This is a genomic window from Pseudooceanicola aestuariicola, assembly GCF_045763785.1.
Classification (GTDB): domain Bacteria; phylum Pseudomonadota; class Alphaproteobacteria; order Rhodobacterales; family Rhodobacteraceae; genus Pseudooceanicola.
Genome location: NZ_JBJGSF010000009.1, coordinates 1 through 57,671 on the forward strand (window position 1 = coordinate 1; position 57,671 = coordinate 57,671).

Annotated in this window: 48 protein-coding genes and 2 tRNA genes (1 of these 50 running past the window's edge); 19 read left to right on the top strand and 31 right to left on the bottom strand. The window is 61.9% G+C overall.

What is annotated here, in order from left to right; all coding sequences use genetic code 11:
- Together ACI3GR_RS18390 and ACI3GR_RS18395 are read right to left on the bottom strand one after the other, a co-directional pair.
- Positions 1–6,440: Ig-like domain-containing protein (locus ACI3GR_RS18390; protein WP_407496513.1), on the bottom strand; the 6,440-nt coding region annotated here is incomplete at its 3' end.
- 764 nt (positions 6,441–7,204) lie between these two features.
- Positions 7,205–7,288, bottom strand: a tRNA-Leu gene (locus tag ACI3GR_RS18395).
- 144 nt (positions 7,289–7,432) lie between these two features.
- Between ACI3GR_RS18395 and ACI3GR_RS18400 the strand changes: the two genes are divergently transcribed.
- The 5 genes from ACI3GR_RS18400 (at position 7,433) to ACI3GR_RS18420 (ending at position 12,822) form a co-directional block, all read left to right on the top strand.
- On the top strand, positions 7,433–8,011 hold the full coding sequence (locus ACI3GR_RS18400) for a YqaA family protein (protein ID WP_407496515.1): 579 nt from the start codon (positions 7,433–7,435) through the stop codon (positions 8,009–8,011).
- Positions 8,008–8,466: a disulfide bond formation protein B gene (locus tag ACI3GR_RS18405; protein WP_407496517.1), complete on the top strand. Its 459-nt coding sequence runs from the start codon at positions 8,008–8,010 to the stop codon at positions 8,464–8,466. The genes ACI3GR_RS18400 and ACI3GR_RS18405 overlap by 4 nt, the downstream gene beginning before the upstream one ends.
- 166 nt (positions 8,467–8,632) lie before the next feature.
- Positions 8,633–9,493, top strand: coding sequence for a MaoC/PaaZ C-terminal domain-containing protein (locus ACI3GR_RS18410; protein ID WP_407496519.1), 861 nt, complete (start codon positions 8,633–8,635; stop codon positions 9,491–9,493).
- A gap of 22 nt (positions 9,494–9,515) precedes the next feature.
- Positions 9,516–10,388, top strand: a complete 873-nt coding sequence (locus ACI3GR_RS18415) for an SDR family NAD(P)-dependent oxidoreductase (RefSeq protein ID WP_407496521.1) — start codon at positions 9,516–9,518, stop codon at positions 10,386–10,388.
- A 10-nt stretch (positions 10,389–10,398) separates the two neighbouring features.
- Positions 10,399–12,822 carry a CaiB/BaiF CoA-transferase family protein gene (locus ACI3GR_RS18420; RefSeq protein ID WP_407496523.1) on the top strand — a complete coding sequence of 808 codons (2,424 nt, stop codon included), beginning with the start codon at positions 10,399–10,401 and terminating at the stop codon, positions 12,820–12,822.
- A gap of 7 nt (positions 12,823–12,829) precedes the next feature.
- Here the strand turns inward: ACI3GR_RS18420 and ACI3GR_RS18425 are convergent, their stop codons facing one another.
- Positions 12,830–13,843, bottom strand: coding sequence for a LacI family DNA-binding transcriptional regulator (locus ACI3GR_RS18425; RefSeq protein ID WP_407496525.1), 1,014 nt, complete (start codon positions 13,841–13,843; stop codon positions 12,830–12,832).
- Between the two features lie 158 nt (positions 13,844–14,001).
- Between ACI3GR_RS18425 and ACI3GR_RS18430 the strand changes: the two genes are divergently transcribed.
- Positions 14,002–15,447: a mannose-1-phosphate guanylyltransferase/mannose-6-phosphate isomerase gene (locus ACI3GR_RS18430; protein WP_407496527.1), complete on the top strand. Its 1,446-nt coding sequence runs from the start codon at positions 14,002–14,004 to the stop codon at positions 15,445–15,447.
- Between the two features lie 178 nt (positions 15,448–15,625).
- On the opposite strand, the gene ACI3GR_RS18435 is transcribed toward ACI3GR_RS18430, so the two are convergent.
- The 12 genes from ACI3GR_RS18435 to ACI3GR_RS18490 form a co-directional block, all read right to left on the bottom strand.
- Positions 15,626–15,715, bottom strand: a tRNA-Ser gene (locus ACI3GR_RS18435).
- 194 nt (positions 15,716–15,909) lie between these two features.
- Positions 15,910–16,560, bottom strand: a complete 651-nt coding sequence (locus tag ACI3GR_RS18440) for a DUF1236 domain-containing protein (RefSeq protein WP_407496529.1) — start codon at positions 16,558–16,560, stop codon at positions 15,910–15,912.
- A 222-nt stretch (positions 16,561–16,782) separates the two neighbouring features.
- Positions 16,783–19,212, bottom strand: coding sequence for a DUF3772 domain-containing protein (locus ACI3GR_RS18445; protein ID WP_407496531.1), 2,430 nt, complete (start codon positions 19,210–19,212; stop codon positions 16,783–16,785).
- Complete coding sequence (locus tag ACI3GR_RS18450) at positions 19,209–20,240, bottom strand: cysteine synthase A (protein WP_407496532.1); 1,032 nt, start codon at positions 20,238–20,240, stop codon at positions 19,209–19,211. The genes ACI3GR_RS18445 and ACI3GR_RS18450 overlap by 4 nt, the downstream gene beginning before the upstream one ends.
- A 53-nt stretch (positions 20,241–20,293) precedes the next feature.
- The gene (locus ACI3GR_RS18455; RefSeq protein WP_407496533.1) at positions 20,294–21,406 is read right to left on the bottom strand and encodes an NUDIX domain-containing protein; all 1,113 of its coding nucleotides are present in this window, start codon (positions 21,404–21,406) and stop codon (positions 20,294–20,296) included.
- 10 nt (positions 21,407–21,416) lie between these two features.
- Positions 21,417–21,869 (bottom strand): TrgA family protein, encoded by a 453-nt coding sequence (locus ACI3GR_RS18460; protein ID WP_407496534.1) that lies wholly within the window; start codon positions 21,867–21,869, stop codon positions 21,417–21,419.
- A gap of 43 nt (positions 21,870–21,912) precedes the next feature.
- Positions 21,913–23,121 carry a class I SAM-dependent methyltransferase gene (locus tag ACI3GR_RS18465; RefSeq protein ID WP_407496536.1) on the bottom strand — a complete coding sequence of 403 codons (1,209 nt, stop codon included), beginning with the start codon at positions 23,119–23,121 and terminating at the stop codon, positions 21,913–21,915.
- An 87-nt stretch (positions 23,122–23,208) separates the two neighbouring features.
- The gene (locus ACI3GR_RS18470) at positions 23,209–24,633 is read right to left on the bottom strand and encodes a cryptochrome/photolyase family protein (RefSeq protein ID WP_407496537.1); all 1,425 of its coding nucleotides are present in this window, start codon (positions 24,631–24,633) and stop codon (positions 23,209–23,211) included.
- A 120-nt stretch (positions 24,634–24,753) separates the two neighbouring features.
- The gene (locus tag ACI3GR_RS18475; protein WP_407496539.1) at positions 24,754–26,406 is read right to left on the bottom strand and encodes a BCCT family transporter; all 1,653 of its coding nucleotides are present in this window, start codon (positions 26,404–26,406) and stop codon (positions 24,754–24,756) included.
- Positions 26,407–26,655: 249 nt separating this feature from the next.
- Positions 26,656–27,159 carry a DinB family protein gene (locus tag ACI3GR_RS18480; RefSeq protein WP_407496541.1) on the bottom strand — a complete coding sequence of 168 codons (504 nt, stop codon included), beginning with the start codon at positions 27,157–27,159 and terminating at the stop codon, positions 26,656–26,658.
- Between the two features lie 31 nt (positions 27,160–27,190).
- Entirely contained in the window at positions 27,191–28,306 is a 1,116-nt protein-coding gene (gene aroB / locus ACI3GR_RS18485) for a 3-dehydroquinate synthase (RefSeq protein WP_407496543.1), read from the bottom strand.
- Positions 28,303–28,848, bottom strand: a complete 546-nt coding sequence (locus ACI3GR_RS18490) for a shikimate kinase (RefSeq protein WP_407496545.1) — start codon at positions 28,846–28,848, stop codon at positions 28,303–28,305. Before ACI3GR_RS18490 ends, aroB begins: the two co-directional genes overlap by 4 nt.
- A 377-nt stretch (positions 28,849–29,225) precedes the next feature.
- Between ACI3GR_RS18490 and ACI3GR_RS18495 the strand changes: the two genes are divergently transcribed.
- The 4 genes from ACI3GR_RS18495 (at position 29,226) to glpD (ending at position 34,797) form a co-directional block, all read left to right on the top strand.
- Positions 29,226–30,740, top strand: coding sequence for a hypothetical protein (locus tag ACI3GR_RS18495; protein ID WP_407496547.1), 1,515 nt, complete (start codon positions 29,226–29,228; stop codon positions 30,738–30,740).
- The gene (locus tag ACI3GR_RS18500) at positions 30,737–31,672 is read left to right on the top strand and encodes a site-specific tyrosine recombinase XerD (RefSeq protein WP_407496549.1); all 936 of its coding nucleotides are present in this window, start codon (positions 30,737–30,739) and stop codon (positions 31,670–31,672) included. The genes ACI3GR_RS18495 and ACI3GR_RS18500 overlap by 4 nt, the downstream gene beginning before the upstream one ends.
- Positions 31,673–31,889: 217 nt before the next feature.
- Positions 31,890–33,218, top strand: coding sequence for an HlyC/CorC family transporter (locus ACI3GR_RS18505; RefSeq protein ID WP_407496551.1), 1,329 nt, complete (start codon positions 31,890–31,892; stop codon positions 33,216–33,218).
- Positions 33,219–33,222: 4 nt separating this feature from the next.
- The gene (gene glpD, locus ACI3GR_RS18510) at positions 33,223–34,797 is read left to right on the top strand and encodes a glycerol-3-phosphate dehydrogenase (RefSeq protein ID WP_407496553.1); all 1,575 of its coding nucleotides are present in this window, start codon (positions 33,223–33,225) and stop codon (positions 34,795–34,797) included.
- Positions 34,798–35,026: 229 nt separating this feature from the next.
- Here the strand turns inward: glpD and ACI3GR_RS18515 are convergent, their stop codons facing one another.
- Together ACI3GR_RS18515 and ACI3GR_RS18520 are read right to left on the bottom strand one after the other, a co-directional pair.
- Positions 35,027–35,632: a biotin transporter BioY gene (locus ACI3GR_RS18515; RefSeq protein WP_407496555.1), complete on the bottom strand. Its 606-nt coding sequence runs from the start codon at positions 35,630–35,632 to the stop codon at positions 35,027–35,029.
- Between the two features lie 146 nt (positions 35,633–35,778).
- Positions 35,779–36,183 carry a DUF6314 family protein gene (locus ACI3GR_RS18520; protein ID WP_407496557.1) on the bottom strand — a complete coding sequence of 135 codons (405 nt, stop codon included), beginning with the start codon at positions 36,181–36,183 and terminating at the stop codon, positions 35,779–35,781.
- Positions 36,184–36,277: 94 nt separating this feature from the next.
- Between ACI3GR_RS18520 and purB the strand changes: the two genes are divergently transcribed.
- From purB to ACI3GR_RS18545, 5 genes are all read left to right on the top strand, one after another.
- On the top strand, positions 36,278–37,585 hold the full coding sequence (gene purB / locus ACI3GR_RS18525; protein WP_407496559.1) for an adenylosuccinate lyase: 1,308 nt from the start codon (positions 36,278–36,280) through the stop codon (positions 37,583–37,585).
- A gap of 58 nt (positions 37,586–37,643) precedes the next feature.
- Positions 37,644–37,799, top strand: coding sequence for a hypothetical protein (locus tag ACI3GR_RS18530; protein WP_407496561.1), 156 nt, complete (start codon positions 37,644–37,646; stop codon positions 37,797–37,799).
- A gap of 121 nt (positions 37,800–37,920) precedes the next feature.
- The gene (locus tag ACI3GR_RS18535; RefSeq protein WP_407496563.1) at positions 37,921–38,976 is read left to right on the top strand and encodes a flagellar motor switch protein FliG; all 1,056 of its coding nucleotides are present in this window, start codon (positions 37,921–37,923) and stop codon (positions 38,974–38,976) included.
- Between the two features lie 296 nt (positions 38,977–39,272).
- Positions 39,273–40,172 (top strand): DMT family transporter, encoded by a 900-nt coding sequence (locus tag ACI3GR_RS18540; protein ID WP_407496565.1) that lies wholly within the window; start codon positions 39,273–39,275, stop codon positions 40,170–40,172.
- 3 nt (positions 40,173–40,175) lie between these two features.
- Positions 40,176–41,081, top strand: a complete 906-nt coding sequence (locus ACI3GR_RS18545; RefSeq protein WP_407496567.1) for a lysophospholipid acyltransferase family protein — start codon at positions 40,176–40,178, stop codon at positions 41,079–41,081.
- On the opposite strand, the gene ACI3GR_RS18550 is transcribed toward ACI3GR_RS18545, so the two are convergent.
- Positions 41,078–41,791: a DUF1223 domain-containing protein gene (locus ACI3GR_RS18550; RefSeq protein WP_407496569.1), complete on the bottom strand. Its 714-nt coding sequence runs from the start codon at positions 41,789–41,791 to the stop codon at positions 41,078–41,080. The two genes, ACI3GR_RS18545 and ACI3GR_RS18550, sit on opposite strands and share 4 nt — an antisense overlap.
- Positions 41,792–42,029: 238 nt before the next feature.
- Between ACI3GR_RS18550 and acnA the strand changes: the two genes are divergently transcribed.
- Complete coding sequence (acnA, locus tag ACI3GR_RS18555) at positions 42,030–44,807, top strand: aconitate hydratase AcnA (protein WP_407496571.1); 2,778 nt, start codon at positions 42,030–42,032, stop codon at positions 44,805–44,807.
- A gap of 374 nt (positions 44,808–45,181) precedes the next feature.
- On the top strand, positions 45,182–45,895 hold the full coding sequence (locus tag ACI3GR_RS18560; protein WP_407496573.1) for a tellurite resistance TerB family protein: 714 nt from the start codon (positions 45,182–45,184) through the stop codon (positions 45,893–45,895).
- Positions 45,896–46,000: 105 nt separating this feature from the next.
- On the opposite strand, the gene ACI3GR_RS18565 is transcribed toward ACI3GR_RS18560, so the two are convergent.
- From ACI3GR_RS18565 to ACI3GR_RS18620, 12 genes are all read right to left on the bottom strand, one after another.
- The gene (locus ACI3GR_RS18565) at positions 46,001–46,540 is read right to left on the bottom strand and encodes a DsbE family thiol:disulfide interchange protein (RefSeq protein WP_407496575.1); all 540 of its coding nucleotides are present in this window, start codon (positions 46,538–46,540) and stop codon (positions 46,001–46,003) included.
- Positions 46,533–46,685, bottom strand: coding sequence for a heme exporter protein CcmD (gene ccmD / locus ACI3GR_RS18570; RefSeq protein WP_407496577.1), 153 nt, complete (start codon positions 46,683–46,685; stop codon positions 46,533–46,535). The genes ACI3GR_RS18565 and ccmD overlap by 8 nt, the downstream gene beginning before the upstream one ends.
- Positions 46,685–47,416 (bottom strand): heme ABC transporter permease, encoded by a 732-nt coding sequence (locus tag ACI3GR_RS18575; RefSeq protein ID WP_407496579.1) that lies wholly within the window; start codon positions 47,414–47,416, stop codon positions 46,685–46,687. Before ACI3GR_RS18575 ends, ccmD begins: the two co-directional genes overlap by 1 nt.
- Before the next feature lie 41 nt (positions 47,417–47,457).
- Positions 47,458–48,114, bottom strand: a complete 657-nt coding sequence (gene ccmB / locus ACI3GR_RS18580) for a heme exporter protein CcmB (protein ID WP_407496580.1) — start codon at positions 48,112–48,114, stop codon at positions 47,458–47,460.
- Positions 48,111–48,728: a heme ABC exporter ATP-binding protein CcmA gene (gene ccmA / locus ACI3GR_RS18585; protein WP_407496582.1), complete on the bottom strand. Its 618-nt coding sequence runs from the start codon at positions 48,726–48,728 to the stop codon at positions 48,111–48,113. The genes ccmB and ccmA overlap by 4 nt, the downstream gene beginning before the upstream one ends.
- A 107-nt stretch (positions 48,729–48,835) precedes the next feature.
- Positions 48,836–49,189 (bottom strand): Mth938-like domain-containing protein, encoded by a 354-nt coding sequence (locus tag ACI3GR_RS18590; RefSeq protein WP_407496584.1) that lies wholly within the window; start codon positions 49,187–49,189, stop codon positions 48,836–48,838.
- A 9-nt stretch (positions 49,190–49,198) separates the two neighbouring features.
- Positions 49,199–49,951: a TSUP family transporter gene (locus ACI3GR_RS18595; RefSeq protein WP_407496586.1), complete on the bottom strand. Its 753-nt coding sequence runs from the start codon at positions 49,949–49,951 to the stop codon at positions 49,199–49,201.
- The gene (gene secF / locus ACI3GR_RS18600) at positions 49,944–50,912 is read right to left on the bottom strand and encodes a protein translocase subunit SecF (protein WP_407496587.1); all 969 of its coding nucleotides are present in this window, start codon (positions 50,910–50,912) and stop codon (positions 49,944–49,946) included. The genes ACI3GR_RS18595 and secF overlap by 8 nt, the downstream gene beginning before the upstream one ends.
- Before the next feature lies 1 nt (position 50,913).
- Positions 50,914–52,545 carry a protein translocase subunit SecD gene (gene secD / locus ACI3GR_RS18605; RefSeq protein ID WP_407496589.1) on the bottom strand — a complete coding sequence of 544 codons (1,632 nt, stop codon included), beginning with the start codon at positions 52,543–52,545 and terminating at the stop codon, positions 50,914–50,916.
- A gap of 26 nt (positions 52,546–52,571) precedes the next feature.
- The gene (gene yajC / locus ACI3GR_RS18610; RefSeq protein WP_407496591.1) at positions 52,572–52,862 is read right to left on the bottom strand and encodes a preprotein translocase subunit YajC; all 291 of its coding nucleotides are present in this window, start codon (positions 52,860–52,862) and stop codon (positions 52,572–52,574) included.
- A 189-nt stretch (positions 52,863–53,051) separates the two neighbouring features.
- Positions 53,052–54,011, bottom strand: coding sequence for an agmatinase (gene speB, locus ACI3GR_RS18615; RefSeq protein ID WP_407496592.1), 960 nt, complete (start codon positions 54,009–54,011; stop codon positions 53,052–53,054).
- Positions 54,012–54,014: 3 nt separating this feature from the next.
- Positions 54,015–55,175, bottom strand: coding sequence for a M20 aminoacylase family protein (locus tag ACI3GR_RS18620; protein ID WP_407496594.1), 1,161 nt, complete (start codon positions 55,173–55,175; stop codon positions 54,015–54,017).
- A gap of 64 nt (positions 55,176–55,239) precedes the next feature.
- On the opposite strand from ACI3GR_RS18620, the gene mazG reads away from it, so the two are divergent.
- Both mazG and ACI3GR_RS18630 read left to right on the top strand, forming a co-directional pair.
- Positions 55,240–56,088, top strand: a complete 849-nt coding sequence (gene mazG / locus ACI3GR_RS18625; RefSeq protein WP_407496596.1) for a nucleoside triphosphate pyrophosphohydrolase — start codon at positions 55,240–55,242, stop codon at positions 56,086–56,088.
- Between the two features lie 73 nt (positions 56,089–56,161).
- Positions 56,162–57,172, top strand: coding sequence for a Fe(3+) ABC transporter substrate-binding protein (locus ACI3GR_RS18630; protein ID WP_407496598.1), 1,011 nt, complete (start codon positions 56,162–56,164; stop codon positions 57,170–57,172).
- A 46-nt stretch (positions 57,173–57,218) separates the two neighbouring features.
- Here the strand turns inward: ACI3GR_RS18630 and ACI3GR_RS18635 are convergent, their stop codons facing one another.
- Positions 57,219–57,671, bottom strand: partial view of a hypothetical protein gene (locus ACI3GR_RS18635; RefSeq protein ID WP_407496599.1) — the 3' portion only. Its footprint extends 399 nt past the window's final position; the window shows 453 of its 852 coding nt (coding positions 400–852); its start codon lies off the right edge, out of view; its stop codon occupies positions 57,219–57,221.

Consider the following 57,671-nt stretch of genomic DNA (forward strand, 5'->3'; position numbering starts at 1 on the left):
ACCGTCGCGGTGCCGTTCTGGGCGCCGGTCACATTGGTGATGCTCAGCGGATCGTTCTGCGGATCGCTATCGTTCGCAAGCGCGTTGATCGTGATCGCATTGTCTTCCGCGGTGGTTGCCGTGTCGGGCTCTGCCGTCGGGGCGTCGTCAACTTCGTTCACCTTGACCGAAACGGTCGCGGTATCGGTTGCGCCATCGGGATCGGTCAGCGTGTAGCTAAACGTCTCGGTTCCGGTGAAGCCTGCATTCGGCGTGAACTGAATCTGGCCGTTCGGCAGAACCGTGGCGGTGCCGTTGGTGGGCTCCTGCCCCGGCTCGATCGAAACGGTCAGGTCGGCCTTGGCGTCGTCCACGTCGGTGTCGTTGCCCAGCACGTCGATGGTGACAGCCGTGTCTTCATCCGTCGTGTCCTGATCGTCGTTCGCAACAGGTGCGTCGTTCACCGGGGTCACGTTGACGGTGATCGTCGCCGTGTCGGTGTTGCCGTCGGGATCGGTGACCGTGTAGGTCAGCGTCTCGGTCCCGTTGAAATCAGCATCCGGCGTGTAAACCACCTGGTTGCCGATCACGGTCGCGGAGCCGTTGGTCGCACCGGTCACGTCGGAGATGGTCAGCGGATCGTTCTGCGGATCGCTGTCGTTCTCCAGAGCGTTGATGGTGATCGACGTGTCTTCCGCGGTGGTTGCCGTGTCGGGCTCTGCCGTCGGGGCGTCGTCAACTTCGTTTACCTTGACCGAAACGGTCGCGGTGTCGGTTTCCCCATCGGGATCGGTCAGCGTGTAGCTGAACGTCTCGGTTCCGGTGAAGCCTGCATCCGGCGTGAACTGGATCTGGCCGGTCGGCAGAACCGTTGCGGTGCCGTTGGTGGGCTCCTGCCCCGGCTCGATCGAGACGGTCAGGTCGGTCTTGGCGTCGTCAACGTCCGTGTCGTTCGCCAACACGTCGATGGTGACGGCCGTGTCCTTATCGGTCGAGTCCATGTCGTCTTCAGCAACAGGCGCGTCGTTGACCGGGGTCACGTTGACGGTGATCGTCGCCGTGTCGGTGTTCCCGTCCGGATCGGTGACCGTGTAGGTCAGCGTTTCCGTGCCGTTGAAGTCATCGTTCGGCGTGTAGACAACCTGGTTGCCGATCACGGTCGCGGTGCCGTTGGTGGCCCCGGTCACATCCGTGATGGTCAGCGGATCGTTCTGCGGATCGCTGTCGTTCTCAAGCGCGTTGATGATGATCGCCGTGTCTTCCGGCGTCTCCTCGGCGTCGTCCACCGCGACAGGCGCTTCGTCAACCTCGTTCACCTTGACCGAAACGGTCGCGGTATCGGTTTCACCATCGGGATCGGTCAGCGTGTAGCTGAACGTCTCGGTTCCGGTGAAGCCCGCATTCGGCGTGAACTGGATCTGGCCGTTCGGCAGAACCGTAGCCGTGCCGTTGGTCGGCTCCTGCCCCGGCTCGATCGAGACCGTCAGGTCCGCTTTGACATCGTCAACGTCCGTGTCGTTCGCCAGCACGTCGATGGTGACGGCCGTGTCCTTATCGGTCGTGTCCATGTCGTCTTCAGCAACAGGCGCATCGTTCACCGGCGTCACGTCTACCGTGATCGTCGCCGTGTCGGTGTTCCCGTCCGGATCGGTAACCGTGTAGGTCAGCGTTTCCGTGCCGTTGAAGTCATCGTTCGGCGTGTAGACAACTTGGTTGCCGATCACGGTCGCGGTGCCGTTGGTGGCCCCGGTCACATCCGTGATGGTCAGCGGATCGTTCTGCGGATCGCTGTCGTTCTCAAGCGCGTTGATGATGATCGCCGTGTCTTCCGGCGTCTCCTCGGCGTCGTCCACCGCGACAGGTGCTTCGTCAACTTCGTTCACCTTGACCGAAACGGTCGCGGTGTCGGTTTCCCCATCGGGATCGGTCAGCGTGTAGCTGAACGTCTCGGTTCCGGTGAAGCCTGCATCCGGCGTGAACTGGATCTGGCCGGTCGGCAGAACCGTCGCGGTGCCGTTCGTGGGCTCCTGACCCGGCTCGATCGAGACGGTCAGGTCCGCTTTGACATCGTCCACGTCGGTGTCGTTGCCCAGAACGTCGATGGTGACGGCCGTGTCTTCATCCGTCGTGTCCTGATCGTCGTTCGCAACAGGTGCGTCGTTGACCGGAGTCACGTTGACGGTGATCGTCGCCGTGTCGGTGTTTCCGTCAGGATCGGTGACCGTGTAGGTCAGCGTTTCCGTGCCGTTGAAGTCCGCATCCGGCGTGTAAACAACCTGGTTACCGATCACGGTCGCGGTGCCGTTGGTGGCCCCGGTCACGTCCGTGATCGTCAGCGGATCGTTCTGCGGATCGCTGTCGTTCTCAAGCGCGTTGATGATGATCGCCGTGTCTTCCGGCGTGTCCTCGGCGTCGTCCACCGCGACAGGCGCTTCGTCAACTTCGTTCACCTTGACCGAGACGGTCGCGGTGTCGGTTTCCCCATCGGGATCGGTCAGCGTGTAGCTGAACGTCTCGGTGCCGGTGAAGCCTGCATCCGGCGTGAACTGGATCTGGCCGGTCGGCAGAACCGTGGCGGTGCCGTTGGTCGGCTCCTGACCCGGCTCGATCGAGACGGTCAGGTCGGTCTTGGCGTCGTCCACGTCCGTGTCGTTCGCCAGCACGTCGATGGTGACGGCCGTGTCCTTGTCGGTCGTGTCCATGTCGTCTTCAGCAACAGGCGCATCGTTCACCGGGGTCACGTTGACGGTGATCGTCGCCGTGTCGGTGTTGCCGTCGGGATCGGTGACCGTGTAGGTCAGCGTCTCGGTCCCGTTGAAATCAGCATCCGGCGTGTAAACCACCTGATTGCCGATCACGGTCGCGGTGCCGTTGGTGGCCCCGGTCACGTCAGAGATGGTCAGCGGATCGTTCTGCGGATCGCTGTCGTTCTCAAGCGCGTTGATGATGATCGACGTGTCTTCCGGCGTGTCCTCGGCGTCGTCCACCGCGACAGGCGCTTCGTCAACTTCGTTCACCTTGACCGAAACGGTCGCGGTGTCGGTTGCACCATCAGGATCGGTCAGCGTGTAGCTGAACGTCTCGGTTCCGGTGAAGCCTGCATCCGGCGTGAACTGGATCTGGCCGGTCGGCAGAACCGTCGCGGTGCCGTTGGTGGGCTCCTGCCCCGGCTCGATCGAGACGGTCAGGTCGGTCTTGGCGTCGTCCACGTCGGTGTCGTTGCCCAGAACGTCGATGGTAACGGCCGTGTCTTCATCCGTGGTGTCCTGATCGTCGTTCGCAACAGGTGCGTCGTTGACCGGGGTCACGTTGACGGTGATCGTCGCCGTGTCGGTGTTGCCGTCGGGATCGGTGACCGTGTAGGTCAGCGTCTCGGTCCCGTTGAAGTCGGCATCCGGCGTGTAAACCACCTGGTTGCCGATCACGGTCGCGGAGCCGTTGGTAGCCCCGGTCACGTCGGAGATGGTCAGCGGATCGTTCTGCGGATCGCTGTCGTTCTCCAGAGCGTTGATCGTGATCGACGTGTCTTCTTCGGTCGTCGCCGTATCGGGCTCTGCCGTCGGGGCGTCTGCGACATCATTCACAGTGATGGTGATCGTTGCCGTGTCGGTCAGATCACCGTCGGTCACGGTGTAGGTCAACGTTTCCGTGCCCACGAAACCGGCGTTCGGCGTGTAGACCACCTGGTTGTTGACGACCGTTGCGGTGCCGTTGCTTGCGCCGGTCACCTGCGTGACGGTCAGCGCGTCGCCATCGGGATCGCTGTCGTTTGACAGCACGTTCACGGTGATCGTGGTGTTTTCATCGCCAGAAGCCGTGTCGTCGGTTGCCACAGGTGCGGCGTTCTGCGGATCGTCCTTCAGGATGCGTTCGATCTGTTCGAAGGTCAGCGTGCGACCGTCGGAGAAGGTGACCGTACCGGCGGTGGCGAAGTTGTCGTTCGCATCAGCCGCTTCGGTGATGGTGACCTGCCCTGCCCCACGCAGATCGAGCGTGTCGATGTCGGTGTTCTGATCCGGGCCGTTGCCGCCGACGATATGATCGCCCGCGCCTTCGTCGGCGCTGGAGACAACAAACGTATCGTCGCCGCCTTCGCCGTACATCATGTCTGCGCCTTCACCACCCGTGATGGTGTCGTCGCCGCCTTCACCGTTGAAGCCGTCGCCAGCCGTACCGGGGGCGTCAAAGTAGATGTCGGTGATCCAGATACCGGAGTTGGTCGAGCCGTCCTGGCTGTGTTCGACGATGATCTTGGAGACCGGGCCGTCGATGGACACCTGAAGGTTATTCGCCGCGTCTTCTTCGTCGCGGTCCACGTCCTGGTTGGAGCGCGCAATGCTGCCGTTGACGTCGATGCCGGAGCCCGCGTTCAGATCAACGGGGATCTGCTGACCATCGGGGCCGAACGCGATGACCTTGACCACGCCATCGGTGTCCAAGTCATTGATGTTGAACTCAACATTCGTGACAGCCTGATCAAAGGTCCACTGGAAGTCGCCTTCGTTGCCGTGGCCTTTGGTTTCGGATTTCAGACCGGAGTTGCTGTCGACCGTTTCGCCACCGCCGTCGATACCGGAGGTGTTCAGTTCGGTCGCGTCATCGACGGTCGAGATATGTTCGTTGGTGTCTTTGATACGTGCATAGGTGACGTTGACCGAACCGGTGTTCTGAACAAAGCCAGCATCGGCAGTCGCATCATCGTAGCCCTGCCAGTTGAAGCTTTCGCGGTCGCCGCCGCCGTTGCCGTTCACGTCTTCTGCGTTGTCGCCATAGATGATGTCGGCGCCTGCGCCGCCTTCCATCTCGTCGTCGCCCATGTTGCCGTACATGGAGTCGTCGCCAGAGCCGCCCAGCATGGTGTCGTCGCCACCATCAGCGGAGCCGCCGCCGGGGTTACCGACGGTGCCTTCAAGCGCGTCGAAGTAGATGTCGGTGACGTTGATTTCCGACGTGTCATGGCCGTTCTGGGTGTGGGTGACTTCAAGGCGCACGATCGGCGCCGCGATGTTCACCAGAACCGAATGCGCCGGATCGGTGTCCGCGCTGGTGTCGTCGCCGTAATGGGTGACGACTTCTTTGCCGCCTGCACCGTCCAGATCGGACAGCGTCAGATGCGTACCGGATTCCGCCTGTACCGAGATATCGACCAGGTTGCCGTTCACGTCGTACGCTTTGATAATTACTTTAGAATCGGCGTCGATGTCATTGATACGGAACGAAGTATTACCAACTTCGGTCGAGAAGCCCCACTGGTAGGTCGCGCTTTCTTCGTTGGAATCCAAACGGGACGCCATCGAAGAGAAAGCGTCCGCACCGGTGCCGTCCGTGGTGATCGAATGGACCTTTTGCTGGTCCGTCTGGAACTTCGTCGTCGGCGATTCATTGGTGGTCTTGATCGAGAACGTCACATCGACCGAACCGGTGTTCTGAACGAAGCCACCGGAGAGGTTGTCGCCGTTGTCGATGGCACCATAGCCGTCGGGATCGGGCGCCTTGTCCCATTCGAACGACTCACGCTCGCCCGAGCCGCCGCCGGTGGAGCCACCGCCGTTGATGCCGTTGTCACCATACATGACGTCGGCACCCTTGCCGCCTTCCATGTAGTCGTCGCCGGAATTGCCAAAGAGCACGTCTTCGCCGTGCTCACCCTTGATGGTGTCGTTGCCTTCGTTGCCGTAGATCGTGTCGTCGCCCGATCCGCCCAGCAGACTGTCGTCGCCCGGCTGGCCGCCGTCGATGCCGTCAAACCCGCCCTGCGTGTAGTCGATGGACTTCAGCGTGCAGTATTTGTCGGTCCAGACTTCGATCTTGAAAGCGCCGTCCAGGTCGAGGTCCAGCTTGTAGAGGTCGAGCGAGGTGCTGACCTGGCCTTCGAACAGAACCTTACCGTCTTCGGCAAAGATTTTGACCTTTGCGCCATAGTGCGCGTTGTCGAACACCAGGCTTTTCAGCGAAACCGATTTGTCCAGGTTGAAGGTCAGGTGGTTATCCCACTGATCCCAGTAGGACAGTTTCTTGCAGACGATGTTCCCCCAGTCGAACCAGCTGGTGTAATCGTGGGAGTAATCCCAAAGGTCTTTACAGTCGTAGGTCTTGGAGACGGAACCTGCGGGCGCGCTATCGCGGGTTTCATCACCATAAATCACGTCATCACCACGGCCACCCAGCACGGTATCACCCATGCCGCCGCCGTAGACTTCGTCGTTTCCTTCACCGGAGTAGACCTTGTCGGCCCCGTTGCCCGCGATCACGATGTCGTCGTCACCGGTTTCCCCGAGGATCAGCGCGTCGTTCGCATCGATCTTGTCACCATCGGCATCCGTGTAACCTGCGCCGATCGTATCGTCGCCCGTGGTGCCTTCGACATAACCGTCACGCAGATCGGAGTTGGTCGTCGTGCTGCCCGAACCGGACGTGTCGTAATCGTGCTTGAGCCAATCCCAGAAAAAGAAACCCGTCATATTCTCACCCTCTTGATCCAGCGGTACCAAAAAGGCCCTACCGGTGTTGCGGCCGGTGCGCGCGCCGCGACACCGTCTCCAAAATCTGCGCCATGATCTGAAATTCTGTGCATGGCAGCCAAAAGAAGAAAACCATCCGGTTTTCGCATCAATTGGCGGCCGCGGGATCTAAAGATCCGCCCCGACACGCAGGCTACACATCCTTTCGGATGCATGACATTAGCTGGCCGCCCCATGGCCATCTGTCTTGCGCCCCCCAGTCGGGCACGTTCTGTTTTAAGCGGCGAAAGAAGGCGAACAAAGGAAAAAACATCGGAAAAATGATGTCCTATACTCATGCTTTGGCCACATTTTGGACTCAGTTCGCCGCGGGACAGGGGCTGAATCAGGGGCATTGTTTCCACCCATTTTCGGCAAAAATCCGCGGGAGAGTCATATTTCCAAGGACGCGTTAACGATTTCTTAGCCAACCGTTCGGTTAGCCGTTGCCCGATTGTTGACGATCCAGGAACAGCCACAACCTTGGCAATCCCGCCAGATTTGGTCCAAATTTCCGGTCAGATTGACGCAAACTTGTCCGGATTTCGGAACCAATCGGCGGGATTTCGAAAAGATTGGTTCCGGAAATATGGCGCAGACAGCCAACCGGTGTCCGAATCGTAAAGAAATCGAATCAAAATCCGTACATCGAGGCCGGTGAAAAATTTTCGTTGTATACCTGTGCGTTAGGGCAGTTGGGCTGCCCTTTGGCCGGGGACAGGCGCTGGTACCCAAGGCCGGACTCGAACCGGCACGCCCGAAGGCGGGGGATTTTGAATCCCCTGCGTCTACCATTCCGCCACTTGGGCGCCTGTCGCGGCCACGAGGGACCAAAGCCCCCCTGTGCCAGTGGGCTGTTCCTAACGCCGTCTCAAACGCGCGTCCAGATGGAAAGCGTCTTGACCCCACGGGGTGCGCGTGGTTCGTCGGCGCGGCATAAGAACCGGAACACCATGATGCGCAAATTATACGACTGGACCATCCGCATGGCGGATCACCACAACGCGCTGTGGGTTCTGGCGCTGGTGGCTTTTGCTGAATCCTCGGTCTTTCCCATCCCGCCCGATCTGCTGATGATCCCGATGATTATCGCGCGCCCGTCGCGAGCCTGGCTGATCGCGGGCGTGGCGATGTTCGCGTCGGTGCTGGGCGGGTTGCTGGGGTATGCCATCGGGGCGTTGGCGTTCGAAACCATCGGTCAGCCGATCCTGTCGGCTATGGGCAAAGCCGACGCCATGGCATCGTTCAACGAAACCTTCGTCGATGCGGGTTTCTGGGCCGTGCTGGGCGCGGGCATCACACCATTTCCTTACAAGGTCATTACCATCATGGCGGGCTGGACCGGGATGCCGCTGCTGACCTTCATCATCACCTCGATCCTTGCACGCGGATTGCGGTTCTTCATCGTGGCGGGGCTGCTGTGGTACTTTGGCGCGCCGATCCGTGACTTGATCGAAAAGCGGCTCGGCCTCTTCTTCACGATATTTTTCCTTGCCCTTATCGCGGGTTTTGCAGTGATTAAGCTCTTATGAATACGTCAAAACTTCTCACCATCTTCGCCGCAGGCGGATCGCTGGCGCTGTTGCTGGGGGCCTTCGGGTTCCAACACATCGGTGACCTTGCGCCCTGCAAACTATGCCTGTGGCAGCGCTGGCCCCACGCGGCGGCCGTGCTGATCGGCGGCGCGGTTCTGATCACCGGTCAAAAGGTACTGAACTGGCTGGGCGCGCTGGCAGCAGCGGCAACCGCTGGCATCGGGCTCTATCACACGGGCGTAGAGCGTGGCTGGTGGGAAGGCCCGTCGACCTGCACGTCATCGAGTGCAGGGAACATGTCTGCCGACGATTTCTTCAATCAGGTGATCGGCGCGCCCCTGATCCGCTGTGATGAGGTCGCTTGGTCCCTGATGGGCCTGTCCATGGCATCGTGGAATGCCATTGCATCGCTGATCCTGATGGCCTTCTGGGTGCGCGCAGCAACCCGCTGATCTGAAAAGATATTTCAACGGACACGCGCCGCATCCCTTCGCAGTTGCAGCGAAAATAGCCGCGCTGACCCCCTTGATGGAAACGTTTCCTCACAGCACAGTGGGCCGCAACACTGACCGCGGCGAACCGGGTTTACCCAGACCGCCGGTTGATAAGGAGACACCGATGCCCATCCCCGACAATCTGACCGATCTGCGCGCCGATCCCGTCACCGCGGAATGGGGCGACCGGGAGGTGATGCTTTATGCGCTTGGCATTGGCATGGGCGAAGACCCGATGGACGACGATGAGCTGGCCTTCGTCAACGAAGGCTGGATCACCGAACGCGATCCGGCGTTGCGGGTGGTGCCAACCTTTGCCTCTGTCGCGACATGGCACGCCCGGCCCCCGGCGATCGACATCAACCGCGTGATGGTGGTGGACGCCCAACGTGACATCACCTTTCACAAACCCCTTCCCGTCAGTGCAAAGGTCACCGCCGACAGCCGGTGGCTGGGCGCATGGGACAAGGGCGACAAGGGCGCAATTCTGGTCCGCGAAACCAAGGTGACGGACGAGGCCGGAGAGGACCTGTTCACCCTGCAGGGCACCACATTTGCCCGGGGTGACGGTAATTTCGGCGGCCCCAGCAGCGGCCAGCCCGAAACGCCCAAGGTTCCCGATCGCGCCCCGGACCAAAGCATCGTGATCCCCACGCGGCCCGGTCAGGCGCTGCTGTATCGCCTGTCAGGGGATCGTAACCCATTGCATTCAGACCCGGAATTCGCCGCACGCGCCGGGTTCAAGGCCCCTATCCTGCATGGCATGTGCACCTACGGCATCACCTGCCGCGCGGTGCTGGCCACATTCGCCGATTGGGACGAAACCGCCATCGCGCGCCACGCCTGCCGCTTTTCCGCGCCGGTCTATCCCGGTGAAATCGTGACGGTCGATCTGTGGCGCGACGGCAAAACCATCCAATTTCAGGCCAGCATCAAGGACCGCGGGGTCACCTGTGTCACAAATGGTCTGACAGAACTGCGATAGACTAAGGAAAACGGAGACAATCATGGGACTACTGGACGGCAAAGTTGCCATCATCACCGGCGCGGGCAACGGTCTGGGCGCGGCCTACGCCAAAGCCTTTGCTGCCGAAGGGGCCAAGGTTCTGGTCAACGATCTGGGCGGCGCGCGTGACGGGTCCGGCGGGTCCATCGGCCCGGCGCAACAGGTCGTGAACGATATCGAAGCCGCAGGCGGCACCGCCATTGCCAACGGCAACGATGTGTCGACCATGGAGGGCGGTCAGGCGATTTTCGACCAAGCGATGGAGGCCTGGGGCCGCGTCGACATTCTGGTCAACAACGCCGGGATCCTGCGGGACGAGACGTTCCACAAAGGGTCGGAAGAAAACTGGGATCTGGTGATGAAGGTCCACCTGAAGGGCACCTATTGCGTGACCAAGCCGGTCTATCAGTGGATGCGCGACAATGGCGGCGGTACGATCGTCAACACCTCGTCGACCTCGGGCCTGCTGGGCAACTTTGGCCAGTCGAACTATGGCGCGGCCAAGGGCGGCATCTATGGCCTGACCCGCGTGCTGTCGATCGAAGGTCGCAAATACGGCATCAAAGTCATGTGCATGAGCCCCTCGGCCCTGACCCGCATGACCGAAGACCTGCCGCGTTATCGCGAGCTGTCCGAAGGCGAAGACGGCTTCCCGGTCGCAGGCCTGCCCGACACGATTGCGCAGTCGATGCTATACATGTGTTCCGACCTTTGCGGGATGGAGAATTCCGGCAAGGTTCTGCACGTCGGACGCCCCGGCATTGCGGAACTTAAGGTCGTGCGTTCCGATGGGTGGGAACCCGATTACGCCTATTCCGCGCAGGATATCGCGGACCGCGCAGACCAGATCTTCTTTCCCGAAGACGACCAGTAAGGCTAGACCGATGAGTACATCCCCCCTGTCCCGTTTCCGTATCCTCGAAATCGGCGGGGGGGATGCCATCGCCTATTGCGGCAAGCTATTTGCCGACTTTGGCGCCGAGGTCATCAAATGCGAACCGAACGGCGGCGATCCACGCCGGGCTGAGGGTGCGCAGATCGACACGGGCCAAGGCCAGACCTCGGCCTTTCAGGCCTGGCTGAACACCAACAAGCTTTGCATCACGGCAGATCCCGCAACCGATGACGGCGCGGCGGTGATCCGCGAATTGCTGCCGTCTTGCGACCTGCTGCTGGACGGGCGCGCGCCGAAGGTAATCGACCAATCCTCGCTTCAACACAAGGACTTACAGGATGCCGACCCGGGACTGACCATCGTCGGCCTAAGCTGGTTCGGCAACCAAGGCCCCTATCGCGACTTTGAAGGCACTGATGCGGTTGTCCGGTCTTTGGCAGGCGTCGTCTATGAAGCTGGCCCAGCCGAGGGGCCGCCCATGCTGGCCACCGAAGGACAGGCCGCCGCCATCGGCGCGATGACGGCCTTCCTGCCCGCTGCGGCGACCCTTTGGGACGCCAAAAGCGGCGGGCGTCGGTTCACGTCGTCGATCCACGCGGCGATCAGCCATATCTCGGAATATGACATCGGGTTGCAGCTGGATCTGGGCAAGCGTGGCCGCGTCGGCGTCAACGTCTTTGGCCGCACCTACCCCGCCGGGCCTTATGCGACGGCCAAGGGCTGGCTGGGCGTGACGATCATGTCGCCCGCGCAATGGGTGTCGTTCTGCCATATGCTAGAGCTACCAGACTTGGGCGCGGACCCGATGTACGACACCGCCCCGAAACGGCAGGAACACGCAGAGGAGCTGGATAAGATCCTGCGGCCCCTGCTGCTGACCCGCCCCGCGGCAGAGTGGTTTGAGATGGGGATCAAAAACAAGGTCCCGCTGGCCATCCTTCCGGGCGTCGATGAAATCCAAGACCTGCAATTTCACAAGGAACGTCAAAGCTTTGGCACCGTATCCATCGGCGACGCACGATTTGACGCGCCGATCCTGCCGAACCAACTGACCGGTACGCCGCCGATCCGCGACGGGGTGGCCGAGATGCCCGGTCAGACCGATCGGTCTACCCTACCCGACCACACTCGCACCGCCCCTGCCAAGGTTGCCGAAGGCCTGCCGCTGCGCGATCTGAACATCCTTGATCTGTCGATGGGCTGGGCCGGTCCCTTGGCCGTGCGCCAACTGGCCGATCTGGGCGCAAATGTGATCAAGGTCGAAGCCTGCGAACATCAGGACTGGTTCCGCGGCATCGACACCCGCGGCCCCTATTACGAACTGAAGTACTACGAACGCCATCTGGGCTGGCAGTTCATGAACCGCAACAAACATGGGATCACGCTGGACATCTCAAGCCCCAAGGGCCGCGAGATCGTGTTTGAACTGGCCAAGACGGCAGACGTTGTGATCGACAGCTATGCCGCTGATATCATGCCGAAATACGGTTTGGATGCTGAGAAGTTTCTGGCCGTGAACCCGCAGCTTATCGTCCTGACCATGCCCGCCTTTGGGATGAAGACCAGCTGGCATTATGGCCGCGCCTATGGCTCCACCCTTGAACACGCCTCGGGCATGCCATCCGTTAACGGTCGCCCCGAAGATCCACCGGCGATGAGCCATGCCGTCATGGGCGATCCCATCGGCGGCATGACAGCGGCCTGTTCCATCCTGCAGGCGCTTCTGGCGCGTCAGGTCACCGGCACCGGTCAGCACATCGACATCGCGCAGGCGCAATGTCTGATCCCGCTTTTTGTTGAAAGCATCATCGACTACAGCGTGACGGGCAAGGTCCCTCCGCGTCTGGGCAACCGGCATCCGCGCTATGCCCCGCACGGATGCTATCGCCTGATGGGCGACGACAGCTGGCTGACGATCGCGGTGCGGACCGATGCGGAATGGGCGGCATTGTGCAGCGTCATTCATCGCCCCGATCTGGCCGCTGATCCCGCGCTGGCAACGGTCGACGGGCGGCGTACACATGCGGATCTGATTGATGCAGCGATCGGAGAATGGGCCCTGCTGACCCGGGCGTTCTCAGGCCTGACCGACCTGCAAGAGGCCGGGATCCCCGCAGGCGTCGTGCGCCAACCGCTAGAGCTGGGAAATGACCCCCATATGATCGCAACGGGCCGCTATCAGATCATGACACGCCCCTATATCGGGGCGCATATGCAGCCCCGGCCTGCTTATGTCGAAGGCGACGCGACCCAAGGCTACGACAACCGCATTCCCGCGCCCACAATCGGCCAGCACAATCGTGAGGTCTTGCAGGGCAAACTGGGACTGGATGACGCGCAATTCGATGCGCTGCTGACCGAGGGCATTATCGGTTTCGAAGCCCGCCCCAAGGCGGCGAAAAAGGCGGGCTGACAGGGGGTTAGTCTTCGGACACCCTTGCGCAGGACGCACGCTCGATCAGGTCATAGCGCAGGGTCAGATCCATCGGCACGTCCTGATCGCCGCGGATACGGCGCAGGACGCAGCCCGCGATCTCATCCACCAGAACCGTCCGGTCCATCCGCAGCGCAGTGATGGGCGGCACGTGGTCTTCGGCCATCGCGCTGTCCCCCACCGCAATCAGCGACATGTCCTGCGGCACGCGCAGACCCGCCACCGCCAAAGCGTTGAGCGCGGACGACAACACCTGCGTCCCCTGCACGATCATCGCGGTCGGCCGATCCGGCGCGCCAAGCCTGTCGCGCAACTGCGAAAAGACCGAGGCATTGGGCGTTTCCGGTTCAACTTTGGGCCCGACCGAAAGCCCCGCCCGGGCCATCGCCGCATCGAACGCGGCGTGCCGTTCGAGGCCCGGTCGCGTGTTCTGATGTGAAATAACCGGCAGGATACGCTGATGGCCAAGATCTGTGAGGTGCTTCACCGCCCCTTCGATCGCGGCGGCGTGGTCAAACACCAATCTATCCGCCGAAATCTCCATATCGCGATCCACCACGAAGATCGGCGCCGGGAAGTCGCGCAGCATCTGCAACAGCTCTGGGTCGTCCTGATGTCCCGGCGCGATGACAATGGCGTCCAGCCCACGTTCCGCAAAGGTCTGGATTGCACGGCGTTCGCGGTCCACCTTTGAAGAACTGGCGGTGATCAGCGTGACAAAGCCCTCATCCGCCAACCGATCCTGCAAGGAATTGAAAAGGCGCGCATAAAGCGGGTTTTCGAGGTCCGAGAAAAGGCATCCGATCAGCCGCGACGACCGCGACCGCAAGGCCCGGGCCGCGGCGTTGGGCTGATAGCCCATCTCGCGCGCGGCGGCGTGCACTACGTCCCGCGTACGGGCCAGAACCCCCGGCGCGCCGTTCATCGCCCGGGATGCGGTTCCCACCGACACTCCGGCCTTACGCGCCACATCCTTGATGGTAATTTTGCCTGTGCGCACCTGTCTTCCCCGTTGCGCCAACCCGTATACCATGCCAGACACGATGCGAACAGATTGGAAAGGCCGGGATTTCCGCGCTTTATTCATTGAATATTAACCAAGAATTGGCGAGCTGCTGATCGCGTCCCGCCAAAGCTTTGCGAGTTCGACCAAGCCCGATGCAGTCCCTTATCCACCCCATGATCCTTTGCGGCGGGTCCGGCACGCGCCTCTGGCCCCTGTCACGCAAATCCTACCCCAAGCAATTCGCCAAGCTGCGCGGGGATGATAGCTTGTATCAGGGATCGGCAATGCGTCTGTCCGGCAAAGGCTTCGCCGCGCCGACCGTCGTGACCTCATCCGACTTCCGCTTCATCGTGATCGAACAGGCCGCCGCTAAGGAAATCACGCCAGCCGAGGTGCTGATCGAACCCACGGGTAAAAACACCGCCCCCGCGATCTGTGCAGCGGCCTTGTCACTGGACGCGCGGCAGCCCGGCGCGCTGATGTTGGTGGCGCCGTCTGACCACCTGATCCCCGACACGGACGCCTTTCGCGCCACGGTGCACGCCGCCGTGCCAGCCGCGCAGGCCGGGCAGCTGGTGACCTTTGGCATCCGCCCCGACCGGGCGGAGACGGGCTATGGCTGGCTGGAACTGTCGCAGCCGACCGACGATTTCGCACCAGTGCCGCAACCGCTGAAGGCCTTTGTCGAAAAGCCGGACCGCGAGACGGCACAGACCATGTTGTCCGGCCAGAAACACCTGTGGAATGCAGGCATCTTCCTATTCTCGACCACGGCGATCCTGGACGCCTTCGCGACCCATGCACCCGACATTCTGTCTGCCTGCCGCGCGGCGCTAGAGGGGCAAGAGGTCGATCTGGCCTTCACCCGTCTTGACCCCGACGCTTGGGCACAACTGCCTGATATTTCGATCGATTACGCAATCATGGAGAAGGCCGACAACCTGACGGTCGTTCCCTACGCTGGCGCATGGTCAGACCTTGGTGACTGGCAGGCTGTCTGGCGTGAAAGCCCGCCCGATGACAACGGCGTGGCGCTGAACGGCCCGGCGACGGCCATCGATTGCACCGATACGCTGTTGCAGGCCACCAACGAAGGCCAGCCCGTGATCGGCATCGGCCTAAGCGACATCATCACTGTCGCCATGCCAGACGCCGTGCTGGTGGCCCATAAGGACCGCGCGCAGGACGTGAAACAGGCGGTCGCCGCGCTGAAGGAACAGGGCGTCCCGCAGGCAGAGACCCTGCCCCGCGATTATCGCCCCTGGGGCTGGTACGAAAGCTTGGTCGTCGGGTCCCGGTTCCAGGTTAAGCGGATCGTGGTGAACCCGGGCGGCGCGCTGTCGCTGCAAAGCCATGTCCACCGTGCGGAACATTGGGTCGTAGTGGAAGGCACCGCCAAGGTGACCGTCGACGACAAGGTGCAGCTGGTGTCGGAAAACCAGTCGATCTTTATCCCGCTTGGCGCTGTCCACCGGATGGAAAACCCCGGCAAGCTGCCCCTGACGCTGATCGAGGTGCAGACCGGGTCGTATCTGGGCGAGGACGACATCGTGCGCTACGAAGACGTCTATGCCCGTGGTCAGGGCGCAAAGGGCTAAGCAGCCGTTTCAGATTACACTTCAGGTGGGTCCCCCCATGCGTCTGGTGCTGCGCATGGGCCCAACCCTCGCACGCCAAGAACAGCGCAAACCCCACGCAGGCATACGACGAACAGCCCCGCAAAAACGGGGCAACCGACTGTCGCCTAAGCCTATTCGCTAAGTCACTGGGGGGTAGTGGCGGAGAGGAAGGGATTCGAACCCTCGAGACGGTTCCCCGCCTACACACTTTCCAGGCGTGCGCCTTCGACCACTCGGCCACCTCTCCGCCGCCGCTCTTACAAGAAGGTCCTCGGGGGGTTCAACCTGAATTTGCCCCTTCTGCCTCTTTGAGTGAAAAAAATGTGACGCCGCCTGCGATCAAGCCCTTACCGGACCCGCGTCAGCCGCGATCGCGGCGCAAAAGAAAAGGCCCGCCCCATGGGACGGGCGGGCCTTGACCGGCTTGTTAGCCAATGTGGGTTAGCGGATAACGCGCACGATGGTGCGGTCGTTGTCCACCAGCACGGGGTTCCCGTTGAGGTACACGTAGGTGTAGTCGGACTCGGGGATTGCCGACAGCTGCACCTCGGTCGGGATACCAGCGCCAACGACCACTTCGCCGTCTACGTAAACGGTGTCGACCGGGTTCGCAGTCACGTATTGAACGGTCTGCTCCGGTACGGATTCGTTGCCTGCGATAGCACCAACAGCAGCGGCACCAGCGACGGCCAGCGGGCCACCCACGGTTGCGGCGGCAAGGGCGCCGGCGCTCAGGCCACCGATGGCGGCGGCGGCTTCACGGTCTGCCTTGTTCAGGTCGACGGTTTCGACGTTCAGCGCCTGCGTGTTGTCATAGACAACCACCGGCTCGCTGTCCAAAGACGCGGTCAGGTACGGCGCATAGGCCCAACCTTCGGTGCCTTCATAGGTGACTTTGCACCATGCAGCGTTGGACACGCATTCTTCGACCATCACCATGGCTTCGCCCGGGATCACGTCCAGAATTTCACCGCGCGGGTCCGGCAGGTTGCGCAGGTTCAGGTCGGTGGTCGCGGTCGCTTCGGTCGAGGCGATGGCGGTGGTTGCGGTCAGGATGGCAGCGGCGCTCAGGCCAGCGATCTTCAGGGTCATAGTAAACTCCTCATATGTCGAAGGGCACGAAGGCGCCCTTCCCGTTTACGACGTCTCCGTCGCGGTGTGGGCAGACAACAGGGGGGTCATGGGGAATGTTCCAAGCCGCAGGGTTATAGCAGCGCAATCACAGGTTTTCAGGCAAAACATGGGGATAGGCGGTATCTCGCGCGATCTGGATCACGCGGCGGCGTCTATTCGCGCAAGCACGTGGCGGCGGCCTTAACGGTCGCCCTCGCCCTCTCCGGCGTCAGAGGCATCATTGTCCATGTCTTCGCGCGTTACCTGCTGGGCCGCGGCGGCACGTTCCTGCGGGCTCACCGGCTCTGACTTGGCAGTGGGTGCGGGATCGCCGCGCAGCGCCTCGGGATTGCGCAACCAGATATCGCGCTGTGCAAAGGGTATCTCGATGCCTTCGGCCGCAAAGCGTTCAGCGATCTGATGGTTCAGCTCGGTCTGGACCACGAGGATCGAGGTCACGTCGCGCAGGATGGCCCGGATCTCGAAATCCATCGAATCCGCGCCGAAGCCCTTGAAGTAGATGAAGGGCGGCGGGTTCAGCAGAACCTGCGGCTGTGCCTCGGCGACCTCTTGCAGGATCTCTTCGACCTTGCGGGTATCCGACCCATAGGCCACGCCCACAGGCACGATCACACGGCCCACAAGGTTGCCGCGCGTCCAGTTCGTCACGGTGCCCGACACCAGATCGGCGTTGGGCACAATCACGTCCGTCCGATCAAACGTCTCGATCCGGGTAGAGCGGACCGAGATATCGCGCACAAAGCCCATCTGCCCGCCGACCTCGATCCAGTCGCCGATGGCGACGGGGCGTTCGATCAGAAGGATGATGCCCGAAACAAAGTTCGACACGATGTTCTGAAGGCCGAAACCAATCCCGACCGATAGCGCACCGGCGACGATGGCCAGCGACGACAGATCCAGCCCCGCGCTGGTGATCGCGATGATGGCGGCCACAAAAATACCCACGTAGCCAAGGCCAGAGGCAACGGCATTCTGCCCGCCCACATCCATCTTGGTCTTAGGCAATACCGTGGTACGCATAGCGGCCTGCAGCAGGCGCGTGGCGACAAAGCCGATGGCAAAGACGATGACAAAGGTCAGGAAGTCGGTCGGGCTGATCCGGGTATCACCCAGAGAGAACCCGGCCAGAAACCTTGCCCAAAGCTCGGTCAGATCGGTGATGCGTGCGCCCCAGATCAACGCGAAGGCGGGCAGAGACAGAAGCACCAGCCCAAAGCCCGCCAGTACCGGGGCCAGCGCCTCTTTGACGCCGTCGCGGTTGCGCGAGAAGAGGATGTAAAGCTCTTCCACCAGCCGCTGCAGCACCACCAGCAGCGCCATCAGCATCAGCGACGAAATGGTGGGATAGACCAGCGCCTCGCCCGCGTTGAAATAGCCGATGGCGGCAAAGGCGGGGCCTGCGACGGCGGCGACCATGGTGATCCGCGCAAGGATCGACACCAGACGCTGACGGAAATCGGTGTCCGTCTCGCCCTCGGCCGGGGCTTTGGCGTGTTGCAGCAGCAGTTGCGCCAGACGCAGCAGCGTCAGGCCGGCCACGACCAGCAGCGGGAAGGTGATGACATTGCTGACCTCGGGCGGCCAGCCGGCGAAATCGCTGATCTGTTGCAGCGGCAGGAACAGCAGCAGCACGAACCCAAGGGTCAGCGCGTGGATGCGTCCCTCGGCCCGGCGGGTGGCGTCAAGATTCAGCAGCGGATCGAAGGTTTCGGACCGGGGGAAAAGCCGCCCCCCCAGCCAGCGCGCCGCGAAGAACTGGAACCCGGCCGCAGGCAGCGCCTGCACCACCATTTCGCCCCGCGCGCCCAGCATGTCGGTCGACAGCCCTGCAATCGCCAGAAAGATCAGACCGATGACCGGCACGATGATCTGACCCAAGGATATCGCAAAACCGGCCAGCCAGCGTTCTGCCGTGCGATGGCGGTCCAGCATCAGCACCAGCCGTTCCACCCAATACCGCCCCCGCACGATCAGCACGAAGGCCAGTGTCAGGAATAGCATCGTCATCGGCAGCGCCTGCCGGAATTCGCTGCGCCGCGCCAGATTGTTCCAATTGGTTTGAACGTCCGCGACGCTAAGACGGAAGAATTCCACCAGCGCTTCGACCGCCTGAGGCCAGATCACCGGGTTCAGCGGCGTTGGCCCCAGTTCCAACAGCTTGTCCGCCTGCCTGTCGCGCTGAATACGGTCGATCTGCGCGATCAGCGCATCCGCACGGCTAAAGGCAACCTCGGCCCGCTGCACGGGCGCGCGCAGTTCGTTCAGCCGTTCATTCAGGGTTTCACGCTGATCAGCCGTCTCTGGCGCTTCTTCGGCATCCTCGGGCTTGGGCCCTAGGGCATCCAACTGGGCGCGCACCGCTTCAATCGCGGCGGCGTTCTGGGTGCGGGCCGCCTGAAACGTCTGTCGCCAGTCCGTCAGTTCCGCGCGTAGGCCATCAAACGCCTCTTCCGACGCGGCGCCGTTTTCAATCGCCTCTTCCGCACGGGTCGCCACCGCACCCCAGGCCTCATAGTCGACCGATTGGGCAGACACGCCAGTGGCGCCACTTATCAGCAGCGCCACAGCAATCAAAAGCCATTGGAAAGCCCCGCGAAGGGCCTGGGTCATTCTTCGAAGACGCCGGGGATAGAACGTGGAGACTGAGACATCCATGCGGGTACGGGCAGGCCTTTATCCTTCAGGAAAGAAGGGTTGAACAGTTTCGACTGATACCGCGTGCCGTAATCGCAAAGGATCGTCACGATGGTATGACCCGGCCCCAGCTCTTTCGCCATGCGCACCGCGCCTGCAATGTTGATGCCCGAGGAACCGCCAACGCACAACCCTTCGTCGGCCAGCAGGTCGAACACGTAAGGCAGCGCCTCGTCGTCCGAGATCTGGTACATCAGGTCAGGCCGGAAGCCTTCTAGGTTCGCCGTGATGCGCCCCTGCCCGATGCCTTCGGTGATCGATCCCCCTGTCGGCGCGGCCTCGCCCGACTCGTACAGCGAATAGACGCCCGACCCCTTCGGATCGGCCAGCCCGATCTTTACGCCCTTGGGCTGCAGCGCCATGCCGACACCCGCCAGCGTGCCGCCCGACCCGACAGAGGCGACGAAACCGTCGACCTTGCCGTCCGTCTGTTCCCAGATTTCCGGTCCGGTGCTGTCGATATGCGCCTGACGGTTCGCGGTGTTGTCGAACTGGTTGGCCCAGATCGCGCCGTGGGGTTCCGATTTGGCAAGCTCTGCCGCCAGACGTTCGGAATAGCGGACATAGTTGTTGGGGTTCTTATAGGGGGCTGCGGGCACCTGAACCAATTCCGCCCCGGCCAGACGGATCATGTCCTTCTTTTCCTGGCTTTGAGTTTCGGGAATCACGATGACAGTCTTGAACCCCATCGACGCGCCGACCAGCGCCAGACCGATCCCGGTGTTGCCAGCGGTGCCTTCGACGATCGTGCCACCCGGCTCCAGCTGGCCCTTGGCGATGGCGTCCTTGATGATCCACAGCGCGGCGCGGTCCTTGACCGACTGACCGGGGTTCAGAAACTCGGCCTTGCCCAGAATGGTACAGCCCGTCTCCTCGCTGACTTTACGCAGTTTGATCATCGGGGTGTTTCCGACCGCGTGGGCCAGATCCTGAGCGACAAGCATGGGGTGTCCTTTCACATCTTGCCCTTCAGATGTAACGGCGTGGCTCGGCCAACTCAAGCCGAGGCGCGCAATCTGGACCGTTCGTGCGAAAGCCACGTCAGGGCGAGGATAAGTGGCATGTTATTCGCCTCGCCTCGGGACAAAAGGTCTTGGGCCTGCGCCCAACTAAGAACATGAGTCCGAATGTCTTCGTTTTCGCTTTCTTCCCCGTGCAGGCCTTCGATGCCATCCGGCAGGTCACACAGGCCCAGAAAGACGTGGAAATATTCGGTCGAATAGCCGGGCGTCGGATAGCCCGACCCGATGCGTTCGATCCCTCGCAGATCCAGCCCCGCCTCTTCCTGCGCCTCGCGGCGGGCGGTGTCTTCGGGGGTTTCACCGGGGTCCACGCGGCCTGCGACCGGCTCTAGCATCCAAGGGTATGTCGCGCCGCGCCGCCACGGGCCCATGCGGAATTGTTCAACCAGCAGGATACGGTCGCGTACGGGATCGTATGGCAGGATGATCGCAGCTTCGGCGGCGACAAAGACCTCTCGGGTCAGGGTGTCGGACAGCCCGCCCGCAAAGGTCGGATGGCGCAGGGCCACGGTTTCCGTCACGAAATATCCAGCGTGATCGGCTGTCTGCGATTGCACCTCGACCTGAGTGGCGGACGCGTCGGACCCAACCAACGGTCGCGACATCTCTGTCGCCTCGACCCGGCTATGCGCACGCGCTTCGGCCTGAGGACGGCGGAATTGCAGATCGGCACCTGAAAAGCGACCGAAATAGCCCATCAGTTCATCCGCAGCGAACATCGTTCTAGGGGCCGCCTGCGCAACCCATTGATCCAGCGACCATTCCCCATGTGGCGGCGCACCGGGACCATCGGGGCGAAACACCTGCGCATCCGTGGTCACACCATCGATCAAGACCGTCACAGGCACGGCATGATACCCAAAAGCATCCTCGTAATGGACCAACCGGTCCAGCGCATCCTGATCAACGTCGATGACAGCGCCATGCGCTACGGCGCCCGTGTCCGGCACCAGAACAGGGTAGACGTCCCCCTCTACCCCCGCCACGCGCCAATCCGGCAGCTCAGCAGGCGTCAGCGTCAGACGTGCGCCGCTGACCCGTTGCAACAAAGGCGGGTACAGCAGCGTTCCGAACAGAAAAACCTTCACAAGCGAACCCTTACCGGCCCGGCCACTTTTGACCGGCCAGATGCGCGAGGATCCCGGTGATCGCCCCGCCAAAGACCAGCCAGACAAGGATCGTGGTGTTCGTCAGCGCCTGACCATAGCGCATGGCGATCGGCTGAATGCCATAGATCACCTTCATCGGATCGTGGAACCGACGCTCCATCGCGATGCCAAAGGATTCCAGCGTCGACACGATCAGCACCACCCAGAACACCGTCATGGCAACAGCCGTCAGCCCCACACCGATGGCGTTCAGCATCCCCAGCCTGCCCCGATCCGCGCGGCGTCCAAGGATCAGCCAGCCACAGGCCGCCCCCAGCACAACGCACAGCAGCACGAAATTACCGGTGCTATTCAGTTGAAGAACCTGTTTCGACAGGCCGCTGACGACCCAGCCGATAAACGCCAGACAACAGGCAGAGATGATGCGGGCAGCGGTGGGCATTCGGGCTTCTCCTTGTGTGGCCCGGCCCCCGCTCGATCAGGGGTCAGGCAGGCCGCGTAATGGTGATCTGCGTGACATCACAATTACCGCCCTCAAACGCACCCGCGCAAGAGGTGAGGTAGAAATTCCACATCCGCCGGAACCGATCATCAAAGCCCATATCGGCAATCTGGTCCCATTTGTCGTTGAAGGTTTCATGCCAACGCCGCAGCGTCTGGCTGTAGCTATGGCCGAATTCGATCGACTTCAGCACGCTCAGCCCAGACTTCTCGACCTCTGCCCGCAGCACCGATGGGCTGGGCAACATGCCACCCGGGAAGATGTACTTCTGAATGAAATCCACGCCCTTGCGGTAGGTCTCCCACCGCTTGTCCTGCACGGTGATGATTTGCAGCGTGGCGTTCCGGCCGGGATTCAGGCGGTCGCGCACGGTGTTGAAATACGTAGGCCAGTATTTTTCACCCACGGCCTCGAACATCTCGATCGAGGCGATGCCGTCGTACTGCCCCGTCTCGTCGCGGTAGTCCTGAAGCTTCAGATTAACCTGATCAGAAAGTCCAGCCTTTTCAATGCGTTCCCGCGCATACTTGAGCTGCTCCTGAGAGATGGTCAGCCCCGTCACACGCAGCCCGCGTTCCTTCGCAGCATATTCCGCAAAGCCGCCCCAGCCGCAGCCGATTTCCAGCACGTGATCGCCGGGCTGCACGCCCATCTGATCGACCATGGATTTATACTTGGCCCGCTGCGCCGCCTCGAGGCTTTCCTGCCCCGTCTCGAACAGCGCCGACGAATAGGTCATGCTGTCGTCCAGCCACAGCGCGTAGAACTCGTTCCCCAGATCATAGTGGTACGAGATATTCTTGCGCGCCTGTTCCTTGGTGTTGCGGTTCATCCAGTGGCGCAGTCGCTCATAGACGCGCACGAACCCCATGCCGGGGAAACCGTCATACAACTCATCATTGCCCGCATGCAGCAGGTCCATGAAGGCCATCAGATCAGGCGTGGACCACCATTCATCCAGATAGGCGTCACAGAACCCCAGATCGCCTTCGCGGATCAGCCGGGCGAAGGTATCGGGGTTATGCACGTGCAGTTCGGCCACAGGGCCGGGACGCGCACCTTCGGCCCGAAACACCCGCCCGTCCGGCAGATGGAAATCCAGACGTCCTACCGGCATTTCAGACGCCATCTGAAAGACTTGCGCGAAATATCGGGGCAGGTTTTTTTCACCCTTGAGGTCGGTTTTGATCATGGCGCGTGCTCCCGTGCTTTCAGATAGGGTAACCTGAAGCGGGCCCGTGGCAAAATTATTGTTAACGTTTGATGACATAACCATGGGTCACTCCTGATCGGACTTAAGTTTGTCATAGGCGGCAAGCGCGGCTTCGCGCCCCTCGCTTAGCCCCACGACGGGGTCGGGGTAAGGATCGTCGGGCGACAGGCCCCAGCTTTCCGGTATCGCGTCAAAATAGCTAAGCGCTGTCTTGGTCGGGTTGGATTGCCCTTCGGCAATCCACGCGCGGACATACTCCCCATCGGGGTCGAACTTTTCCAACTGCGTGTCCGGGTTGAAGACGCGGAAGTAGGGCGCGGCGTCAGGGCCACAGCCCGCAACCCATTGCCATCCCATGGAATTCGACGCGATGTCCCAGTCGGTCAGGCAATCTTCGAACCATTTCTGACCGACACGCCAATGCACCAGACAATGCTTGGTCAGATAGGACGCCACCACCATCCGCGCACGGTTGTGCATCCGCCCCGTCACATACATTTCCCGCAAGGCGGCATCGACAAAGCGGATCCCGGTGCGCGCCTGTTTCCAGGCCTTCACCTCTTTCAGCCGCTCATCCTCGGTCCAGCCAAAGTCGTCCCAGCCCTCGCGCCAGTTTTCATCCACCAGACGCGGGGTGTGGTACAGCAGATGATAGGCAAACTCGCGCCAGACCACCTCTTTGCGGAAATGCTCGGCCCCCTTCTTGCCGTCGGCCTCTCCTCTCAGCGCGGCGTGCCACAACTGCCGCGGAGAGATCTCGCCCACCGTCAGATATTCCGACAGGCCAGAGGTCGCCTCTTCCCCCGGAAAATCCCGACGGTCCTTGTAGTCTTCCATCCGGTGCGCCGAAAACGCGGCCAACGCCGCGCTTGCCGCGTCTTGCCCGGGCTTGCAATGCTGGGCGACCACATCAGCGCCTCGGCGCATCGCGGTCTCCATCTGCCGATCGTCCAGCGCATCGCTGTCAGGCCAGCTTCCGGGCGCGGTCAGGTCCGGGGCGGACAGCGGTTCGTCCACCTCGCGGTCTTTCACCGCCCGCCACATGGGCGAATAGACCTGGTACATCCCGCCCTGCTTCGTCTCCACGTCCCATGGCTCAAAAATCAGGTGGCCATGGAACGACTGCGCATCGATGTCCCGATCCTTCAGGGTGGATTTAATCCGGCTGTCGCGCTCGATCGCCTCAGGGTCATACAATCGCGACCAGTAAACCGCGTCGGCCCCGGTCTCTTCGATCAGCTCGTCCAGCACCTCTTGCGCGGGGCCACGCCGCAGGATCAGCCGCGATCCGGCGTCTTCCAGCGTTTTGGAAAACACCCGCAACGCCTGCGCCAGTCGCCACTTGGGCGCCGCGCCCAGATTGGCCACGCTGTCGTCATGGATAAAAACGGGAATGACGGCGCCACGTTCGGCTGCCGCTACGAAGGCCGGGTGATCTACCAGCCGCAGGTCGCGCCGAAGCCAGACCACAGTCAAATTCTGTCCACTCATAAGCATGTTACGTAGCTCAGCGGACAGTCGGATCAAAAGAAAAGAGGGCCATGACAGCCCCCTTTATCCTCTTGCCAGAAATATCCCGGAGCGCGAGGCAGAGCCTCACCCCCGCGGGGGTTATTTCGGCTCTGCTTTCAGGCCGCGATAGATCGCGTAGCACATCATCAACAGCACCACCGTAAACGGCAGACCGGTCGAGATCACCATCGACTGCAGCGACGCAAGACCGCCCGCAGACAACAGCAGCACGATGGCCACGGCGCCTTCGAAGATGCACCAGAACACGCGCTGCGGGACAGGTGCGTCGACCTTGCCGCCTGCCGTGATCGTGTCGATCACCAGCGAGCCGGAGTCCGACGAGGTCACGAAGAACACGATGACCAGCACGATCCCGATCAGCGAGGTGATCCCCGCCAGCGGCAGCGCGTCCAGCATCTTGAACAGCTGCAGCGGAAGCGCCGCATCCTGTGCTTCGGTGTAACCGTCCTGAACAACCTGCTGGATCGCCACGCCACCAAAGACCGACATCCACAGAACGCAAACCAGCGACGGGATCAGCAGAACGCAGATCACGAACTCGCGCACGGACCGGCCACGGGACACGCGGGCGATGAACATGCCGACGAACGGTGACCAGGAAATCCACCACGCCCAGTAGAAGGACGTCCAGCCTTGGCTAAAGTTCACGTCCTCACGACCGATGGGATTCGACAGCGCAGGCAGGTACTGGAAGTACGCACCAAGGTAGTCGACAAAGCCCGTCAGGATCGCCAGCGTCGGCCCTGCTATCAGCACGAAAAGCAGCAGCAGGAAGGCCAGGCCCATGTTGACCTCGGACAGGACCTTCACGCCCCCGTCCAAACCCCGCAGGACCGAGATCAGGGCAATCGCCGTGATGCCGGAAATTAGCAGAACCTCGGTGGTGGACCCAATCGGCACGCCGAACAGCTCGTTCAGACCTGCGTTGGCCTGCGTTGCCCCAAAACCCAGCGATGTCGCCAGACCAAAGAGCGTCGCGAACACGGCCAGCGTGTCGATGACGTGGCCCCACCAGCCCCAGACGCGATCGCCAAGGATCGGGTAGAAAGCCGAGCGGATCGTCAGCGGCAAGCCCTTGTTATAGCTGAACAAGGCCAGCGCCAGCGCCACAACCGCATAGATCGCCCAGGGGTGCAGACCCCAGTGGAAGATCGTTGCCGCCATGCCCAGCCGGATCGAGGCTGCTTCGTCCCCTGCGGCCGCGCCAAGCGGGGCCCAGTCGGTCCGGACGCCACCTTCGGAGGCCGTTCCACCAACCGAAGAGGAGAAGTGGCTCATCGGTTCGGACACGCCATAGAACATCAGGCCGATGCCCATACCGGCCGCGAACAGCATCGCGAACCAACCAATGTAGGTGTAATCCGGCGTCGCCTCTTTCCCGCCCAGTCGCACATTGCCCAAGGGCGTGACGATCAGCAGGATACAGAACAGCACAAAGATGTTGGCGGCCCCAAGGAAGAACCAGTCAAAGCCCTTGGTCACGAACGAAAAGAGCCACGAAAAGACAGCCCCCGCCTGTTCAGGCAAAGCCAGCGTGTAGAACACGAAGACCATGATCGACAGGCCCGAGATCATGAAGACCGGGTTGTGAATGTCGAACCCGAAGGGCCCCACGTTACCGTCAATGTTGTTTTGCCCGATTTCGTAATCAGTTTCGATGATTTCGGTCGCACCATCGGGCTCGGGAATACCCGGTGCGACTTCATCTGGTTGTTCTGGAGTGTCAGTCATGTCACGTCCCCCTAGTTTGCTCATCCCGGTTCTGCGACCGGGTCAGAGATGGCTGGCCCGAGCGGGTATCGCGCGGCACCATTGCTATAAACGTAGCGGGTAATCTGCTTAATCGATAGGCATCAACGCCATGTTAAGTAGAAAAAGCGACATTACACATGCCGCTTACTGAATGAAGTAGCTGACTCTTTCGTCAAAGGCCGCACAGGCGAAACATCAAGACCAGGGTGTAAATACCTGATTTTACTGTCAGCGCATAAAGATCAGATCGGTGTCGTCCGTCTTGATCCCGGCCTGAGTCAGCATGCCGTGAATCTGACCGCGATGGTGCGTTTGGTGGTTGAAGAAGTGGGTGACGCATTGGGCGAAAGGTAAATCCATCTCTTTCCCCTGAGAGCCGGAGTACCATTTTTCCCGCCCCTGCAGGTCCTTGTCCTCCAGCAGCCCCGCCCAGGACGCGATGCGTTCGTCGATGGCCGACCGCGCCAAGGCCCATTCGGTGTGACTGCCGTACAGGTCCAACGCGTCCTGCGGGTTGCTGGCCGGTGTCTTGTCGCCTTCGAACCGGGCCATCCATAGCGTATCGGCCCAGATCAGATGGTTTGCCGTTCTCAGAATCGATCCGAAGAAGGCGCCCCGGTCCTGCGTCAGGTCTTCGACCGACAGGGTCTGCATCGCGTGGCTGATGCAGCCGTTTTGCCAAATATTGTAGCGGGCCATCATGCGGACCCAGTCTGCCGTGATCATGGCCATGGGGCGTTCCTTTATCCTGAAACCGCGGGTATCAGCCGCGTTGGGCCAGCGCGTCGTCCAGCACCTGCAGCACCACGTTACGCGGAACCTCTGCCGTGACAAAGGCCTGTCCGATGCTCCGCGCCATGATAAAGCGGATCTGGCCATCGACGACCTTCTTGTCCTGCCCCATCAGATCATACAGCGCCTCGGCCCCCGGCAGATCGCCGGGGATGTCGGCCAGATCGACCTTCATGCCCATGTCTTTCAGATGCGCGCGCACACGGCTGGGGTCTTCCTGCGGGCAAAAGCCCAGACGCGACGACACCTCGAATGCAAGCGCACAGCCAATGGCAACGCCTTCGCCGTGCAACAGCCGATCCGAATATCCCGTCGCCTTTTCAAGGGCATGGCAGAAAGTGTGTCCAAGGTTCAGCAGCGCGCGATCGCCCTGTTCGGTCTCGTCCCTCTCGACGATCTCGGCCTTCATCTGGCAGGATCGCGTCACCGCGTGAATGCGTGCAGCCATATCACCGGCGGCCATCTTGGGGGCGTTCGCTTCAAGCCAGTCAAAGAACGCCGCATCGCCCAGAAGGCCGTATTTCACCACCTCACCATACCCGGCAAGGAAATCGCGGGTCGTCAGCGTCGACAGCACCCCTGTGTCCGCCAGCACCAGCGACGGCTGATGAAACGCACCGATCAGGTTCTTGCCCTGCGGCGCGTTGATCCCTGTCTTCCCCCCGACCGAACTGTCGACCTGTGCCAACAACGACGTCGGGATTTGAACGAACCGGACACCCCGGCGCAGCACGGCGGCGGCAAAGCCCACCAGATCGCCGATCACCCCACCGCCTAGCGCGATGACCACGTCGCGGCGTTCGACCTTTTGGTCCAGCAACCATTCGACCGTGCGCGAAAACTGGTCCCACCCTTTGGTGGCCTCACCGGGCGGCAGGCGCAACGCGACCGAGGAGATGCCCTTGGCCTCCAGCCCCGCCTCTAGCGTGGCCAGATGCGCCGCGGCGACGTTTTCATCGGTGACGATGGCCACACGCGGGCGGGCCAGCAGCGGCGCGACCCAGTCGCCCGCCTTTTCCAGCAGGCCTTCGCCGATCTGGATGTCATAGCTACGATCGCCAAGGGACACATGGACGGTTTCGGTCATACGGCCTCCAATACATCGCTACGGGTCGCAACGGCTTCGATCACGCGCAGCGCCATGTCCTGAATGCTCAGATCCTGCTCGGCGGGGACCGACAGATCGGCCTTGGCGTACGTCGGCACGCGGGCATCATACAGCGCGGTCAGCGTACCCTTGGGATCAGGCGTCTTCAGCAGCGGGCGCGAGTCGCGATGTTTGACCCGGTTCCACAGCAGCTCAAGATCCGCGTTCAGCCAGACCGCCAGACCCTTTTCGGAAATCAGCGACCGATTGCGATCGGCCAGATAGGCCCCGCCTCCGGTGGACAGAACACAGGGATCGCCCTCCAACAGGCGCTGGATCACCTCGGTCTCGCGGGCACGAAAGAACGGCTCTCCGTCGCGTTCAAAAATCTCGGCGATGGTCATATTGGCGGCCGCTTCGATCTCATGATCGGAATCAAGGAAGGGAACACCCAGTTCGGCCGCCAAAGCGCGCCCCACTGCCGTCTTGCCCGCCCCCATCATTCCCACCATCACGATGGTCTTTTTCAGCACCCAAGCCATAGTCTTCCCGTCTCTCCGGCCGGGTCAGCGCCCGTAATTTATCCGGTTCACGGTTGAATGACGTGATCTTAGGCAAAAGGCCAGCTATATTGCCGGAAAAAGGCGAAAAGACAGAGGCACATCAGCAATGCTCCGTATTCTCAAATGGTTGATAATACTCATCATACTATGCTCGATCGGAGTTATCGCCTATGCCTACCTGGGCCGGTATTTCGGTGTGGATTTTACCCCCCCGAAGGTCGAGATTCGTGAACCCGTGGTTCTGGATGCAGAATAGATCGGCATTTTTCCACCGACTGGGCCCGGCAATCTGCCTGGCCACCCTTTCCGTGGCGGCACCCGGCACACCGGCGTCGGCGCAAACGGCCGACCAGCCGATGTCTGCCATCGACTGGCTGGACCGCCCTGAAAATCTTGCCGCGCTCCCTGCGCGCCCCGTCACCCCGCCCGAGGCAACCCCCGCCCTGCCCGTCACGCCGCCACCGGGATTCGAAGCGCCCGTCGCCGATCAGGTCGTCACGCCCGAGGTGACGATGCAGCCGCTGGATGCGCCCCAGCCTGGCGCCGTGGGCCTGTTGCCCCGGTCTGTCACGGGCCTGCCCGCCAGCCTGTGGGAAAAATCGCTCGCCGCGTCGCTGGTGCGGCGGTTAAGAGGCACAGATCTGGTGTCGATTCCGGCCATGCAGTCGCTGATGTACACGCTGCTGCTGACCGAAGCCGACCCGCCTGTACAAAGCCCCGGCGGCATCAGTTTCCTGCTGGCCCGTATCGATAAGCTGGTCGACATGGGCGCCGTCGATCCGGCGCTGGCCTTGGCCGACCGTGCAGGCCCGACCAGCCACCCCGACCTGTTCGCGCGGTGGTTTGACCTGACGCTTTTGGCGGGCGATGAAAACCGCGCCTGCCTTGTGATGCGCGACCGGCCCAGCCTTGCCCCGTCCGAGGCGGCGCTGACTTTTTGCCGCGCGTCACAGGGGCAATTCGATCTGGCGGCATTGACCTTTGGCACCGCCGCCGCGCTTGGTATGATGGACCCGGCCGAAGAAACGCTGCTGTCGCTGTTCCTTGACCCCGCGCTGGCCGAAGAAACACCCGCCCTGCCGCCCCCGGCCAAGATGACTCCGCTGGTCTTCCGCCTGTCAGAAGGGATCGGCCATCCCGTGCCCTCATCGGGCCTGCCGCGCGCCTACGCCATGACCGACCTGCGAGGCGTATCCGGCTGGCGGGCCGAGATCGAGGCCGCGGAACGTCTGACCCAGACCGGCGCGCTGGCCGAAAACCGGCTGCTGGGCATCTACACCGACCGGGAACCAGCCGCCTCTGGTGATCCATGGGACCGGGTCGAAGCAATTCAGGCGCTGGACACCGCAATTGCCCGACGTGACGCCGCAGCGATTTCCGACGCCCTTCCAAAGGGATGGCGCGCGCTTCAATCCGCCCGGCTAGAGGTGCCTTTCGCGCGTCTTTGGGGCGAAACGCTGGCTGGCTATGACCTGACGGGGCCCGCGCAAGCCATTCAGTTCGACATGGCGATGCTGTCGCCGCAGTATGAAACACTCGCTGCCAAGCTGCCCCGCCCCGATGCGCAGCATCAGTTCATCGCCGCGCTTGCCGCGGGCGAACCCGGCGCGGCCGAAGCACCTGATGCCCTGTCCCGCGCGATCCAGCGCGGCTTTGCCCCCGACACCGAACTGCCCCCTGCGATCCGTCTGGATCTGGCGCAGGGCAAACTGGGTGAGGCGATCCTTGTCGCCATGGACCTGATCGCCAAAGGGGCCGAAGGCAATATCCAGATGATCGCCCCCGGTCTGGCCACCCTGCGCGCCGTCGGGCTGGAAGACACAGCCCGCCGCACCGCCCTGCAACTGATGCTGCTGGAGCGTCAGTTGTGAGCGATGCACACCGCTGGATATCCACCTTCCTTGATGCACAGGCGGCCGAGGCGGGGTCGTCACAGAACACCCTTCTGGCTTATGGCCGCGACCTGAAGGATTACGCCGACTGGCTGGACCGCAAGGGGCATGGGATCGATGGCGCATCGCGCACAGATGTCGAAAGCTACTTGACCGATTGCGACGCGCAGGGGCTCTCGCAGGCCACCCGCGCCAGGCGGCTCTCGGCGATCAAGCAAATCTATCGCTTCGCGTTCGAAGAAGGCTGGCGGCCGGATAATCCCGCCATCGAAATCCGCGGACCGGGCCGCGCCAAGAAACTCCCCAAAACGCTGACCACGGACGAGGTCTCTGCCCTGTTAGAGGCCGCCCGCACCCATGGGCGCGCCCCCGCGGATCGGCTGCGCAACACCTGCCTGATGGAACTGCTCTACGCCACCGGAATGCGGGTCAGCGAATTGGTGTCCCTGCCCATGGCCTCGGCCAAGGGCGATCCACGGATGCTGTTGATCCGCGGCAAAGGCGGCAAGGAACGCATGGTCCCCCTGTCACCTCCTGCGCGCGAAGCGCTGACCGCGTGGATCGCGGCCCGGACCGAAGCGGACGACGCCCTGCCCCGTGGTACGCAGCCCTCGCGGTTCCTGTTCCCATCCCGGTCGGCCGAAGGATACCTGACGCGGCACCGCTTCTACATCCTGATCAAGGAAATCGCCGTTGCGGCAGGCGTGTCCCCCGCCAAGGTCACGCCACACACGCTGCGCCATGCCTTCGCAACGCATCTGTTGGAAAACGGCGCTGACCTGCGGGCGATCCAGACCTTGCTGGGCCACGCCGATCTGGCCACGACCGAGATTTATACGCATGTTCTGGAACATCGGCTGAAAGAGTTGGTCGAAACGCATCATCCGCTGAACAAGTCAGTCGCCGACTGATCATCAGATACGGCGCGACGCCGATCATGTGCTCCGCCCGGCGGCAACGCCGGGCAGCGCCGACCCGCCCCCATGGGCGGCGCTATCGCGCCATTCCGGGTCGGTCGCTGCCCTTACCACTTCCCTTCAACATCAGCGCGATGACTTTCCGGACCCCAACCCATCTTGAACCACGCCCTTCGCGCCTACATAAGGTGACGAACCTTTGAGGACCGATATGACCGAAACGCTTGGCACCGCCTATGACACCGCTTTCTGGCTGACCGGGGGCGCAATCCTTCTGTTGCTGGTCCTGTCGGGCTTCTTCTCCGGCTCGGAAACCGCGCTGACCGCTGCGTCGCGCGGCAAGCTGCGCACGCAGGCCGACAAGGGATCGCGCGGGGCCGAACGCGCGCTGAAGATTACCGAAGACAACGAACGCCTGATCGGGTCTGTCTTGCTGGGCAACAACCTCGTGAACATCCTTGCCACCTCGCTGGCCACCGCGCTTTTCACCCGGCTGTTCGGCGATAGCGGCGTTGCCTTGGCCACCTTGGTGATGACCGCGCTGGTCCTGATCTTTGCCGAGGTGCTGCCCAAAACCTACGCCATCACCAACGCTGAAAAGGCCGCCGCAGGTGTCGCCGGACCGATCCAGATTATCGTGACGGTGTTTTCCCCGTTGGTCAGCGCGATCCGTGTGCTGGTGCGCGCCGTGCTGCGCGTCTTTGGCGTTCAGGCCGACCCCGACAGCCGCATCCTCGCCGTCCGCGAAGAAATCGCGGGCGCCTTGCAACTGGGTCATTCCGAAGGCGTGGTGGAAAAAGAAGACCGCGACCGTATCCTTGGCGCGCTGGACCTAAGCGACCGTTTCGTCGAAGAAATCATGCTGCACCGCTCGCGCATCGAAATGATCGACGCGGACTTGTCGGCGCAGGAAATTCTTGCGCAATGTCTTCAGTCGAACCACACCCGCCTGCCGATCTTCAAGGACGACCCGGAAAACATCATTGGTATCGTGCACGCCAAGGACCTGCTGCGCGCCATGCATGAACTGTCGGCCCAGCAGGATCGGTCGCTGACGCAGGCGTTCAAGGATTTCAAGATCGCCGACGTGATGATGAAGCCTTACTTCGTGCCGGAAACCACTACGCTGGACGAACAGATGCGCCAGTTCCTGAACCAGCGCACGCACTTCGCGCTCGTGGTGGATGAATACGGCGCATTGCGGGGCCTTCTGACGCTGGAAGACATCCTAGAAGAGATCGTGGGCGAGATTACCGACGAATTCGACCCCGACGCCGAACACGACGTGCGCCACACCGAAGATGGCCAATACGTCGTCGATGGTGCCATGACGATCCGCGACCTGAACCGCGCGATGGATTGGTCCCTGCCGGATGAAGAAGCGAACACCATTGCGGGCCTCGTTATTCACGAGGCGCAGATGATCCCCAACGCCAATCAGGTCTTTGTCTTCCACGGCTACCGGTTCGAGGTGATGGCCCGCAAGGACAACCGCATCACACGTCTGAAAATCCGTCCGCTGACACAGCCCCGTGACTGACCCCATGACTGCACCCGCAACTGGCCCGACTTCCGCCGATTACGACGTGCTGATTATCGGCGGCGGGATCAATGGCGCAGGCGTGGCGCGGGATGCCGTGGGGCGTGGCTATTCGGTCTGCCTGTGCGAGATGGGCGATTTCGCCTCTGCCACCTCCTCGGCCTCGACCAAGCTGTTTCACGGCGGGCTGCGGTATCTGGAGTATCTTGAACTTAGACTGGTCGGAGAGGCCCTGCGCGAACGCGAAGTGCTGTTGCGCAACATGCCCCATATCGCGTGGCCCATGCGCTTTGTGCTGCCCTATGACCCGGCGATGCGGTTCGACGGCTCAACCCCCGTATCGCGGTTTCTGTCGGTTCTGATGCCATGGGCCAAGGGCACGCGGCCTGCATGGTTGGTGCGGCTGGGCCTGTTCCTTTATGACACGCTGGATCGCAACCGGACCTTGCCCGCGACCCGGTCGCTGGACCTGACACGCGATCCGGCAGGCGAACCACTGAAGCCGTCGCTGAAAAAGGCCTTCGAGTATTCCGACGGTTGGGTCGATGACGCCCGGCTGGTGATCCTGAACCTGCGCGACGCCGAAGACCGCGGTGCACGGATCGCGACCCGCACACGGGTGGACCGGTCGGTCTGGCGCGATGGGCTTTGGCATGTCGATCTGACGGGGCCAAAGGGCACCGAAACCATCACCGCCCGCACCATCGTCAACGCATCTGGGCCTTGGGTCGATCATGTGCTGCGCGATGTCTTTGGCCAGAACGACGCCCACAACATCCGGCTGGTGCGCGGCAGCCATATCGTCGTGCCGAAAAAGTTCGACCACGACCGCGCCTATTTCTTCCAGAACCAAGACGGCCGGATCATCTTTGCGATCCCCTATCAGCACGACTATACGCTGATCGGCACGACGGACGAAGACCACCCCGATCTGGCGACCAAACCACAAATCACTGACGCCGAGGTGGCCTATCTGTGCGACATGGCCAGCCAGTATTTTGCCGAACCTGTGACGCCCAAGGATGTGGTCTGGACCTATTCCGGCGTGCGTCCATTGTATGACGACAACGCCTCTGCCGCCGCGGCTGCGACGCGGGACTACGTTGTCAGACCCGCGCAGGACGGACGGCTGCTGAACATCTTTGGTGGCAAACTGACGACCTACCGCAAGCTGTCGGCCAGTGTGGTCGCGCAGATCGAAGGCACCTTGGGCCCCAAAGTCCCCGCATGGACCCACGACGCGCCCCTGCCCGGCGGGGATTTCGACGCGGCGGATCGGGACGGCCTGATCGACCGCTTGTCCAATCAGTTCCCGTTTCTTGCGCGCGACGTGATCGGGCGGCTGGTGACCTGTTACGGCACCTTGGTGCCGAAGGTTTTAGCTGATGCTGGGTCCGAGCCCGATCTGGGCCAACACTTCGGCGCAGGGCTTTATGAGGCTGAGGTCCGCTATCTGATCGACCGCGAATGGGCGAGCACGGCTGAGGATGTTCTGTATCGTCGGACCAAGCTGGGGCTTCGTTTGGATGACGCGCAGAAGGCGGCGCTGGCTGACTACATGGCCGGATCAAAGCACTAAGCGGCGCATCACAGGGCCGCGGTCCGGCGATAGATACGGTTGGCCCCCGCGTTTTATCATACCCTGGAAGCTCTGAACTAAGCCGCCCGACAAACGTCAACAAATCGCCGGGCCCGAGGGCGGCCCTGCGATGCGCGGCGGCCTTCGGCCTTGATTCCGCGCCACCTCCCAACACAAAAAACGCGCCCCCGAAGGGGCGCGCCATAATCTCAAACTCTTGCTGAAAGGATCAGCCGCGCGCGCGGCCCACCAGTTTCCAGGCCAGCGGCAGGATCAGCGCGGCCAGTGCCAGCTTCAGTACGTCACCCACGATGAAGGGCGTCAGGCCCCATTGCAGGATCGGCTGGTCCCAGCCGTAGAGCGCGCCCAGCCATGCCAGACCGGGGATGTACAGCAGAACGTTGCCCGCCAGCATCGCCAGCGCCATCCACAGAACCGACCGGTCCCAGCCACGCTGCGCAAGGTAGCCCAGCAGAACCGTCGCCATGACGTAGCCCAGCAGGTAGCCACCGGTGCCGCCCATCATGTATTCCACACCGTTCAATTCGTTGGTCGAGGATTGGAAGATGTCAAAGCCCAGCATGCCGATCAGCATGTAGCCCATGATCGTCACCAGACCCAGACGCGCGCCATAAGCGGCACCGATCGACAGAACCGCGAAGGTCCCCATGCCGACGGCGACGGGCGATCCGGGGACCGGCACCTTGATCTTGGCACAAACGGCCAGCAGGGCGATGCCCGCGATGACCAGTGCAGCCTGTTTCAGGCGCAGCGCGGTTCCTTCGGTCGGGCCGAATGCGTCGGTCAGGACGCGTGCGTTGATTGCTTGGGACATGTGATCCTCCATTCCCCACGTTCTCTTTGTCAAAGTGATGCCTGATGCCCCGCCAAAGCGCAAGCGGCGAACCCACTGCGTTTCACTGGAAGTTGCAAAGTCGATTTTTGCAAACACGACCACTTTGCAAACCCGCAAAGCGTACGTCAGGCAAGGGTATATCGGCTCTCCATCCGGTAATCCTTGCGCGGGCCTGTCACCTGCCAGACCGCCGACCACGTGGGCCAGTGCGAAAAATCATAGGCCACATCGTAGACATCGGGCGCACAATCGTGATGCGCCTCGGGCTGCTCACCCCCGCTGATATGGTGAAAAAACCGACCATCGTCGAAAAACACATCGATCCCGTCGGGGCTTTCACGCCAATGATACACCCGGCTGGCCACCATGGGCGTCGCGCCCTGCATCCGCATTTCACCGCGTTCCGTCAGGATCAGCCCGCCCTCTCCGCCCGCGAATTCTGCCACGCCGTCAAACCGCGCATCCGGCCCGACCGCGTTAATCACCTTGCGCGTGATAATCCAGCGCCCTGCGAAATCTGACAGCTTCATTGCCTCCGCGACACCGGGCCGCCCCTTCTGATCTCTTGCCCCCCTGATGCCCCGGCGGTAAGAGGCGCGCAACCCGTTCAGACAGGAGTTCCAGATGATCCCCCGCTATTCCCGCCCCGACATGGTCGCCATCTGGTCGCCGGAAACCAAGTTCCGCATCTGGTTCGAGATCGAAGCACACGCCTGCGACGCCATGGCGAACCTTGGCGTGATCCCCCGCGAAAACGCCGACGCGGTCTGGAAAGCCAAGGATGTCGAATTTGACATCGCCCGGATTGACGAGATTGAGCGTGAGACAAAACACGACGTCATCGCCTTCCTGACCCACCTTGCCGAACATGTCGGGTCGGAAGAGGCGCGCTTTGTGCATCAGGGCATGACCTCCTCGGACGTACTGGACACTTGTTTCAACGTTCAGCTGGTCCGCGCCTCTGACATCCTGATCGCCGACCTCGAGGCACTGCTGGCCGCGCTGAAGAAACGTGCGTACGAGCATAAAGACACCGTCCGCATCGGCCGCAGCCACGGCATCCACGCCGAACCCACCACCATGGGCCTGACCTTCGCGCGTTTCTACGCGGAAATGGATCGCAACCTGTCCCGTATGCGCGATGCCCGCGCGGAAATCGCCACCGGCGCGATCTCTGGCGCGGTCGGGACCTTCGCCAACATCGACCCGGCGGTCGAAGAACACGTCTGCGATCAACTGGGTCTGGTGCCCGAACCGATCAGCACTCAGGTCATCCCGCGCGACCGCCACGCCGCGTTCTTTGCGACCCTCGGCGTCATCGCCTCGTCGATCGAAAACGTCGCCACCGAAATCCGCCACATGCAGCGGACCGAAGTGCTGGAAGCGGCAGAATTCTTCTCGATGGGCCAAAAGGGCTCGTCCGCCATGCCGCACAAGAAGAACCCGGTTCTGACGGAAAACCTCACCGGCCTTGCCCGCATGGTCCGGTCCATGGCGATCCCGGCGATGGAGAATGTGGCCCTGTGGCACGAGAGGGATATTTCCCACTCGTCCGTCGAGCGGAACATCGGCCCCGACGCGACGATCACGCTGGACTTTGCCCTGTCGCGTCTGACCGGCGTGATTGAAAACCTGCTGGTTTATCCGCAGAACATGCTGGACAACATGAACAAATTCCCCGGCCTTGTGATGAGCCAGCGCGTCCTGCTGGCCCTCACCCAAGCCGGTGTCAGCCGCGAAGACGCCTATCGTCTGGTGCAGCGCAACGCGATGAAGGTCTGGGACAACCGCACCGATTTCCGCGAAGAGCTGCTGGGCGACGAAGAAGTCCGCGCGGCCCTGTCCGAGGATGAGATCAACGAGAAATTCGACCTTGGGTACCACACCAAACACGTCGATACGATCTTTGCCCGCGTCTTCCACGAAGACTAAACGCTTAGGGCATGGATGGAATCATGCTAGGCTCCGGTCACACCAACCGGAGCCTGCCATGACCCGTATTATTGCACTTTCCGTTCTGATGACCCTGCCGACGCTTGTGTCGGCGCAATCCACCTGTGCCGAAAAACATCAGGCGCAAAGCTGTGCGACCGGCACGATGTGGAACGACGAAACCAAGGCCTGCGAAAACATTGTGTCCAGCTAAGCGTCTGAACTGCGGGCTGGAACGAAGGTCAGATTAACCAAATTTTCCGCCCCGTTTTCAGAACTTGTTTACCCGACGCTGCTTAAGTGTCTGCAACAGGCAGGCACCATTCGGGTACGCTATGAATAACCTCACTCCGCTGGCGCAGGTCGGGATGTCCGCGCGCCCGGCCCCACGGCTGACGCGCCGCCAGAAGGCCGCGATTATCATTCGGTTGGCTCTGTCCGCCGGGGCAGAAATGCCCCTTCAGGACCTGCCAGAGGATCTGCAGATCGACCTGACGCGCATCCTGCACGGTATGCGACCCATCACGCGCGATCAGCTGAATGATGTGGTCGAAGAATTCGCAGAAGAGCTTGAGGCATTAGGCCTGACCTTCCCGCATGATCTGGCCGGGGCCCTGACGGTATTGGACGGCCGCATCAGCGCCCATACCGCCGCCCGCCTCCGGAAAGAGGCCGGGGTGCGCCAGACCGGCGACCCGTGGGACCGCATCCGCAAGCTGGACCCCAAAAAGCTAATCCCCATCGTGGAAAGCGAAAGTCTTGAGGTCGCGGCCATCATCCTGTCGAAACTCAACACCTCTGTCGCGGCGGAACTGCTGGGCCTGCTGCCCGGCGAAAAAGCGCGTCGCATCGCCTATGCTGTAAGTCAGACCACCGGCGTCACCCATGACGCGCTGGAACGCATCGGCATTTCACTGGCCGCGCAACTGGACACCGTGACCGAAGGCGCCTTTGACACCGGCCCCGAAGAAAGGGTGGGCGCGATCCTGAACTTCTCGACGGCATCGACGCGCGATGACGTTCTGACGGGTCTTGAAGAAACCGACCGCGACTTTGCGGACAGGGTGCGCAAGGCCATCTTTACCTTCATGAATATCCCTGACCGCATCGCCCCGCGCGATATCCCAAAGGTCGTCCGCGGCATCGATCAGCCCGTATTGGTCACCGCCATCGGCGGCGCAACGGATGAAAAGGCCAAGCGCGCGGCAGACTACATTCTGGAAAACATGTCCGGCCGCATGGCCGACGCCATCCGGGAAGAGGTGAAGGATGCCGGCAAGGTCAAAGCCAAGGACGCCGAAGCCGCGATGACCGAAATCGTCAACATGGTCAGAGAGTTGGAGGCCGCAGGTGAACTCCTGCTGATCGCCGAGGAGGAAGAAGAGGATTAAGCCGTCGCGTGTCCGCTGAGTGATTTGCCAGCCGTGCTGTGCTGCGGCCGCATCTTCTTCAAAACGGCGAATGCCTATCCCCGCTGTTGGGTTGGCAACGACCTGCTCACTGTACTTTCTTTCGGTACTCGGCGTATCGCGGCGAATCCCCGAATTTGGCGGAACGCATCAGTCCGCATCGCGCGCCTCCGAGCGCCTCCTCATGTCGCTCAAGGGTCGATCCCCCTAGACGCCGCTCTGCCCCCGGCCTAAGGGTTTGGCCATGACGACCCTCCTGCAAAATCCGGTGCGCTGACATGTGGGCCCGCCTTTCGCCACAGAACCGCGCGATCCTTCTGATGATCGGGGCGATTTTCCTGTTCACGTCAATGGACGCGATGGCCAAGGCAATCTCGATGCGCACCTCGCCGATGATGGCGCTTTGGGCGCGCTACACGGGCCAGATGATCATTGTCATCATCCTCGTCGCGCCCCGCCTGCGCAGCGTCGCCCAGACGAATTTTCCGAGGATGCAGTTTCTGCGGTCGATCTTTCTGCTTTGTGCCACGGCGACCTTCTTCATGGGGCTGTCCGTCATGGGACTGGCCGAAAACACCGCCATCATGGACATTAACCCGGTTCTGATCACGCTTGGCGCGGCGATCTTCCTTGGGGAACGTCTTGGACCGCGCCGCTTGCTGGGCATCGCGGCGTCAATGATCGGGGCGCTGATCGTGATCCGCCCGGGCCTTGGCGTGTTTTCATGGACGGCGATCTATCCCTTGGCAGCGGCGGTCTTCTACGCGTCCTACAGCCTTGCCACGCGGTACGTCGGCCACCGCGAAGACCCTTGGACATCATTGTTCTACGCCGCGATGTTGGGATCCATCATCATCTCGGCCCTCGTTGTTTTCAACTGGCAGACGCCCGATCTGGAAACCCTTGGCCTGATGGCTGCGCTGGCGGTGATCGGCACCACGGGGCAGCTGCTGTTGATCCGCGCCTTCACTGCGGGCGAGGCCGCGATGCTGGCGCCTTTTGCCTATTCCGGCCTGATCTTCGCGACGATCTGGGGCGTGATCTTCTTTGGCGAATTCCCTGACGTCTGGACCGTGATCGGCGCCCTTATCATCGTCGCTTCTGGCCTATATGTCTGGTACCGCGAAACCCAGACCGCGCCCGCCGTGGCCAGCATGAAGACGAAAAAACCGCGCTAACCTATGGAACCACGCGACCTTCCCCTTGGCCGCCGCACGCGGATGTATCTGGCCCATCTGGCCCAGTCCGGGATCGTGCGTCTGGCGCTGGCCCTGCCCTACAAGGTGCGCGTGCCGCTGACCGGATGGCTGGTGGCAAATGTCGTTGGCCCCTTGGCGGGCTGGCCGAAACGCATCCGGGAAAATCTGGCGCTGGTCTGGCCCGACATGGCCCCGGACGAGGTGCGCCGCCTGACCCGCGCGGTTCCCGACAACGCAGGCCGCACGCTGATCGAGATCTATTCGGGCGAGGATTTCAAAAAACGCCTGAGCGATATCACGCCAGAAGGCCCCGGCTGGGACGCGCTGGTTCAGGCGCAGGACGAAGGGCACCCGGTCTTCCTGATCTCGGGCCATTTTGGCAATTATGATGCGGTGCGCGCGTTTGTGGCGCAGCGGTATGGTCAGGTGGGCGGGCTGTATCGTCCGCTAAACAACATCTACTTCAACCGGCAATATGTCAAAGCCATCGCCCAGACGTCCGAGCCGGTCTTCCCCCGTGGTCGCCGCGGTCTGGCCGAGATGATGAAATTCACCCGTCAGGGCAACATCATGGCCCTGCTGACGGACCAGCATTTCGACAATGGCGCACCTTTGACATTCTTTGGTGAAACCGCCCTGACGGCCCTGTCGATCCCGAACATGGCCCTGCGGCTGAACGCGGTGGTCATTCCCTGCTATGGCATCCGTCAGCCCGACGGGCTGAGTTTCCGGCTGCTGTTTGAGGCACCGATCCCCCACACCACCGAAGAAGACATGGGCCAGCGCATCAACGACTCGCTCGAGGCGCAGGTCAGGCAACACCCCGGGTTATGGCTGTGGATACACCGTCGCTGGAAACCGTGGCGCGCGCCGGAAAGCGCCGATTAACGCAGACGCGCCGCCGCTTCGATCCGACCGGGGCCTTTTTGCTGGATCAGCACGACCACCGGTTGCGGCCCTTCGGCCTTGACCTGCGCGGTGTAGGGCTCTGACACGTCCCATTCACCGACGATCTGCCAGTCTGTCACGATATTCGCATAGGTCAGCTTGTGCCCGGCGTTTTCGCCGCGCGTGATTTCCACATGCGCTTCGGGCATGTAGCGCACCACCTGCACCACCAGCGGGGCGGTGAAGGCCTCATCGCTGTGGGCATTGATGCTGACGTGATCATTTCCGGCACGCTCGATCGTCAGGCTGACGCGGGTCGGCTGTTCGCGGAAGCGGGTGATCTGATCGGTCACGTCCATCGGGTGGTTGCCCACCACGTCGGCCTGCCCGTCGATGATCATTTGCGGCGTGTAGATCGCGCGCCGCTTGGCAGCCTTGGCATAGGCCTTCTGGCGTGCTGAAAAAGCAGGCGATCCAAAGACGTCTTTCCAGCCGATGTAATCCCAGTAATCCACGTGAATGCCAAGGGCGATCACGTCATCGCGCGGGGCCAGCAAGGCCAGAAAGGCATCGGCAGGCGGACAGGACGAACACCCCTGAGAGGTGAACAGCTCGACCACGACAGGCGCGTCCTGGGTGTCTTGTGCCGGGGCCGCACCTACGGAAAATCCCAGCATTATCAACGCGGCTAAGCCTGTGCGACGGAACATGCACGTCCTCATGTCTTGCTTTTGTTCAGGTCATACCTAGCCAATGACCTATGTAATAACCAATCAACGTTTCGAGAACTCGGGCCAGCGCGATCAGAAGGACACGCTTTGGCACGTCGCAGCACGGCCTGATTTTAGTATACAATGGTACACATTTTGCATTGCACCCCCTTGATTGAGCCGCGTCAATGGGGCAGAAGCATCGCAGCTATACCCCCCAATCCGAAAGGGAGCCACCATGCCCATTACCGTCGGACAGGACACCGCCAAGACGCGTCGTACGCTCAAGGTCGGGTCTTCCTCCTATGCTTATTATTCCATCCCCGCCGCCGAAGAGGCTGGCCTGGGCGAGTTTTCCAAGCTGCCCGCCGCGCTGAAGGTCGTGCTGGAAAACATGCTGCGTTTCGAAGACGGCAAGACCGTCTCGACCGACGACATCAAGGCATTTTCCGACTGGGGCAAAAAAGGCGGCAAGAACCCGACCGAAATCGCCTACCGCCCTGCCCGCGTTCTGATGCAGGACTTTACCGGCGTTCCCGCCGTTGTCGACCTTGCCGCCATGCGTGACGGCATCAAGGGTCTGGGCGGCGACGTCCAGAAGATCAACCCGCTGAACCCCGTTGATCTGGTCATCGACCACTCGGTCATGATCGACGAGTTTGGCAACCCGCGCGCCTTCCAGATGAACGTGGACCGCGAATACGAGCGGAACATGGAGCGTTACCAGTTCCTCAAGTGGGGTCAGGGCGCGTTTGAAAACTTCCGCGTCGTGCCGCCGGGCACCGGCATCTGCCACCAGGTGAACCTGGAATATCTGGCGAAAACCGTCTGGTCCGACAAAGACCAGAACGGTGATATGGTCGCCTACCCCGACACGCTGGTCGGCACCGACAGCCACACCACCATGGTCAACGGCTTGGCCGTTCTGGGCTGGGGCGTCGGCGGGATTGAGGCCGAAGCCGCCATGCTGGGTCAGCCGATCTCGATGCTGATCCCCGAGGTCATCGGTTTTGAGCTGACCGGCGAAATGGTCGAAGGCACCACCGGGACCGACCTTGTTCTGAAGGTCGTCGAAATGCTGCGCGAAAAAGGCGTGGTGAACAAGTTCGTGGAATTCTACGGCAAAGGCCTCGACAACCTGCCGCTGGCCGACCGCGCAACCATCGCCAACATGGCCCCGGAATACGGCGCAACCTGTGGCTTCTTCCCGATCGACGACGAAACCCTGCGGTACCTGAAAAACTCGGGCCGCGACGAAGAAACCATCGCGCTGGTCGAAGCCTACGCCAAAGAAAACGGTTTCTGGCGGTCTGCGGATTACGCCCCCATCTACACGGACACCCTGTCGCTGGACATGGGCACCATCGTTCCCGCCATCTCGGGCCCGAAACGCCCGCAGGACTACATCGCACTGGACAGCGCGGCCTCCGCGTTCGGTAAGTTCATCAAAGGCCTGCGCGAAGGCAAAGACGCCTCGGCCAAGGAAGAAGTGCGTTGGGAAGGTGAAGGCGGCGCGCCGGAACCCCGTGACATCCCCGGCGATGAGGGCAGCCACCAGAAGGGCTGGTACAAGGACGAAGACGGCAACGCGCATCAGCTGCACGACGGCTCGATCGTGATCGCCTCGATCACCTCCTGCACCAACACCTCGAACCCCTATGTGATGATCGGCGCCGGTCTTGTGGCCCGTAAGGCACGCGAACTGGGCCTGAACCGCAAGCCTTGGGTGAAAACCTCGCTGGCCCCCGGCTCTCAGGTCGTGTCCGCCTATCTGGAGGCCGCAGGCCTGCAGGAAGACCTCGACGCAGTGGGCTTCAACCTTGTCGGCTACGGCTGCACCACCTGTATCGGTAACTCTGGCCCGCTTGAGGCTCCGATCTCCAAGGCGATCAACGATTACGATCTGGTCGCGACCTCGGTGCTCTCTGGTAACCGGAACTTCGAAGGCCGTATTTCTCCGGATGTTCGCGCCAACTACCTCGCCTCTCCGCCGCTGGTCGTGGCCTATGCGCTGGTTGGCGACATGAACGTCGACATCGCCAAGGACGTGATCGGTCAGGACAAGGACGGCAACGACGTCTACCTGAAAGACATATGGCCGTCGCAGAAGGAAATCGCCGATCTTGTCGAAAAGACCGTGACCCGCGACATGTTCAGCTCCAAATACGCTGACGTCTTCAAGGGTGACGACAAATGGCAGGGCGTGGAAACCACGGACTCTGAGACCTACAATTGGCCTGCCTCCTCGACCTACGTTCAGAACCCGCCCTACTTCCAGGGCATGTCCCAAAACCCCGGCACGATTTCGAACATCGAAGGTGCCAAGGTTCTGGCTATCCTCGGCGACATGGTCACCACCGACCACATTTCGCCCGCAGGGTCATTCAAAGACACCACCCCCGCAGGTCAGTACCTGCTGGAGCATCAGGTGCCCGTGCGCGAGTTCAACTCGTACGGCTCGCGTCGTGGTAACCACGAGGTCATGATGCGCGGCACCTTCGCCAACATCCGCATCAAGAACGAGATGCTGGATGGCGTCGAAGGCGGCTACACCAAAGGCCCCGATGGCGAACAGACCTCGATCTACGACGCCGCCATGGCCTACGAAGAACAGGGCACGCCCCTCGTCATCTTCGGTGGTGAGCAGTACGGCGCGGGGTCTTCCCGTGACTGGGCGGCCAAAGGCACTGCGCTGCTGGGCGTCAAGGCCGTCATCGCCGAGAACTTTGAACGTATCCACCGCTCCAACCTGGTTGGCATGGGCGTGATCCCGTTCGAATTCACCGGCGGCGACACCCGCAAGACCCTTGGTCTGAAGGGCGACGAGACGGTTTCGATCTCTGGCCTCGACGCGATCAAGCCTCTGCAGGAAGTGCCCTGCACCATCACCATGGGTGACGGCTCGACTAAGGAAATCACGCTGAAGTGCCGGATCGATACCGCGATCGAGATCGAATACATCGAACACGGTGGCGTTCTGCACTACGTGCTGCGCGATCTGGCCAAAGCCAGCTGATCGTTTCCAAGACAAGATTGAAAAGGCCGGTCCCAGTGACCGGCCTTTTTCGTTGGCCCCCGCCAATCTGTGATCGCGCCCCTTCGCCGTCTCCAGTCGCTTTGGCTAGGCGGTCCAACACGTTTCACAAGCGGCGAAGCCAATCCTCGACCTTGTCCGCAAAGCGCAGGCCGCCAATGGGATCGCATGATGTGAGAGGTCAAAGGGGGCTCTGCCCCCCGCCTTCGGCGTCCCCCGAGGGTATTTGACACCAGAAGAAGCCAGAGGCGCGGCACCTTGATCCTGCGTCGCCTTTGACAGTCTTGCGATCTGTCTTGAAGCTGTCAGCTTGGGTTCCTACCTCGGTCGGGCATAGCAATGAAAGGGTAACCCGAATGGACGTGAACCGCCTTCTGAATGAATTCCTTGGTCCCAAGACAGGCGGTAGCGCGCCCTCCGGTCAAGCTGCCGCGCGGGCATCTGGTTTGCCCCAGGGTTTGGCCGGTGGGGCCGCTGCGGGCAGTCTGGTTGCGTTGCTGTTGGGGACCAAGAAGGGCCGCAAACTAGGTGGTAAAGCCCTGAAATACGGCGGCCTCGCAGCAGTTGGTGGGTTGGCCTACAAGGCCTATCGCGACTGGCAGACCCAGCAGCCTTCAGGTCAGGAAGCCGATCCGCTTAGCCTGCCTCGCCCCCCGGCGGACAGCGGTTTCGATCTGGAAAACGATACCGATGCCAGCGGACAGGATTTCCGCCTGTCGGTCATGCGCGCGATGATTTCGGCGGCCAAGTCCGACGATCACATCGACGCCGACGAACACGCCCGCATCCACGCACGGATCGACGACCTTGGCTTAGGCTCTGCCGAAAAGGCCGCGATGTTCGACTACTTCGCAGCCCCTGCGGACCCTGCCGCAATTGCGGGGCTGGCCCGCACGACGGAACAGAAGGCCGAGATTTACCTCGCCTCGGCCCTCGCCATCGACCCGGACACCGCGCAGGAACAGGCCTACCTTGATGCATTGTCCCACGCGCTTGATATGCCGCAGGGTCTGCGCGGTCATCTGGATCTGGAAGCCGCCGCCGCTCGCCGTCAGGCAGAAACGGCCTAAGACACCGAAAAGACTTGGGCGCAGCGCCCATGTCTTCTTTGGTCCTGTAAACATCCCTGGGGGAGTCCGCAGGACGGGGGCAAAGCCCCCACCACCCCGGTCAGATCAATTAGCCGCCGCCTTGGCCAGCGCAGGTCGGATATCGCTTTCGATCACCCGCTGCGTGATTGGACCAGCGAAGCGCAGAATGATGGTGCCGTCCCCGTCGATCACGTAGGTTTCCGGCACGCCATAAAGACCCCAGTTCAGCGCCATGCGCCCCTGTGGGTCAGCCCCGACGCCAGCGTATGGATTGCCAAGCTCCTCCAGGAACCCAAGCGCCTTGTCGGGCTGGTCCTTGTAGTTGACGCCCAGCACCTCAATCCCCTCTGCCGCCAGCGCGGTCAGGTTGGGGTGTTCCACCCGGCAGGGTGCGCACCACGAGGCCCAGAAGTTAACCAGTTTAACCTCTCCGTTCCGGAGCGAGCCGTCGTCGAACCCCGGCAGGGTCCCAAGCGTTTCCAGCACGACCGCGGGCGCCTGTTTCCCGGCAAGGGCCGAGGGCAGCTGGTCGGGATCATCGCGCTGCAGACCGACGAAAAACGCCGCTGCAAGGCCCGCGAAGGCCGCGGGCGGGATCAGCATAAGCCATGGGACCTTAGCCATGTTTCACGCGCTCCTCGACCTCGTGCAACTCTCGCGCGACGCGGCGCGACCGCGCAATGCTCAGCGCGATCAAGGCCACCAGCAACACCAGCGACACGGCATAAGACGACAACACCGCGTCGGCGTATTTCCCAAGATCAGGCATCAGACCATCCTTTCACGCGCCAAGAGCGCCCGCGTGCGCCGGGCCCGGATTTCGGTCCGGGTGCGCAGCAGTACCAGCGCGAGGAACAGCAGAACAAAGCCTCCGATCGACATCAGAAGCGGGTGATAGAAGACATCGGCCACGTTTTCCTCTTTGTCCAAGGACAGGGATGCGCCTTGGTGCAGACCTTGGTTCCAGAAGTTCACCGCATAGCGCGACAACACCGCGAAGACCGAGCCGACGATGCACAGGACCGATGTCAGGTCAGCCGCCGTGTCGTCGTTTTCAATCGCGGACCACAGCGCGATATAGCCGAGGTAGAAGAGGAACAGGATCAGAAAGGACGTCAGCCGCGGATCCCACGCCCACCATGTGCCCCACATCGGCTGACCCCAGATCGCCCCGGTCACCAGCGCGATCACGGTCATCACCGCGCCCACGGGCCCGGCCGCGCGCGCTGCCAGCGCCGAGACGTGATGGCGGCGCACCAGCCAGATCAACGACGCGACCAACATCATGATCCATGCATTGATCGCCATCAGCGCGGACGGCACGTGCAGATAGATGATCTTGACGGTCGAACCCTGTTTGTAGTCGTCCGGGGTGAAAAAGAACCCCCAGACCAACCCGATGATCAGCGCAGCCGCGGCCAGCGCCGCCACGAAGGGCAGCACACGGTCCACCGTGGCGATGAACTTTTTCGGATTGGCATATTCCCAGATCGAGGCCATGTGCCGTTTCTACCCTCTCTCCCGCGCGACAGACATTCACATTATCGCAAGTTCATACGTAGTACCGCGGCGCTGGCAAAGGGCAACAGGGCCACGGTGACGCAGGTCACGGCTGTCAGCAAAATCAGCGGGGTTTCCAAGGCCAGACCTTCGGCGCCCAGACGCGCGACCTCGGCCCCGAAAATCAGCGTCGGCACATACAGCGGCAGGACCAAAAGCGACAAGAGCAGCCCGCCCCGCTTGATCCCCACCGTCAGGGCCGCGCCGAAGGTTCCGATGACCGACAGCGCCGGCGTGCCCAGTAGCAGCGACACAACCAGCCACAGGTTCCCCTGCGGCGGCAGCGACAAAAGGACCCCCAGAACCGGGGCGGCGATCACCAGGGGCAAACCGGTCGTGATCCAATGCGCCAAGGCCTTGACCGACGACACGCCCTCTAATGGCAGCGGAGAGGTGGCGATCAGGTCCAGCGATCCGTCTTCGCGATCCAGCGCAAAGATACGGTCCAGCGACAGCAGGCAGGCCAAAAGCGCCCCCAGCCAGAGCACGCCGGGCGCGATCCGCGACAAGAGCGCGACCTCTGGCCCGATAGCGAAGGGGACCAGCACGACCACGATCAGGAAAAAGGCCAGCCCAAGTCCGAACCCGCCCCCGGCGCGCACGGCCAGACGAATATCGCGCATCATGAGGGCGATCATAAAAACGCCTCGTCAAAGTTTCGGGCGACGGTGGCGCGGGCGCGAAACGGGGTCAGATCGACCACGCGCACCTCTAGCCCCATGTCGATGTGGCTGGCGATGATGGCGGTGCCGCCGCCTGCCAGATGCGCGCGCACAGCATCGCCGAACATCGAGACCGACGCTTTGTCGAGCGACACGGTCGGTTCATCCAGCACCCAGATCGGGCGGCCCGTCACGGCCAGACGCGCCAGCCCAAGGCGGCGTTTCTGCCCCGCAGACAGGCTGCCCGCCGCGCGGTTGGCCAGATCGGTCAGGTTGAACGTGCTGAGCGCGTCCGAGATATCGTCGTGGCCATAGACCTTGGCCCAGAAGCTCAGGTTTTCCGTGACACTCAGCACCGTCTTGATCCCGTCGGCATGGCCCGCATAAGCGATGGCATCCGTGTCGGGCACAATGACCTTGCCGGTGTAGGGCGGCTGCAATTTGGCGATGGTGCGCAACAGCGTGGTCTTGCCCACCCCGTTGGGGCCGGTCAGCACGATAGCCTCGCCCGGTTCGGCGGCGAAATTTACGCCTTCCAGCACCGGCACGCCCCCGCGGGACACACCCAGATCGACAACCTTGAAACTCATGCGGTTGGGTTACCTGATTTCGCTGGTTTGGCAAGGGGTGGCGGGCCATGCCTTGGGGGCTTTGCCCCCAAACCCCCAGGAATATTTATCGGACCAAAGAAGCAGGCTCAGGCAGAAAAGAGCGCGGCGGCCACGCGACGCCCTTCGCTCAGCAGCACGTTGTAGGTGCGGCAGGCGGCAGGGCTGGTCATGGGTTCGACCCCGATACCGGCCGCCTCGACCGCGTCGCGAAAGGCTTGCGGCACATAGGCCATGTCGGGTCCGGTGCCGACAAAGAGCACGTCGATCTGGCCCTTGAGCGCCATGATCGCTGCGGGATCATCATAGCCTGTCCATGCGGTGACACGGTCGGCGGTGACGAGGATCGGGGCGTCATGTACCTGATCGCCAACCCGGAAGAAGCCGGGGCCATAGCCGTCGATGGGGCGAGCCTTACCATAGTCGATTTCGTTCAGCAGCATTTGGCCTCCTTAGTCGAAAAGTGGCAGGCCGGTCAGGATGGCCAGCCCGATCACGATATAGGCCAGCGCGCGAAAGGTCCGTTCCCGCGCCGGATCGAACAGCGCCTGACCGATGGTGATGCCAAGGACATAAGGCAGAGCCAGCACCAGTCCAAGCCAAAGGGCGTCAATCGTGACCAGATCACGCGCGAAAAGGTTGGCGATGATTCCAACCTCAAGCGCGGCGAGAAACAGGATCGTGTTGGCGCGCACCGCCTCGGCCCCTGAAGGCCCGGCGAGGTAAAAGAGGATCACCGGCGGACCGGTCAGCCCCGTGGCCCCGCCCAGCACACCAGCCGTGCCACCGATGGCGCCAAGGCCGGGCCAACCCACCCTGCCCCGATACCGCCAGCCGGTGATCAGCGCCAGCAGCGTCACCGCCGCCGCAATCGACACCAGCCAGCGCAGCAGGTCACGTGGCAGCACCGACAGCGCCCACATGCCAAGCGGCATGGTGATCAGCGCCGCGCCTGCCAGAACGGCGACCTGACGTTTGTCAGCATTGCGCAGGGCCCGCGGCAGCATGGATGGCCAAGAGGCGAAGCCTGTGACGGACAGCAAAAGGATCGCCACGGGCACCGGCAGCAACAGCGCCGCCACCGGCATCACGATCAGCGCCGTGCCAAAGCCCGTGAACCCCCGCACCAGACCGGCGATGCCATAGGCCACCGCCAGCCAGACCAACCCCGGCGTCTGAAGCGCCGAGGTCAGGGCCTCAGGCATCGATGTTCGCGAATTGGTTTCCAGTGGTGTCCGACGGCTTGGACCAGTCGCGTTTCACGCCCAGCCACAGCACGATGTTCTTGGCGACGTAAACGGACGAATAGGTCCCGATGATAACACCCCAAGTGATCGCAAAGACGAACCCGCGGATCACGTCGCCGCCCAGCACCAACAGCGCGATCAAAGCGATCAGCGTGGTGCCAGAGGTCATCAGAGTCCGGGACAGCGTTTCGTTGACGCTGAGGTTCATCACGTCCTGCAAGGGCTTGGTCTTGTACTTGCGCAGGTTTTCACGAAGCCGGTCGAAGATCACCACCGTATCGTTGATCGAATAGCCGATGATCGTCAGCAGCGCCGCGATGGTCGCCAGATCGAACCGGATCTGCAGCAGGGAAAACACCCCGATGGTGATCAGCACGTCATGAAACAGCGCTGCCACCGCGCCCACAGAAAACTGCCATTCGAACCGCAACCAGATGTAGAAAAGGATCGCTGCAAGTGCCGCCGCCACCGCAAGAACGGCCGTCTGGATCAACTCACCCGACACTTTGGGGCCAACCGATTCGACTTGGGTAAAGCGGATCGTGTCGTCCACGCCCTGCAACGCCTGTTCGACGCTGTCGATGGTATCGCCACTGACGCTTTCCTGAGCGTCCTGCGCCTGAATGCGGATCATTGCCACGTGCTGATCCGCCGCGAACGACGGGTCGAACACTTCGGAGATCGAGACATCGCCAAGCTCCAGCGGGGCAATCGCATCACGATAAACGCCCACGTCGACCGCCTGTTCGGATTGGGTCCGGATCGTCGTCCCTCCCCGGAAGTCGATCCCGAAGTTCAGGCCCATGGTCAGCCACAGCGCAAGCGACGCGACCATCATCACCAAGGACACCCCGAAGGTCGCGGTGCGATACTTGAAGAAATCCCAGTTGGTGTCCTGGGGAACCAGTCTTAGCCGCATCTTACACCTCAATCTTTTTCGGGCGGGCGCGGTCGAACCACGTCACGATCAGCAGACGGGTCACCCAGATCGCCGTAAAGACCGAGGTGATAATCCCGATCCCAAGCGTGATCGAGAACCCGCGCACCGGCCCAGAGCCCAGAACGAACAGGATCAGCGCGATGATGAAGGTCGTGATGTTCGCATCGACAATCGCCGACAGCGCGCGCTCATACCCCTGCTCAATCGCCCGCGCCGGACCTTTGGCCGATTTCAATTCCTCGCGGATACGTTCGAACACCAGAACGTTCGCATCCACCGCCATACCGATCGTCAGAACGATCCCCGCGATCCCCGGCAGGGTCAGCGTGGCGCCGATCATCGACAGTAGGCCAAAGATCAGCCCGACGTTCAGAACCAGCGCGATATTGGCAAAGATGCCGAACAGCCCATAGGACAGGAACATAAACACCAGCACCGCGATGCCCGCAACGATACAGGCGATCTTGCCCGCCTGAATCGAGTCGGCACCCAGTTCCGGCCCGATCGTCCGCTCTTCCAGAAACTCCAGCCCCGCAGGCAGGGCACCGGCGCGCAGCAGAACGGCAAGGTTGGTCGATTCCTCGACGCTGAAGTTGCCGGTGATGATGCCCGATCCGCCGGGAATATGGCTTTGAATCACGGGCGCGCTGATGACTTCGCTGTCCAGCACGATGGCAAACGGATTGCCGATATTGTTGGCGGTATAATCGCCGAATTTGCGCGCACCTGCCGGGTTGAACCGGAAGGACACGGCCGGGCGGCCGTTCTGATCAAAGGACGGCTGCGCATCGACCAGCTCATCCCCGGTCACGACAGGCGTGTCTTCCAGAACGTAGAACTGCCCCTCTTCGTCCAGCGACGGCAGCAGCTCGTTACCGGGACCTGCGACGGCAGACTCGTCGGACGTGCGGCGGACAACCGGCTGGAACGTCAGCTGGGCGGTGGTGCCGATGATATCTTTCAACTCAGAGGCCGAGCCGATGCCCGGCACCTGAATCAGGATGCGGTCCGCGCCCTGCCGCTGAATGGTGGGTTCGCGGGTGCCGACCTCGTCGATCCGGCGACGAATGATTTCCAGCGATTGCCGCACAGTGCGGTCGTCGGTGGCCAGACGCTCTGCCTCGGACAGGCTGACGATGATCAGATCGCCTTGGGTCCTGACCACGATGTCGGATTGTCCAGCGCCCGTCAGGCTGGTGACCGGGCGGGCGATGTCACGCACGATGCTGGCCGCTTCGCCAACTGCATCCGCATTGGACACGCGAACGCGCAATTCGTCTTCGGGCCCCTCTTGCAGACGGATCGTCCCAACAGTGGACCGTGCATCGCGCAGACGGTTCCGCACTTCGGGCCACAGGCCCTTCATCCGCGCGGCATAGACGTCTTCGACCTGCACTTCGGCCAGCAGATGTGCACCGCCCCGCAGGTCCAGACCAAGGTTCACAAGACCCGAAGGCAGCCAATCGACCCAGCCCTCACCGGGCTGGCCGACCGCGACCGCGTCGTTGTAGCTTTCTACCTTGGAATAAAAGGCATTCGGTGCGGCCAACAACAGGCCAGCAGCGACAATGCCCCAGATCAGGATACGTTTCCACAGATCGATCTGCAGCATATCGCGGCCCCTCTACCCTAATTGGATCAGTTGGCGTCTGCCGGTTCCGTCTTGGATTTGACGTCCGCAAGGGTCGACTTGATGACGCGCACCTTGACGCCTTCCGAGATCTCGACCTCGACTTCACCGTCTTCGCGAACCTTGACGACCTTGCCGACGATCCCGCCCTGCGTGACGACCAGATCGCCCCGACGCACGGCATTCACCATCGCCTGATGGTCTTTCAGCTTCTTTTGCTGAGGACGGATCAACAGGAAATACATGATCGCGAAGATCAGGATAAGCGGGAGAAACTGGGCGACTGCGCCACCTTCCATGGGGTGTTCCTTCTTAAAGACGCGGGGATCCGCAAGGTTTGGCGGAACCTATGGGCGGCACGGGGGGATTGCAAGAGAGCGCGACCCAACGCCGCCACGGAAATCCCCGCCACATCCTGACGCATCCTGTACGCGGGCCCGCATCTTCTTTGGTCCTGAAAATATCCCCGCCGGAGGCAGTCCAGTGGCTTACCGCCGGGTCCACCCCCAAAGGCAGGCAATCTCCATAGCCACATGCGCCCCTGCGACTGCGGTGATATTGCCGTGATCGAAGGGGGGCGACACCTCGACCACGTCCCCGCCGGTCAGGTTGACCCCCGCGATGCCGCGCAGGATCGCTGCCGCCTGCGCCGAACTCAGCCCACCCCAAACGGGCGTGCCGGTGCCGGGGGCAAACGCCGGGTCCAGACAGTCGATGTCAAAGGTCAGATAGGCCTGCGCATCGCCCACGATCCCGCGTACCTTCTCGGCCACCGCCTCCGTGCCGGTGCGATGCACCTCGGCCGCGTCGATCACATGGATGCCGCAGTGGTCGTCACAGACCGTGCGGATGCCGATCTGGACCGATCGGTCCACGTCGATCAGGCCCAGCTTGGCGGCCTTGTAGACAAAGGTTCCGTGGTCGATCCGCTCCATATCGTCGTCCTGCCAGGTATCGGAATGCGCATCGAACTGGATCAGCGCCAGTGGCCCATATTTCTCTACATGCGCCTTCAGGATCGGCAGGGTGATGAAGTGATCGCCGCCAAGCGTGATCGTGCCCACATCCTGCGCCAGCATCCCCGCGATATGCGCCTGAAGCGCATCGGGAAATTCCCACACCTTGGCATAATCGAAGGCCAGATCACCGTAATCCGCCACCGCGAATTCCGACAAAGGATCAAAACCCCAGCCGTAGGGCGGATCATAAGGCTGCAGGGTCGAGGCCTCTCGGATCGCCCTGGGCCCGAACCGCGTCCCAGTCCGGTTCGTCACCGCCTGATCGAAGGGCACGCCCGTGACTGCCAGATCGAAGCCACGCAGATCCTTGGTATATTTCCGCCGCAGAAAGGACGTGGCCCCGGCAAAGGCGTTCTCATAGCTCAACCCGCGCAAGTCATCGCGGGTAAACGCATCGTCGATCTTGGTTTTAGCGTCTTCTAGGGCCATGGGTTACCTCAGTGGTTGCGCGCGTTCGACCAGACGCACGAAGTAGGACGCGCCGATGGGGGCGACGTCGTCGTTGAAATCATATTCGGGCTGATGCAGGCCAGCGCTGTCTTCGCCCTGCCCCAGCATCATGAAGGCCCCGGGCCTCGCCTGAAGCATGTAGGAAAAATCTTCGGCGCCCATCTCGCGCCCTTCCTGATAAATCACCTGATCCGACACGTCGCGCGCCACCTCGGCCGCGAATTCGGACTTGGCGATATCATTCACGGTCGCGGGGTAATGCCGATCATACTCCAGCCGTGCTTCAACCCCGAAAGCCGCCGCTTGGCCCGCGACGATCTCGGTCAAACGCCCTTCGACCTGATCCTGCACCTTGGGATCAAAGGTCCGCACGGTGCCGTTGATATAGGCCTTGTCGGCGATCACATTCTCGGCCGATCCGGCGTGGATTTGCGTGACCGACACCACAAGCTCGTCCCGCGCATAGATGTTGCGCGACACGATGGTGTTGATCGCCTGAACCATGGCCACGGCACAGACAATCGGATCGCGGGTTTCGTGAGGGTTCGCAGCGTGACCGCCTATCCCCTTGATATGAATATGGAACGTGTCGACCGCGGCGAGCACGGGGCCCGGCCCCGTCATAAACATCCCCGCCGGAAAGCCCGGCACATTGTGGATGGCATAGACCTGTTCGATCCCGAACCGATCCATGATGCCTTCGTCGACCATGACACCGCCGCCGCCGCCATCCTCTTCGGCGGGCTGAAAGATCAAGGCCACGGTGCCGCTGAAATTCCGCGTCTCGGCCAGATACTTTGCCGCCCCCAGCAGCATCGTCGTATGTCCGTCATGCCCACAGGCGTGCATCTTGCCCGGGATGGTCGAGGCATGGTCCGCCCCCGTCGCTTCTTCGATTGGCAACGCGTCCATATCGGCGCGCAAGCCAATGACCCCGCCGTCGCCCTTCCCTTTAATCAACGCCACCAGCCCGGTCTTGGCGATGCCTTCGTGAATCTCGTCCACGCCGAATTCCCGCAACCGTTCCGCCACAAAGGCCGCGGTCTGATAACAGTCGAACCCAAGCTCGGGATGCTGGTGCAGATGACGCCGCCAGCCGACCATGTCGTCAGCGAAACCGGCGATACGATTGATAACGGGCATTGACTGGACTCCTGTGTCGGCACTGGCCACCTTGGCACCAAATCGCAAAGTGACGAGACCCGCAATGCCCGACACCGCAAAGACAGACACCGCAAAGACCGATCCGATCCACGATGTCCCCAAGGGCATGGACCAATTGCTGGCCATCATGCGCCGCCTGCGCGATCCCGACACGGGCTGCCCGTGGGATGTGGAACAGACCTACGCCACCATCGCGCCCTACACGATCGAAGAAGCTTATGAAGTGGCTGATGCGATTGAACGTGGCGCGATGGATGAGTTACGCGGAGAGTTGGGGGACCTCCTGCTTCAGGTCGTCTTTCATAGCCAAATGGCTGAAGAAGAGGGACATTTCAGCTTTTCTGATGTGGCAGACGAAGTTGCCTCAAAGATGATCAGCCGCCATCCGCATGTGTTCGGCGATGAAAGCCGGGACAAATCCGCCGATCAACAGACCCGCGACTGGGAAAAGGTAAAGGCCGCGGAACGCGCGGCCAAAGGGGCGACCGGCGTGTTGGACGACGTGGCCGTCGGCCTGCCCGCCCTGTTGCGCGCGGTCAAACTGCAAAAACGCGCCGCGCGGGTCGGGTTCGACTGGCCGTCGACCGATCAGGTTCTGGCGAAAATGCAGGAAGAAGCCGCCGAGTTGATCGAGGCCAAGGACCAGCTAGGCCCGGAAGAAGTCGTCGAAGAAATGGGCGATTTGCTGTTCGTCATGGCCAACCTTGCGCGTCACATGGGCGTCGACCCAGAAGCCGCGCTGCGCGGTGCCAATGCGAAATTCACGCGCCGCTTTAGGCGGATCGAAGATGCGCTGGCCCAACAGGCCAAGACGCCAGCGGATAGCAATCTGGAAGAAATGGACGCTCTGTGGGATGCGGCAAAGGCCGAAGAAAAATCCCGACTAAAATAATCTGGAATTGACCTAAGCGAAAGACTCAGGTTTAAGCGACCTCGAACAGCGACTCATAACGAACGAGGATTTCATGCTATCGCTCCGTACCTCTGCCCTTGCTGGCGCAATCGCCCTGACGGCCCTGCCCGCCGCCGCGCAAGAGGTTAACCTCTATTCCTACCGCCAGCCCGAACTGCTGGCCCCCCTGACCGACGCCTTCACCGAAGAAACCGGCATCAAGGTCAACGTCGCGCATCTGGACAAAGGCATGGTCGAACGCCTTCAGGCCGAGGGCGACCGCTCTCCGGCCGATCTGGTGTTCACCGTTGATATCTCTCGCCTTTCCGCGGTGGTTGAGGCCGGCCTGACCCAGCCCGTCACCTCTGACGTGTTGACGGAAAACGTCCCCTCTGCCTACCACGACCCCGATGGTCACTGGTGGGGCCTGACGACCCGCGCGCGGATCGTCTATGCCTCCAAGGATCGCGTCGCCGATGGCGAAGTCACCACCTACGAAGACCTTGCCGACCCCAAGTGGAAAGACCGCATCTGCATCCGGTCCGGCACCAACGCCTATAACGTGGCGCTGGTCGCGGCGATGATCCATCACCATGGCGAAGAAGAAGCCAAGACTTGGCTGGAAGGCGTGAAATCCAACCTCGCCCGCAAGCCTCAGGGCAATGACCGCGCACAGGTCAAGGCGATCTGGGCCGGTGAATGCGACATCTCGGTCGGCAACACATATTACATGGGCAAGATGCTGGAAGATGAAGAGCAGAAGGAATGGGCCGACAGCGTCCGCATCGTTTTCCCGACGTTCGAAAATGGCGGCGCACACGTCAACATCTCGGGCGTGGCGATGACCAAGGCCGCGCCGAACAAGGAAAACGCGCTGAAGCTGATGGAATTCCTCGTGTCGCCGAAGGCGCAGGAAATCTATGCAGCGGCGAACTATGAATACCCCATCGCACCGGGCACCGAGGCGATCGACCTTGTCAAAGGCTGGGGAGAGTTCACCGCGGACGATACCAACCTGATGGATCTGGCGAACCTGCGCCCGCAGGCCCTGAACCTGATCCAAGACGTTGACTTCGACGGCTGATCCAAGCTGACAATCGACTCTTAAAACGGGCCGTAATGGCCCGTTTTTATTTTTGAAATTCTACACCGGACATTTGCGCCAGATCTTCCAAATCCTGCGCATAGCGATCCACCAGCATTTGTCGCGCATCATCAGGAAAAGCCGCGAAACCCAGCCGTTCTTTCTGGTTGGCGTGGTCCGCGATGACGGCCTGCCAATCCTTGCGGCGTAACTCTCGCCCCTCTGCATAGATTTGCTGCAACGCGATCAACCCCGCATCGGTCGCCGACAGGTTGACCAGCCGCTGCGGTTCCTCCCACGACTGCGCGGCCATTTCGGGCACAAGCCGTTGGAAAAGCTCGGCGTTGCTGCCCCGGTTGGCATAGCTCAGCACTACGACCTCGGCCTGATCGAAGACGTCGCGCAAGGCCGACACCACATGCGGCCAGCCACCCTGCAGCCCTAGAAACCCGTCGATGAACGTGTCGAATGGCGGCACGGGATTGTCTTCGGCCCATTT

Excerpts from the sequence above, each read along its gene's own strand:
- ACI3GR_RS18400 (WP_407496515.1), top strand. The coding sequence starts at position 7,433 with ATGATGCGCAAATTATACGACTGGACCATCCGCATGGCGGATCACCAC.
- ACI3GR_RS18405 (WP_407496517.1), top strand. The coding sequence starts at position 8,008 with ATGAATACGTCAAAACTTCTCACCATCTTCGCCGCAGGCGGATCGCTG.
- ACI3GR_RS18410 (WP_407496519.1), top strand. The coding sequence starts at position 8,633 with ATGCCCATCCCCGACAATCTGACCGATCTGCGCGCCGATCCCGTCACC.
- ACI3GR_RS18415 (WP_407496521.1), top strand. The coding sequence starts at position 9,516 with ATGGGACTACTGGACGGCAAAGTTGCCATCATCACCGGCGCGGGCAAC.
- ACI3GR_RS18420 (WP_407496523.1), top strand. The coding sequence starts at position 10,399 with ATGAGTACATCCCCCCTGTCCCGTTTCCGTATCCTCGAAATCGGCGGG.
- ACI3GR_RS18430 (WP_407496527.1), top strand. The coding sequence starts at position 14,002 with ATGCAGTCCCTTATCCACCCCATGATCCTTTGCGGCGGGTCCGGCACG.
- ACI3GR_RS18440 (WP_407496529.1), bottom strand. The coding sequence starts at position 16,560 with ATGACCCTGAAGATCGCTGGCCTGAGCGCCGCTGCCATCCTGACCGCA.
- ACI3GR_RS18445 (WP_407496531.1), bottom strand. The coding sequence starts at position 19,212 with ATGACCCAGGCCCTTCGCGGGGCTTTCCAATGGCTTTTGATTGCTGTG.
- ACI3GR_RS18450 (WP_407496532.1), bottom strand. The coding sequence starts at position 20,240 with ATGCTTGTCGCTCAGGATCTGGCCCACGCGGTCGGAAACACCCCGATG.
- ACI3GR_RS18460 (WP_407496534.1), bottom strand. The coding sequence starts at position 21,869 with ATGCCCACCGCTGCCCGCATCATCTCTGCCTGTTGTCTGGCGTTTATC.
- ACI3GR_RS18465 (WP_407496536.1), bottom strand. The coding sequence starts at position 23,121 with ATGATCAAAACCGACCTCAAGGGTGAAAAAAACCTGCCCCGATATTTC.
- ACI3GR_RS18470 (WP_407496537.1), bottom strand. The coding sequence starts at position 24,633 with ATGAGTGGACAGAATTTGACTGTGGTCTGGCTTCGGCGCGACCTGCGG.
- ACI3GR_RS18475 (WP_407496539.1), bottom strand. The coding sequence starts at position 26,406 with ATGACTGACACTCCAGAACAACCAGATGAAGTCGCACCGGGTATTCCC.
- ACI3GR_RS18480 (WP_407496541.1), bottom strand. The coding sequence starts at position 27,159 with ATGGCCATGATCACGGCAGACTGGGTCCGCATGATGGCCCGCTACAAT.
- aroB (WP_407496543.1), bottom strand. The coding sequence starts at position 28,306 with ATGACCGAAACCGTCCATGTGTCCCTTGGCGATCGTAGCTATGACATC.
- ACI3GR_RS18490 (WP_407496545.1), bottom strand. The coding sequence starts at position 28,848 with ATGGCTTGGGTGCTGAAAAAGACCATCGTGATGGTGGGAATGATGGGG.
- ACI3GR_RS18495 (WP_407496547.1), top strand. The coding sequence starts at position 29,226 with ATGTCTGCCATCGACTGGCTGGACCGCCCTGAAAATCTTGCCGCGCTC.
- ACI3GR_RS18505 (WP_407496551.1), top strand. The coding sequence starts at position 31,890 with ATGACCGAAACGCTTGGCACCGCCTATGACACCGCTTTCTGGCTGACC.
- glpD (WP_407496553.1), top strand. The coding sequence starts at position 33,223 with ATGACTGCACCCGCAACTGGCCCGACTTCCGCCGATTACGACGTGCTG.
- ACI3GR_RS18515 (WP_407496555.1), bottom strand. The coding sequence starts at position 35,632 with ATGTCCCAAGCAATCAACGCACGCGTCCTGACCGACGCATTCGGCCCG.
- ACI3GR_RS18520 (WP_407496557.1), bottom strand. The coding sequence starts at position 36,183 with ATGAAGCTGTCAGATTTCGCAGGGCGCTGGATTATCACGCGCAAGGTG.
- purB (WP_407496559.1), top strand. The coding sequence starts at position 36,278 with ATGATCCCCCGCTATTCCCGCCCCGACATGGTCGCCATCTGGTCGCCG.
- ACI3GR_RS18530 (WP_407496561.1), top strand. The coding sequence starts at position 37,644 with ATGACCCGTATTATTGCACTTTCCGTTCTGATGACCCTGCCGACGCTT.
- ACI3GR_RS18535 (WP_407496563.1), top strand. The coding sequence starts at position 37,921 with ATGAATAACCTCACTCCGCTGGCGCAGGTCGGGATGTCCGCGCGCCCG.
- ACI3GR_RS18540 (WP_407496565.1), top strand. The coding sequence starts at position 39,273 with ATGTGGGCCCGCCTTTCGCCACAGAACCGCGCGATCCTTCTGATGATC.
- ACI3GR_RS18545 (WP_407496567.1), top strand. The coding sequence starts at position 40,176 with ATGGAACCACGCGACCTTCCCCTTGGCCGCCGCACGCGGATGTATCTG.
- ACI3GR_RS18550 (WP_407496569.1), bottom strand. The coding sequence starts at position 41,791 with ATGTTCCGTCGCACAGGCTTAGCCGCGTTGATAATGCTGGGATTTTCC.
- acnA (WP_407496571.1), top strand. The coding sequence starts at position 42,030 with ATGCCCATTACCGTCGGACAGGACACCGCCAAGACGCGTCGTACGCTC.
- ACI3GR_RS18560 (WP_407496573.1), top strand. The coding sequence starts at position 45,182 with ATGGACGTGAACCGCCTTCTGAATGAATTCCTTGGTCCCAAGACAGGC.
- ACI3GR_RS18565 (WP_407496575.1), bottom strand. The coding sequence starts at position 46,540 with ATGGCTAAGGTCCCATGGCTTATGCTGATCCCGCCCGCGGCCTTCGCG.
- ccmD (WP_407496577.1), bottom strand. The coding sequence starts at position 46,685 with ATGCCTGATCTTGGGAAATACGCCGACGCGGTGTTGTCGTCTTATGCC.
- ACI3GR_RS18575 (WP_407496579.1), bottom strand. The coding sequence starts at position 47,416 with ATGGCCTCGATCTGGGAATATGCCAATCCGAAAAAGTTCATCGCCACG.
- ccmB (WP_407496580.1), bottom strand. The coding sequence starts at position 48,114 with ATGATCGCCCTCATGATGCGCGATATTCGTCTGGCCGTGCGCGCCGGG.
- ccmA (WP_407496582.1), bottom strand. The coding sequence starts at position 48,728 with ATGAGTTTCAAGGTTGTCGATCTGGGTGTGTCCCGCGGGGGCGTGCCG.
- ACI3GR_RS18590 (WP_407496584.1), bottom strand. The coding sequence starts at position 49,189 with ATGCTGCTGAACGAAATCGACTATGGTAAGGCTCGCCCCATCGACGGC.
- ACI3GR_RS18595 (WP_407496586.1), bottom strand. The coding sequence starts at position 49,951 with ATGCCTGAGGCCCTGACCTCGGCGCTTCAGACGCCGGGGTTGGTCTGG.
- secF (WP_407496587.1), bottom strand. The coding sequence starts at position 50,912 with ATGCGGCTAAGACTGGTTCCCCAGGACACCAACTGGGATTTCTTCAAG.
- secD (WP_407496589.1), bottom strand. The coding sequence starts at position 52,545 with ATGCTGCAGATCGATCTGTGGAAACGTATCCTGATCTGGGGCATTGTC.
- yajC (WP_407496591.1), bottom strand. The coding sequence starts at position 52,862 with ATGGAAGGTGGCGCAGTCGCCCAGTTTCTCCCGCTTATCCTGATCTTC.
- speB (WP_407496592.1), bottom strand. The coding sequence starts at position 54,011 with ATGGCCCTAGAAGACGCTAAAACCAAGATCGACGATGCGTTTACCCGC.
- ACI3GR_RS18620 (WP_407496594.1), bottom strand. The coding sequence starts at position 55,175 with ATGCCCGTTATCAATCGTATCGCCGGTTTCGCTGACGACATGGTCGGC.
- mazG (WP_407496596.1), top strand. The coding sequence starts at position 55,240 with ATGCCCGACACCGCAAAGACAGACACCGCAAAGACCGATCCGATCCAC.
- ACI3GR_RS18630 (WP_407496598.1), top strand. The coding sequence starts at position 56,162 with ATGCTATCGCTCCGTACCTCTGCCCTTGCTGGCGCAATCGCCCTGACG.